The organism is Pseudomonas sp. PB106 (genome assembly GCF_009764645.1).
Lineage (GTDB): Bacteria > Pseudomonadota > Gammaproteobacteria > Pseudomonadales > Pseudomonadaceae > Aquipseudomonas.
This window is the reverse complement of record NZ_RWIM01000115.1, coordinates 1-57,671: the sequence shown is the minus strand read 5'-3', so window position 1 is coordinate 57,671 and position 57,671 is coordinate 1. Positions and strand designations below refer to the sequence as shown.

50 protein-coding genes (1 of these 50 running past the window's edge) are annotated in these 57,671 nt (G+C 57.0%); 17 read left to right on the top strand and 33 right to left on the bottom strand.

Translation table 11 applies throughout. The annotated features are described in order from the left end of the window. The 3 genes from eat to EJA71_RS15225 form a co-directional block, all read left to right on the top strand. Positions 1–177: the 3' portion of an ethanolamine permease gene (gene eat / locus EJA71_RS15235; protein WP_158958157.1), read on the top strand. It extends 1,188 nt beyond the left edge of the window; 177 of the gene's 1,365 nt are visible here — the last part of the coding sequence; its start codon lies off the left edge, out of view; it ends in the stop codon at positions 175–177. Positions 178–400: 223 nt separating this feature from the next. After that, positions 401–568, top strand: a complete 168-nt coding sequence (locus EJA71_RS15230; protein WP_064503201.1) for a DUF2897 family protein — start codon at positions 401–403, stop codon at positions 566–568. Between the two features lie 137 nt (positions 569–705). Beyond that, positions 706–1,263 carry a TetR/AcrR family transcriptional regulator gene (locus tag EJA71_RS15225; RefSeq protein ID WP_158958154.1) on the top strand — a complete coding sequence of 186 codons (558 nt, stop codon included), beginning with the start codon at positions 706–708 and terminating at the stop codon, positions 1,261–1,263. On the opposite strand, the gene fabF is transcribed toward EJA71_RS15225, so the two are convergent. The 3 genes from fabF to EJA71_RS15210 all read right to left on the bottom strand — a co-directional run bounded on the left by fabF (position 1,260) and on the right by EJA71_RS15210 (position 3,909). Then, entirely contained in the window at positions 1,260–2,534 is a 1,275-nt protein-coding gene (gene fabF / locus EJA71_RS15220) for a beta-ketoacyl-ACP synthase II (protein WP_158958152.1), read from the bottom strand. The genes EJA71_RS15225 and fabF overlap by 4 nt on opposite strands. Positions 2,535–2,556: 22 nt before the next feature. Then, positions 2,557–3,360, bottom strand: coding sequence for an SDR family oxidoreductase (locus EJA71_RS15215; protein ID WP_158958150.1), 804 nt, complete (start codon positions 3,358–3,360; stop codon positions 2,557–2,559). Between the two features lie 213 nt (positions 3,361–3,573). Further along, positions 3,574–3,909 carry a helix-hairpin-helix domain-containing protein gene (locus tag EJA71_RS15210; protein WP_158958148.1) on the bottom strand — a complete coding sequence of 112 codons (336 nt, stop codon included), beginning with the start codon at positions 3,907–3,909 and terminating at the stop codon, positions 3,574–3,576. 298 nt (positions 3,910–4,207) lie between these two features. Between EJA71_RS15210 and EJA71_RS15205 the strand changes: the two genes are divergently transcribed. The 7 genes from EJA71_RS15205 to EJA71_RS27850 are packed head-to-tail and all read left to right on the top strand — an operon-like array spanning position 4,208 to position 11,972. Then, a complete protein-coding gene (locus EJA71_RS15205) occupies positions 4,208–5,629 on the top strand; it encodes a UbiA family prenyltransferase (protein WP_158958146.1) in 1,422 nt (473 codons plus the stop codon). Continuing rightward, the gene (locus tag EJA71_RS15200; RefSeq protein ID WP_158958144.1) at positions 5,626–6,942 is read left to right on the top strand and encodes an FAD-binding oxidoreductase; all 1,317 of its coding nucleotides are present in this window, start codon (positions 5,626–5,628) and stop codon (positions 6,940–6,942) included. Before EJA71_RS15205 ends, EJA71_RS15200 begins: the two co-directional genes overlap by 4 nt. Further along, complete coding sequence (locus EJA71_RS15195) at positions 6,939–7,679, top strand: SDR family oxidoreductase (RefSeq protein ID WP_158958142.1); 741 nt, start codon at positions 6,939–6,941, stop codon at positions 7,677–7,679. Before EJA71_RS15200 ends, EJA71_RS15195 begins: the two co-directional genes overlap by 4 nt. Before the next feature lie 42 nt (positions 7,680–7,721). Then, entirely contained in the window at positions 7,722–9,344 is a 1,623-nt protein-coding gene (locus EJA71_RS15190) for a hypothetical protein (RefSeq protein WP_158958140.1), read from the top strand. Continuing rightward, a complete protein-coding gene (locus EJA71_RS15185; protein WP_158958138.1) occupies positions 9,341–10,270 on the top strand; it encodes an NAD(P)-dependent oxidoreductase in 930 nt (309 codons plus the stop codon). Before EJA71_RS15190 ends, EJA71_RS15185 begins: the two co-directional genes overlap by 4 nt. 2 nt (positions 10,271–10,272) lie before the next feature. Beyond that, positions 10,273–11,559 (top strand): NAD(P)/FAD-dependent oxidoreductase, encoded by a 1,287-nt coding sequence (locus tag EJA71_RS15180; protein WP_158958136.1) that lies wholly within the window; start codon positions 10,273–10,275, stop codon positions 11,557–11,559. Continuing rightward, on the top strand, positions 11,556–11,972 hold the full coding sequence (locus tag EJA71_RS27850) for a GtrA family protein (protein ID WP_158958134.1): 417 nt from the start codon (positions 11,556–11,558) through the stop codon (positions 11,970–11,972). The genes EJA71_RS15180 and EJA71_RS27850 overlap by 4 nt, the downstream gene beginning before the upstream one ends. Positions 11,973–12,165: 193 nt before the next feature. On the opposite strand, the gene EJA71_RS15170 is transcribed toward EJA71_RS27850, so the two are convergent. From EJA71_RS15170 to mtnA, 22 genes are all read right to left on the bottom strand, one after another. After that, the gene (locus EJA71_RS15170) at positions 12,166–14,160 is read right to left on the bottom strand and encodes a nucleoside-diphosphate sugar epimerase/dehydratase (protein ID WP_158958131.1); all 1,995 of its coding nucleotides are present in this window, start codon (positions 14,158–14,160) and stop codon (positions 12,166–12,168) included. A gap of 287 nt (positions 14,161–14,447) precedes the next feature. Further along, entirely contained in the window at positions 14,448–18,098 is a 3,651-nt protein-coding gene (locus EJA71_RS15165; protein ID WP_158958129.1) for a glycosyltransferase, read from the bottom strand. A 213-nt stretch (positions 18,099–18,311) separates the two neighbouring features. Next, positions 18,312–19,571, bottom strand: a complete 1,260-nt coding sequence (locus EJA71_RS15160; protein ID WP_158958127.1) for an ABC transporter ATP-binding protein — start codon at positions 19,569–19,571, stop codon at positions 18,312–18,314. Further along, on the bottom strand, positions 19,571–20,317 hold the full coding sequence (locus EJA71_RS15155) for an ABC transporter permease (RefSeq protein WP_256671756.1): 747 nt from the start codon (positions 20,315–20,317) through the stop codon (positions 19,571–19,573). The genes EJA71_RS15160 and EJA71_RS15155 overlap by 1 nt, the downstream gene beginning before the upstream one ends. Positions 20,318–20,430: 113 nt before the next feature. Beyond that, positions 20,431–21,501 carry an acyltransferase gene (locus EJA71_RS15150; protein WP_256671755.1) on the bottom strand — a complete coding sequence of 357 codons (1,071 nt, stop codon included), beginning with the start codon at positions 21,499–21,501 and terminating at the stop codon, positions 20,431–20,433. A 213-nt stretch (positions 21,502–21,714) separates the two neighbouring features. Beyond that, entirely contained in the window at positions 21,715–22,740 is a 1,026-nt protein-coding gene (locus EJA71_RS15145) for a glycosyltransferase family 4 protein (protein WP_158958121.1), read from the bottom strand. Then, positions 22,737–23,696 carry an SDR family oxidoreductase gene (locus EJA71_RS15140; protein ID WP_158958119.1) on the bottom strand — a complete coding sequence of 320 codons (960 nt, stop codon included), beginning with the start codon at positions 23,694–23,696 and terminating at the stop codon, positions 22,737–22,739. The genes EJA71_RS15145 and EJA71_RS15140 overlap by 4 nt, the downstream gene beginning before the upstream one ends. After that, positions 23,693–24,616, bottom strand: coding sequence for a glycosyltransferase (locus EJA71_RS15135; RefSeq protein WP_158958117.1), 924 nt, complete (start codon positions 24,614–24,616; stop codon positions 23,693–23,695). The genes EJA71_RS15140 and EJA71_RS15135 overlap by 4 nt, the downstream gene beginning before the upstream one ends. Before the next feature lie 48 nt (positions 24,617–24,664). Continuing rightward, positions 24,665–25,555, bottom strand: coding sequence for a glucose-1-phosphate thymidylyltransferase RfbA (gene rfbA / locus EJA71_RS15130; protein ID WP_158958115.1), 891 nt, complete (start codon positions 25,553–25,555; stop codon positions 24,665–24,667). Then, positions 25,552–26,445, bottom strand: a complete 894-nt coding sequence (rfbD, locus tag EJA71_RS15125) for a dTDP-4-dehydrorhamnose reductase (protein ID WP_158958174.1) — start codon at positions 26,443–26,445, stop codon at positions 25,552–25,554. Before rfbD ends, rfbA begins: the two co-directional genes overlap by 4 nt. Beyond that, entirely contained in the window at positions 26,442–27,518 is a 1,077-nt protein-coding gene (gene rfbB / locus EJA71_RS15120; RefSeq protein ID WP_178113701.1) for a dTDP-glucose 4,6-dehydratase, read from the bottom strand. Before rfbB ends, rfbD begins: the two co-directional genes overlap by 4 nt. 225 nt (positions 27,519–27,743) lie before the next feature. After that, a complete protein-coding gene (locus tag EJA71_RS15115; RefSeq protein ID WP_158958111.1) occupies positions 27,744–27,983 on the bottom strand; it encodes a LapA family protein in 240 nt (79 codons plus the stop codon). A gap of 30 nt (positions 27,984–28,013) precedes the next feature. After that, a complete protein-coding gene (ihfB, locus tag EJA71_RS15110; RefSeq protein ID WP_003189779.1) occupies positions 28,014–28,310 on the bottom strand; it encodes an integration host factor subunit beta in 297 nt (98 codons plus the stop codon). A gap of 150 nt (positions 28,311–28,460) precedes the next feature. Next, a complete protein-coding gene (locus EJA71_RS15105; RefSeq protein WP_158958109.1) occupies positions 28,461–28,739 on the bottom strand; it encodes a hypothetical protein in 279 nt (92 codons plus the stop codon). Between the two features lie 215 nt (positions 28,740–28,954). Further along, a complete protein-coding gene (rpsA, locus tag EJA71_RS15100; RefSeq protein ID WP_007963626.1) occupies positions 28,955–30,640 on the bottom strand; it encodes a 30S ribosomal protein S1 in 1,686 nt (561 codons plus the stop codon). A gap of 119 nt (positions 30,641–30,759) precedes the next feature. Beyond that, entirely contained in the window at positions 30,760–31,449 is a 690-nt protein-coding gene (gene cmk, locus EJA71_RS15095; RefSeq protein WP_158958107.1) for a (d)CMP kinase, read from the bottom strand. Beyond that, the gene (locus tag EJA71_RS15090; protein WP_256671757.1) at positions 31,446–33,653 is read right to left on the bottom strand and encodes a bifunctional prephenate dehydrogenase/3-phosphoshikimate 1-carboxyvinyltransferase; all 2,208 of its coding nucleotides are present in this window, start codon (positions 33,651–33,653) and stop codon (positions 31,446–31,448) included. Before EJA71_RS15090 ends, cmk begins: the two co-directional genes overlap by 4 nt. A gap of 28 nt (positions 33,654–33,681) precedes the next feature. After that, on the bottom strand, positions 33,682–34,794 hold the full coding sequence (hisC, locus tag EJA71_RS15085) for a histidinol-phosphate transaminase (RefSeq protein ID WP_158958103.1): 1,113 nt from the start codon (positions 34,792–34,794) through the stop codon (positions 33,682–33,684). A 13-nt stretch (positions 34,795–34,807) separates the two neighbouring features. Beyond that, positions 34,808–35,902, bottom strand: a complete 1,095-nt coding sequence (gene pheA / locus EJA71_RS15080; RefSeq protein WP_007908404.1) for a prephenate dehydratase — start codon at positions 35,900–35,902, stop codon at positions 34,808–34,810. Further along, entirely contained in the window at positions 35,902–36,987 is a 1,086-nt protein-coding gene (gene serC, locus EJA71_RS15075) for a 3-phosphoserine/phosphohydroxythreonine transaminase (protein WP_158958101.1), read from the bottom strand. Before serC ends, pheA begins: the two co-directional genes overlap by 1 nt. 223 nt (positions 36,988–37,210) lie before the next feature. Then, a complete protein-coding gene (gyrA, locus tag EJA71_RS15070) occupies positions 37,211–40,000 on the bottom strand; it encodes a DNA gyrase subunit A (protein ID WP_158958099.1) in 2,790 nt (929 codons plus the stop codon). Between the two features lie 424 nt (positions 40,001–40,424). After that, a complete protein-coding gene (mtnA, locus tag EJA71_RS15065) occupies positions 40,425–41,501 on the bottom strand; it encodes an S-methyl-5-thioribose-1-phosphate isomerase (RefSeq protein WP_158958097.1) in 1,077 nt (358 codons plus the stop codon). 108 nt (positions 41,502–41,609) lie between these two features. Between mtnA and EJA71_RS15060 the strand changes: the two genes are divergently transcribed. From EJA71_RS15060 to EJA71_RS15040, 5 genes are all read left to right on the top strand, one after another. Then, positions 41,610–42,944, top strand: coding sequence for a TRZ/ATZ family hydrolase (locus EJA71_RS15060; protein WP_158958095.1), 1,335 nt, complete (start codon positions 41,610–41,612; stop codon positions 42,942–42,944). A 57-nt stretch (positions 42,945–43,001) separates the two neighbouring features. Beyond that, positions 43,002–43,700, top strand: a complete 699-nt coding sequence (gene ubiG / locus EJA71_RS15055; protein WP_007908399.1) for a bifunctional 2-polyprenyl-6-hydroxyphenol methylase/3-demethylubiquinol 3-O-methyltransferase UbiG — start codon at positions 43,002–43,004, stop codon at positions 43,698–43,700. Between the two features lie 4 nt (positions 43,701–43,704). Beyond that, positions 43,705–44,376, top strand: a complete 672-nt coding sequence (gene mupP, locus EJA71_RS15050) for an N-acetylmuramic acid 6-phosphate phosphatase MupP (RefSeq protein WP_016986964.1) — start codon at positions 43,705–43,707, stop codon at positions 44,374–44,376. Between the two features lie 74 nt (positions 44,377–44,450). Continuing rightward, a complete protein-coding gene (locus tag EJA71_RS15045; RefSeq protein ID WP_025113079.1) occupies positions 44,451–45,191 on the top strand; it encodes a YciK family oxidoreductase in 741 nt (246 codons plus the stop codon). A 360-nt stretch (positions 45,192–45,551) separates the two neighbouring features. After that, on the top strand, positions 45,552–46,478 hold the full coding sequence (locus tag EJA71_RS15040) for a GGDEF domain-containing protein (RefSeq protein ID WP_158958093.1): 927 nt from the start codon (positions 45,552–45,554) through the stop codon (positions 46,476–46,478). A gap of 135 nt (positions 46,479–46,613) precedes the next feature. Here EJA71_RS15040 and EJA71_RS15035 read toward each other — a convergent pair whose 3' ends face one another. From EJA71_RS15035 to EJA71_RS15005, 7 genes are all read right to left on the bottom strand, one after another. After that, positions 46,614–47,375, bottom strand: coding sequence for a TenA family transcriptional regulator (locus EJA71_RS15035; RefSeq protein WP_371925683.1), 762 nt, complete (start codon positions 47,373–47,375; stop codon positions 46,614–46,616). A gap of 79 nt (positions 47,376–47,454) precedes the next feature. Beyond that, positions 47,455–49,914, bottom strand: a complete 2,460-nt coding sequence (locus EJA71_RS15030) for an EAL domain-containing protein (RefSeq protein WP_158958089.1) — start codon at positions 49,912–49,914, stop codon at positions 47,455–47,457. A 325-nt stretch (positions 49,915–50,239) separates the two neighbouring features. Further along, positions 50,240–52,057, bottom strand: coding sequence for an ABC transporter ATP-binding protein (locus EJA71_RS15025; RefSeq protein ID WP_158958087.1), 1,818 nt, complete (start codon positions 52,055–52,057; stop codon positions 50,240–50,242). Continuing rightward, positions 52,050–52,652 (bottom strand): DsbA family protein, encoded by a 603-nt coding sequence (locus EJA71_RS15020; RefSeq protein WP_178113702.1) that lies wholly within the window; start codon positions 52,650–52,652, stop codon positions 52,050–52,052. Before EJA71_RS15020 ends, EJA71_RS15025 begins: the two co-directional genes overlap by 8 nt. A 35-nt stretch (positions 52,653–52,687) precedes the next feature. After that, the gene (locus tag EJA71_RS15015) at positions 52,688–53,629 is read right to left on the bottom strand and encodes a rhodanese-related sulfurtransferase (protein ID WP_158958083.1); all 942 of its coding nucleotides are present in this window, start codon (positions 53,627–53,629) and stop codon (positions 52,688–52,690) included. A 102-nt stretch (positions 53,630–53,731) separates the two neighbouring features. After that, a complete protein-coding gene (locus tag EJA71_RS15010) occupies positions 53,732–54,031 on the bottom strand; it encodes a BolA family transcriptional regulator (protein ID WP_158958081.1) in 300 nt (99 codons plus the stop codon). A 12-nt stretch (positions 54,032–54,043) separates the two neighbouring features. Next, on the bottom strand, positions 54,044–54,565 hold the full coding sequence (locus EJA71_RS15005) for a DUF2059 domain-containing protein (protein ID WP_016986973.1): 522 nt from the start codon (positions 54,563–54,565) through the stop codon (positions 54,044–54,046). A 193-nt stretch (positions 54,566–54,758) separates the two neighbouring features. Between EJA71_RS15005 and EJA71_RS15000 the strand changes: the two genes are divergently transcribed. Continuing rightward, entirely contained in the window at positions 54,759–56,153 is a 1,395-nt protein-coding gene (locus EJA71_RS15000) for a class II fumarate hydratase (protein ID WP_158958079.1), read from the top strand. Positions 56,154–56,245: 92 nt separating this feature from the next. Here the strand turns inward: EJA71_RS15000 and EJA71_RS14995 are convergent, their stop codons facing one another. After that, the gene (locus EJA71_RS14995) at positions 56,246–57,199 is read right to left on the bottom strand and encodes a DMT family transporter (RefSeq protein ID WP_158958077.1); all 954 of its coding nucleotides are present in this window, start codon (positions 57,197–57,199) and stop codon (positions 56,246–56,248) included. 210 nt (positions 57,200–57,409) lie between these two features. On the opposite strand from EJA71_RS14995, the gene EJA71_RS14990 reads away from it, so the two are divergent. Further along, complete coding sequence (locus tag EJA71_RS14990; protein WP_158958075.1) at positions 57,410–57,604, top strand: DUF6316 family protein; 195 nt, start codon at positions 57,410–57,412, stop codon at positions 57,602–57,604. Positions 57,605–57,671 lie beyond the last annotated feature (67 nt).

Below are 57,671 nucleotides of genomic sequence, written 5' to 3'. Positions count from 1 at the left end.
TTGATTCCGATGATCGCGTTGGTATTGGCCGTGGTGTGCCTGGTGGCGATGGCCTGGTTCAATGCGTTGATCGGGCTGATCTTCCTCGGTTTCATGGCCGTCGGGTTCGGCTACTTCCTGCTGACCGGCCAGTTGCGTGCCGATGCGCCGGCCGACGCGATGCTCACGGGCCAGTAAACCCTTCATGTAGGAGCTGCCGAAGGCTGCGATCTTTTGATCTTGTTTTTAAAAAAGCAAAGTCAAAAGATCGCAGCCTGCGGCAGCTCCTACATGGATTTCGGGTGTACCGGGCATAAGCGGCCTAGAATGGAACCACTGTGAAGTCATTTCGCTCATAAGTGGTAGGCAGCGTTGCACGGCGAAATCCTCGTCGGTCGATCTGCTATTAAGGAGAGCCGTTATGCCCTGGTATGCCTGGTTGATTCTGGTTGTTGCAATCGGCTCGATCGTTGGCGGTTTGATGATGCTGCGCGACACCGCCAACAAGGTCGAACTGACCGATGAAGAGCGCAAACGCGTGGCTGAACGCAACGCCGAAGCTGACGCGAAAGAAGCGCAAGACCGCTGATAAAAACCCCGCCTGATTGGCGGGGTTTGTTTTTGCGAGCACGATTGGACTTATCTGCATGCTTTTTAGAAGTAGAAGTACAGTCACCATTTAATTTTCAGTGGTTAAGATGGTGGCATTGTTGCGGAGAGCTCCACATGCGTTACTCGCAGGACCATAAAGCCCAGACCCATCAGCGCATTATCAAGGAAGCCTCGGCACGATTCCGCAAGGACGGCATCGGTGCGACCGGCCTGCAACCCTTGATGAAAGCACTGGGGCTGACCCATGGCGGTTTTTATTCGCACTTCAAATCCAAGGACGAGTTGGTGGAGAAGGCTCTGCAAGAGGCTGGCGCACAACTGGATGCGCACTGCGCCACGCTGTTTTCCGAAGAGCGCCCACTGGAAGCCTTCATCGACAGTTATCTCTCCGAATGGCACCACACCTCGCCCCACGAAGGCTGCCCGTTACCGACCATGTCCTCGGAACTCGGTCTGCGCGGCCAGCCCAGTCCGACCACCGACGCGGTTCTCAATGCGCGACTGCAGCAAGTACAGAATGCGCTGGGTGGCGAAACCGCCGCCGATCGCAGCGTCGTGATCATGGCGACATTGCTAGGTGCGCTGGTACTGGCGCGCAGCGTCGAAGATCCGGATCTGGCCCAGCGTATTCTCGGCGTCACGCGCGCACACCTGAAAAACCAGCAGGATTAATCTTGCCAGCGCTTGAACAGCACGCTGGCATTCACCCCGCCAAATCCGAAGCCGTTGGACAAGGCATATTCGATGGGCATCGACCTCGCTTCGCCGTGCACGATATCCACGCCTTCACTCGCCGGGTCAGGATTGTCGAAGTTGAGCGTTGGCGGCACCTTTTGATCGCGAATCGCCAACAAAGTGAAGATCGCTTCCAGCCCGCCAGCCGCACCGAGCAAGTGGCCCGTCGCCGATTTAGTCGACGTTACGGCGATTTTCTTTTCGCTGCCAAATAACGACTTGATGGCCGCCAGTTCCCCGAGGTCTCCCACCGGTGTGGAGGTCGCATGAGCATTCAGATGCTGAACCTGATCTGGCGTTACACCGGCTTGAGCCAGTGCGAGCGTCATCGCCCGACGTGCACCGCTGCCGTCTTCCGGCCCGGCGGTCAGATGGTAAGCATCGGCCGTGGTGCCGTAACCGACCAGTTCAGCCAAGGGCTGCGCCCCCCTAGCCAGCGCATGCTCCAGCGACTCGATCACCAACAGCCCGGCGCCTTCGCCCATGACGAAACCGTCGCGACCACTGTCGAACGGCCGCGAGGCACGCTCCGGGGTGTCGTTGTAACCGCTCGATAGCGCCCGCGCTGCCGCGAAACCGGCAAGACTGACGCGATCGATACAGGCTTCCGCGCCGCCGCACACCGCGATGTCCGCTTCACCGGAGCGAATCAATCGCGCAGCATCGCCAATCGCCTGAACCCCCGCGGCACAGGCAGTCACCGGTGCGCCGAGCGGGCCCTTCAGACCATGCTGAATGGAAACGTGACCAGCGGCGAGGTTGACCAGAAACGACGGAATGGTGAACGGCGACAAACGTCGCGGGCCACGGCTGTCGGTGGTGCGCACCGCATCGGCGATTGCGCCGAAGCCACCGACACCAGAGCCGATGATCGTCGCGGTACGCGCTTGATCGTCTGCGTCAGTGGGATGCCACCCCGCCTGCTCCAATGCCTGTCGGGCCGCTTCCATGGCAAACAGAATGAAGCGGTCCATCTTCTTTTGTTCTTTCGGTGGCGTGGCACGATCGGGATCGAAACCGGCTTCGGCATCCTCTTCCACCGTCGGCACACGTCCGCCGACACTGGTGGGCAAATCCGCGACCACCGCTTCCGGCAGTTTTCGCAAACCCGAGCGACCGGCCAGCAAGCGCTGCCAGACAGCTTCGACTTCGCTGCCCAACGGTGAAACCAGACCCATGCCCGTGACCACTATTCGACGCTGATCCATACCGTGGTTACCTCCAATCAATTCAATTGCCTGCCTTGTAGCGTTGGGCTGCCGAGCTGCGTGAAAGGTTCGGTGCCATGACATGCCGCGCGGCTACGAAAGCCTGCCACTCGCCGGCATCGGGCAGTGACGGGATCGTGATCAACTCACCCTGATCCAGTCCTGCCAACGCCGCATCGACCATTTCACCGGCCTCCATGACCATCTCCGCAGGAATGCCGCTGGCGTCGATCCCGGAGCGTTCCCAGATTTCAGTGCGGGTTACGCCCGGCAACACGGCCTGGACCTTCACACCCGTGCCATCCAGTTCGGCGTTCAGCGACTGGGTCAGGCTCAGTACGTAAGCCTTGCTCGCGCTGTAGGTTGCGTTGAATCGCTCTGGAAACAATGCGACCACCGAGGCGATATTGATGATCGTACCGCGCCCGGCTTTGGCGAAACTGGCGGCCGCCGCCGAAGCCAGGCGCGTGACGGCGGTGATGTTCAGTTGAATCAGGCGCTCCAGGTGATCAAGGTCGGCATTGGCCAGCAGGCCATCAGCGGCAACGCCGGCATTGTTCACCAACAGACTGATGCTTGAGTCGCTGCGCAGACGTTGTTCGAGTTTGAGCACATCATCCTTTTGCGTCAGATCGGCTTTGAGCACCTCAACCTGAATTCCGTGGGCATCACGCAACGTGGTTGCGGCGCTCTCTAGGCGTTCCTTGTCGCGGGCCACCAGCAGCAGATCAAAACCGCGGGCAGCCAGACGTTGCGCATAAATCGCACCGATACCGGACGATGCGCCGGTGATGAGAGCGGTGCCTTTCGATTGGACAGAATTCATCAAATGTTCCTCAAACGCTGTGGGATCAATCGCCTCTGAGGCAGGCTGCCTCAGATGGCGCAGAAATTATTATAGGCATAATCTCAACTCAATATGATAGCCATAATTTTTAATCGTCCGACGAACGCTTACTGCCGTTTCGCGGCGCTCACGGCGCCGCGAAACAAAAAAGGCCGGTCTCAATGACCGGCCTCTTGGCGTTGAACAATCAGCTTAGTTGACTTCCAGCTTGTCGCGATTGCGATCCAGAATCGCCTTGCCGATACCCTTCACTTCCAGCAGTTCCTCCACTGAAGCGAACGGCCCGTTTGTTTCGCGATAGGCAACAATCGCTTTTGCCTTGGCCTCGCCCACTCCCGCCAGTTCCTTTTGCAGAGTGGCCGCATCGGCTTCGTTAAGATCGAGTCGGGCACCTTGGGAGGGGGCTGTGACCTCCGCTGTCGAAGAGATTCCAGGCGACTGTACTGGCGCAACGGGAGCCGCGATGGCGGCAATCGAGGCGCTGGTAAGCAAAGCAAACATCAAGGAATAGAAATAACCGATACGCATAAAGTGACGCTCCATCATCGTTTTAGAAAGCAGCCTTTCCGAAGCTGCTACCCAAATTTAGGCCATGGCGGGCGCCTGTCAAAAATGCATTCATTACAGGATATGAGATAATTGAGGACGAGATGGATCCATGTTTGAGCTTGCGTCCTCATGACTTACAACCCTTGTCTATGATACTGTGCCGACCGAAATTCCGTATAGAAGCACTGCTCGTCATGGCGCCCGTACATTGCCACTGTCGACCGACTCCATCGACCCGAAACTGATCTCTCAGTCCAGCATTTCAAGGACAGAACTTGTGACTCTCCCCCTCGTTGTTGACCTCGACGGAACGCTTCTGCGCTCCGACCTTTTGGTAGAAACGGGCATGGCATTTATCCGTCACCATACGCTCCGCTTTTACAAAATGGCTGGTTGGCTGGCGCAAGGTAAAAAAATTCTGAAAACCAATCTTGCCTTGGCAACCGAGCTGGATGTCACAACGCTGCCGTATAATCCGGAAGTGCTGGAGTTGATTAAAAAGGCAAAATCAGAAAAACGGAGTGTCGTACTTGCCACGGCCAGTCATTACACTCTGGCGGAGAAAATCGCAGAACATCTGCAACTTTTTGATCTTGTGCTCGCAACTAATAAAGAGCGAAACCTTACCGCAGAATCCAAACGAGATGTATTGATCGAACAATTCGGATTTCGCGGCTTCGACTATGTAGGGAATTCCCATGACGACATAGTGGTCTGGTCATCGGCCAGACATGCCTATGTAGTTGATCCAGAACCAGGCGTTCTTGGTAAAGCTCGGGCCATCGGCAATGTCGCAGAAACGTTCGTCTCGCCTCGCACACCACTTAAAAGCTGGACATCTGCGCTCAGAGTCCATCAATGGATGAAAAACGCCTTGATCTTCGTCCCGCTTCTCGCGGCGCACCAGATCATGAATCCGATAATGGTCTGGCAAGGGATTCTTGCGTTCATTCTATTTGGGCTGTGTGCATCAAGCGTTTATATCCTTAATGATCTCCTGGATCTGGCAGATGACCGTCACCATCGTCTGAAAAAAAACAGGGCCTTCGCTTCGGGTGAATTGACGATTATTTCCGGATTGGTCGCATTCCCGATATTACTGATAACCGCGTTTACAGGGGCCATTGCTCTTCTGCCGTGGCAGTTTTCCGCAGTGCTACTTACCTACTATGCACTGACGCTGGCTTATTCACTTGATCTGAAGCGCCGGATGTCAATTGATGTCATCGCCTTGGCGGCGCTTTACACCCTGAGAATTATTGCCGGCGCAGCGGCGTTTCAGCTCCAGCCAACTTTCTGGATGCTGGCATTTTCGATGTTCATGTTTTTGAGCCTCGCTCTGGTCAAACGCTACGCAGAATTGCGTGACGCGAGAGTCAAAGGCAAAAAAGAGAAAACAAGGGGGCGGGGTTACTATCCCGATGACCTCGAGATGATTTCTTCCCTGGGCGCTTCCTCAGGATATTTGTCAGTCATGGTGCTGGCCCTTTATATCCATGATCAAGCAACAGTGGCGCTTTACTCCAACCCTGAAATCATCTGGCTTGCATGCCCGCTTTTGTTGTTCTGGATCACTCGCGTCTGGATGCTGACTCATCGCGGGCTTATTCATGAGGATCCAGTGGTGTTCGCAATTCGCGACCGGGTCAGCCTGATCGTCGGCATACTTTTCTGCGCTGTGTTCTGGGCGGCAGCATGAGTAAGCCTCTCTACTCCTGGGGTCGTTATCCGCAACACCCACAGATTGCTACAGCCTGCACCTGGCGATCCGATCTGCCATCTGCGATAAAAAGCTTCCAGGATCAGCAACTGGAAACGTTACCTTTTGGTAATGGCCGAAGTTATGGCGACAGCTGTCTGGCGGCAAGCGACCACGTCATACAAACACGCTCGATGGACCGCTTCATCGCTGCCGACTGGAGCACTGGCCGAATCGTGGTTGAGGCGGGAATAACGCTCGCTCAGATTCTTGAGGTGATTATCCCCAGAGGCTGGTTCCTTCCTGTCACTCCTGGCACCCAGTTTGTGACAGTGGGTGGAGCCATCGCCAATGATGTACATGGAAAAAACCATCATCGTAAAGGCACGTTCGCCAGTCATACCCCGCGGTTTGGATTGTTGCGTAGTGACGACGGCCTACTGGTCTGTTCCACGGAAGAAAATCCGGCCTTGTACGCAGCAACAATCGGCGGACTTGGACTTACCGGGATCATCACGTGGAGCGAAATCAATCTGGTCGCTATCAACTCCTCCGCGATAGATAGCACGAAAGTTCGCTTCGACAATTTGAAAGAGTTTTTCTCATTGTCCGATGAACTGGATCAACAGCATGAGTACAGCGTTGCCTGGATTGACTGCCTTGCCAAGGGCGATGCTGTGGGTAGAGGCGTCTTCATCGTGGGCGATCACGCCCCTTATGGTGAACTCAAACTGACTCACAAGGGAAAACTCAACGTCCCCTTTACACCGTTTGTTTCACCGTTTTCGTCGCAAACACTGAAGTGTTTCAACAACACCTATTGGCATGTCCAACCATCGAAGAGAACGCGCCAGAACATTCATTACGAACCGTTTTTCTATCCATTGGACGGCATTCTGAATTGGAACCGTATTTACGGCTCCAAGGGCTTTCAGCAATTTCAATGCGTCATCCCTGAAGTCAACGCTGAAGCGACTGTTCATGAACTGCTGAGCACCATCGCGAAAGCGGGTCAAGGATCGTTCCTCGCGGTTCTGAAACGCTGTGGGGAAATCCCCTCCCCCGGCTTGTTGTCCTTCCCAATGCCCGGAACGTCGCTGGCTCTGGATTTTTCACAACGCGCAGGACTCGATACAGGCTTGTTCAGGCGCCTTGATGACATTGTGGCTGAAGCCGGTGGCAGGCTATACCCCGCCAAAGACGCTCACATGAGCGCTGAACACTTCAGAACGTTTTACCCTGCGTGGGAACAGATAGAAGAATTGCGTGATCCTGCCCTCAAGTCCCGATTTTGGAAAAGAGTAACATCATGAAGCGAGTGCTAATAATTGGAGCAACTTCCGCCATCGCCACCGCGTGCGCCCGATTGTGGGCAAGGGATGGCGCCGAGTTTTTTCTGGTAGGGCGAAATGGCGAAAAACTTGAACAGGTGTCTAACGACCTGAAGGCTCTTGGCGCTACAGCTGCTTCTGTCTACACGCTAGAAGCTACAGATGTCGACGCTCATCAGCAGATGATGGAAAAGTGCCTGGCCACCCTGAGGCAGATCGATATTGCTTTGATCGCCCACGGCACATTGCCCGATCAAAAAGCCTGCGAAAAAGATGCTCAATTAGCACTGCGTGAACTGGCCAATAACGCTACATCGGTAATCGCATTACTCACATTACTGGGCAATCAATTCGAGCTTCAAAGGCACGGCGCCCTGGCAGTCATTTCGTCTGTTGCCGGTGATCGTGGCCGACCATCGAACTACTTGTACGGATCTGCAAAAGCCGCTGTCTCGACATTCTGTGAAGGCTTGCGCGCTCGGCTGTTTAAAGTTGGCGTATCACTTACCACCATCAAGCCTGGTTTTGTGGATACACCAATGACGCAAGGTTTGAACTTACCCCCACTGCTGACGGCCCAACCCGAGAAAGTAGCTGAAAGCATCGTCAAAGCAGTAAGAAACAAGAAAGACACTGTCTATACGCCATTTTTCTGGGCACCCATCATGCTCATAATTAAATACCTGCCAAATTTCATATTCAAAAGAACAAATCTGTAAACCCATAGACACTTGAACAACGATCAATAACAGGGCATGTCAATGTCAGTTTTAAAACACATTCAGCAACCCATCCAAAGGTATTCGCTACTCTTAGCCTTTGCAATTGTTGCGTTCCTAAACATCGAATACCTGAACACTTATGCAATTAACGTCGGGGCATTTGACTACCCGAATTACGCCAATATGATTTACTCGGGCGTGTCTAACCTGATTCATGCCAGTGGGTATGCTTGGTTAACCCGCGGTGCGCTCGACATCGCGGGCATAGCGAATGGCCCGGACATTTATGATACTGAATGGCTAAAAAACCTGCAGTATATCCATGTATATTTTCACCTGCTGGCTATCGCGTTTTGCACCTTTATCTGCAACAGAGTATTCGGTAAAACTTCCGCGTTTCTGATGTGTCTTGCATGGGGTGGCAGTTTATTCTTCATGGGAGGCGTAAACTCCGTCGCCCCGGATTGGCTTCAAGGCGATCTCGTCGCAATTTCGTTATTGACGGCTCTCTGGGCATTCAATATCAAGCACTCTGGAAAAGTCTTTTTATACGTGCTGTCCGCTGTCGTATTGACACTGGCCTATCTCGTAAAATTCAACTCTCTAGTGATCGCGCCGGTTATCGCCCTCTTGATCATTTGCGACAGTAAAAAATGGCATTGGAAAGCGTTAACTACCGCTGTTAGTTTGCTGGCAAGCTGGATCTTGGTTTTTGCCTTCATCGAGTCATTCCATTACCCGACGACCAACACCCGTCAATTGAGCTATGATCACGCATGGGTTCTGATTGACGCCATTCCGAATAACTACATTACTCAAGAGCCTGAAAAACTAGGCATCAATGCGCTGCGCTGGAAAGCACTTGGGGCGGTATTGCCACCCGACTATTTCAGGGCGGCCGCTTATCAAGATGTCGATTGGGGAGCCCCCCAGGACGTCCGCGACTACTTCCTCGCACAGTTCAACTATTTGATGAATGCTCCCCGTGCGGACCTGATTGAGTTCGTCAAGAACTATCCTTTGCCGAAAAATTTCAATATTCATTTTTCAGCAATTCCAGGTTACTACTATATTGGACTGCCGCAAACTGACGCCCTTGGAATAGCCGTTTATAAAGAGTCATTATTGGCAATACCAGGTGCTTACGCAGAAAAACTATTCTCCGGGACGATAAATTTCCTCACAGGTTCTGCAACGCAATTGACGCCATTGAAATCGAACAGCCTGGGATTGATCTTGGGCGAAGAGATACAAGGGGACGGTAGCATCTCGCTAACACCTCCCAAGGGGCGCATACCTCAGCATATGCTGTATTGGAATCCTTCCGAGAAGGCCAATCTGCAAGGCATGACGCTCTTCGGCTGGATCAATGCCCTGACACCACCCGCTTGGTTTTACGCCCTGTTATCCCTCGCCTCATGCCTGGCAATAATCAACATCCATACAATGCAGAAGATTTTCCAGGCAGGCATTGTGGTCCTGGCCATAGGACTACTCGTCAGTTCATCCTTGATGTTGCTAGGTGTCCGATTCAAAGAAATGCTCGCGCTGTTGCCAGTCGTGAGTATTTTTCTCGGTTTTGGTACTGCCAGCTGCATCGCGTATTACCGGAACAGAATCAAAGTTAAGGACACCCTGGACGTCAACGGAGCGCCAACATGAAAATCATACTTCCTGGCGGAGCAGGCCTGGTCGGCCAGAATCTGGTGGCACGCCTGAAAAGCCGTGGCTATACGGAAATTGTAGTAATCGATAAGCATCAGACCAACCTGAATATCCTCAAATCAGTTCATCCGGAACTCACGGTAGAACACGCAGATTTATCCAAAAGTGGCGACTGGAGCCGACATTTCACAGGCCCCGCTGTCGTGGTGATGTTGCAGGCACAGATTGGTGGAAATATTTATCAGGAGTTCGTCCAGAACAATATCGACTCCACGTGCCTGATTCTTGATTTGATAAAAAGCAACCCAGGCCTACGTCTGGTTCACATCAGCTCATCGGTTCTTGAGTCAAAAGCTGACGACTTCTACACTCAGACAAAACGAGCACAAGAGGGACTGGTGCTGGCCAGTCACATTCCTTGCCCGATTCTTCGCCCTACTCTCATGTATGGCTGGTTTGACCGCAAGCACCTTGGATGGCTCGCCCGCTTCATGAAAAAGACCCCTGTCTACCCTATCCCCGGGGACGGAAAGTTTATGCGTCAACCACTGTACGCCGGTGATTTTTCAAACATTATCATCAGCTGCATTGAGAACCACGACATACAGGGAACTTTCAATATTTCCGGTCACGAAAAAATCGATTACATCGATATCATCCGCGAAATAAAACGGGTCACTCGTTCAAACACTAAAATCATAAAAATCCCCTACTCCCTGTTCTATGCATTGCTTTGGACATGGGCACTGTTCGACAAGAACCCGCCTTTTACCACACAGCAATTAGCCGCATTGAGCACCAAAGACGAGTTTGAGGTCATCGACTGGCCAACGATTTTTGGCGTCCCCTATACGACTTTTTCGACAGCGATCGACGAAACGTTCAACCATCCGACTTATAGCAATATTGTGCTGGAATTTTAATAATGGGACAGCGAATCGCCGTGTTAGGCGCAGGACCGATGGGATTGGCAGTTGCCTACCAGTTAGCCAAAGATGGTCACACTCCCGTAGTGTTCGAGGCTGATGACCGCATAGGCGGCATGACTGCATCCTTTGATTTTTCGGGCTTGAGCATCGAGCGCTATTATCATTTTCACTGCACTTCGGATTCTGACTTTCTTGGCGTCCTGGATGAGCTTGGCCTGGCGGAAAGAATGCGCTGGGTAGAAACCAAAATGGGCTATTGGTACCAAGGCCAGTTACAGCCTTGGGGCAACCCATTCGCGCTATTGAAATTCAAAGGCCTGAGTTTACAGGCGAAGTTCCGCTACGGACTTTTTGCGTTCCTGTGCACTAAACGCAACGATTGGAAGCCCCTGGACTCTGTGGAGGCGACGGGGTGGATTCGTCGATGGGTTGGCGCAGAAGCATGGGAAGTGCTATGGCGTCGATTGTTCGACTATAAGTTTTATGAGTACGGTAGCAACTTGTCTGCTGCTTGGATCTGGAGCAGGATTCGCCGCATCGGCAGATCGCGCTATAACCTCTTCAAGGAAAAGCTGGGCTATTTGGAAGGTGGATCTCAAACACTGCTGAATGCACTCAAAGACCGCATTGAGTTACTGGGCGGCGAGTTCAAGTTAAAATCCCCGGCAGAACGCGTAGTCATTGAGAACGGCACAGTAAAGGGATTGCAAGTGGCGGGCGAGTTTATTGACTTCGACAAAGTCGTCAGTACCGTTCCCCTGCCTTACGTGCCAAAACTTATCCCAGACTTGCCGGAGAACATTCTTAACCAGTTCAAGGCATTGAAAAACATTGCCGTAGTTTGCATCATCGTCAAGATGAAAAAACCGTTGACCGAAAACTTCTGGCTCAATACTAATGATCCAGACATGGACATACCGGGACTCGTCGAGTACAGCAACCTACGGCCTATGGATCAATCCATTGTTTACATTCCTTTCTACCTTCCGGGCGAGCATCCGAAGTTCCAGGACTCGGACGAAACCTTCTTCGAGAAGGTCCGGATGTATCTGAAAAAAATAAATCCTGCGCTGACGGACGATGACATCATTGAGTTACGTGCCAGCCGGTACCGTTACGCTCAGCCAATCTGCGATCCCGACTACCTGGACAAACTCCCTCCGGCCTCGTTGCCCGTTGAAGGCCTTTGGGTTGCGGACACCTCCTACTACTACCCGGAGGACAGAGGAATCTCCGAAAGTATCGGGTTCGGCAGAAAATTAGCAAAACAGGCGATCCGATGATCAGGTATCTTTTTACCCGACAGTTCCTTGAATTCGCGGCGGCGGGAGGTTTCGCCGCGTTCTTGAATTGGCTCTCCCGAATAATGTTCAGTTTCTGGATGCCGTTCTCATGGGCTATCGTTTTTGCCTACATGGTAGGTATGGCGACAGCCTTTACATTGAACCGGGTATTCATATTCAAAAACTCCGAAAAAACCGCAATGCAACAGGCAAGAGGCTTCATTTTCATGAACCTGCTGTCATTCCCGATTGTATGGTTTTCGGCAATCTATATAAATTCTGGACTTCTGAGTCTGGGCCTCCGCTCCTATACCGAGGCCTTTGCTCACGCGATTGCGGTAACGCTACCGACTATTACGACATTCCTTTTTTATAAGATATTTGCCTTCAGAGACATACCCGAAAAAAAGTGACAACAAAGCGCAGCCCAGACTGCGCTTGCCTTCCTTTTTGATCGACTCACGCGCTCCCAGGTCCAGTTCTGGCCCTCGGATTCTTTACTATCTGGCTTAATGGCAGACAAGGCGAGAAAAAGCCGGTTTTCTACCGGCTTTGTTGAACCACAGATAGATTATTTGGGACGAGTTCTATGCCAGCAGATCAAGATCAAGGCTCCAGGCGACGCTGCTGGTAGATCCAGTCAACAATCTCGCCATCAGGGGTATACCCGCTCACGGTCTCTCGTAGAAGTTGCCGCACACGGGAGTAGTCATCTTCGTCGACTGCTTCGAGCAGTTCGTGCAATCGCCCCTTCAACACATCCCATGACAGATGATCTTCGTTTGCAGTCATGATCATCGGATGAGGAGTGGCGGCAACATTGTCACCGATCAAGAGCTCTTCGTAGAGTTTCTCCCCGGGACGCAACCCAGTGAACTCGATAGAGATATCGCCCTGGGGATTGCGTTCAGAACGAATGCTCAATCCCGATAAGTGGATCATTTTCTCTGCCAGTTCAACGATTTTCACCGGCTCGCCCATGTCCAGTACAAATACGTCACCGCCCTGCCCCATCGAGCCGGCCTGAATGACCAACTGCGCGGCTTCGGGAATGGTCATGAAATACCGGGTTATCTTCGGGTGCGTGACGGTCAGCGGCCCGCCGGTCTTGATCTGGCTATGAAACAACGGAATCACCGAACCGGAAGAGCCCAGCACATTGCCGAATCGAACCATGGTGAAACGTGTTTTGTTCACCCGTGAAACATTGGCCTTGTCACCGAACAATACTGGCGCCACCTCCCGGCTGAGGGCTTGCAGCGTCAACTCTGCCAGCCGTTTGGTACTGCCCATGACATTGGTCGGGCGCACTGCTTTGTCGGTGGAGATCAGGACGAAATTCGACACACCTGCCTGCAACGCAGCCTGGGCGGTGTTCAACGTTCCGATGACGTTGTTCAACACACCCTCGGCGATGTTGTGTTCAACCATCGGCACATGTTTGTAGGCCGCCGCGTGGTAAACCGTATCGACCTTCCAGGTTTTCATCACATCCAGCAATTTGTCCTGATGGCGGATCGAACCAAGGATCGGCAAAAGGCGAATCGACAACGACTCCCGAATTCCGCGCTGTTCCAGTTCCGACAGAATGCTGTAGAGGTTGAATTCACTGTGCTCGAACAGGATCAGTGTGGTCGGGGCCATTGCAAAAATCTGCCGGCAGAGTTCCGAGCCGATCGAACCGCCAGCACCGGTGACCATCACCGTCTTGCCTTTGATGCAGCGCTCCAACAAGTCAGGCTGTGCCGGGACCGAATCGCGCCCGAGAAGATCGGCGATATCGACTTCCTGAATGTCCTCGACCCTGACCCGGCCACTGGCCAGGTCCGTGAAGTTGGGCACACTGCGCACGTGCAGCGGGAATCCTTCGAGAAGATTGAGAATCTCCCGGCGCCGGGCACGGGTCGAGGATGGCAATGCCAGGAGAATTTCCTGCGCCCCCGTCACATCAATCATTTGCTGAATATGTTTAGGTTTATAAACCTGAAGACCGGAAATCGAGCGATCCGAGATCCCTGGATCATCGTCGATGAAGGCAACCGGACGCATCACGCGCCCCATGCGCAATGCTGCCACCAGTTGATTGCCAGCCACGCCGGCGCCATAGATGGCCACTTTGGTCAAACCATCATCGCGACTGGTAAACGGAACATGTTGCGCTGCGGTAAACCAGTCGCCCATGAAGTACTGACGCATGCACAGGCGCAAACCGCCAATAATGACGAGACTCAACCACCAGTAATTGAAAATGATCGAACGCGGCACGACGGCTTCGTGGTTGCTGTACCAATAGACAACCAGCGCCAATACCAGAGATGAAAGACTGACCGCTTTGATAATCGCGACGAGGGCGTCATTGCCGAAATAACGCATGACCGCACGATACATGCCGAATCGCACAAACAGCGGGATGGCGACGCAAGGAGCGCAGACAAACAGCCACAGATGAACTTTGAATGGGTTGACCATTTCGTCCACACCCAGCCGCACCACGAAAGCCATCCACAAGGCCGCCCAAACAAGGAAGATGTCCGTGATAACTTGCAGCATTCTCTTTTGCCGACGCGGCAGCCCCAGCAAAAACAGCCTCATCCTGCCCATATTGATATCTAGCACCTACGAGAACTCCCTTCAGCGGGCAACAAGATCCGGACGAATCTTACCTTCGTCCCCCCACACTTTAAACCTAACCGGCATGGCTTGGGCGTGGTTACGACAATGAATACGATGTTCCGACGAAGCGGCCCGACTTCCAATCCCGGAAAAAAACCGGAAAACCCGCAATTCGAGGTTAACGCTTCAAGCCCGTTCGTCCACAGAGACCGCGAAAAAAAAGAGCCATATTCAAATGGCTCTTTTTCCGTCAATGATCAATTTGCGATCAGTGTTCAGTTTAACGGCTGGTAACTTTCGCAGGACTTTGCTGCTCTGTCCTTGGCCAGGTTGTAAGCCTCATGCAACAACTTGTGGCGTTCCAGACGTACATTCGGGTCAGCCGGAGTACGGAACAAGGAAGTGGTTTTGGCCACATACGTGAAGGTATTTCCATAACCATATCTGAGCCACAGGTTCCAATCTTCCAGATTGCTCATGTCGGTCTCGAAACCACCCCGTTGCAAGTACAGCGCGCGTTGGAAGAGCAATGATTGAATCGGGATGAAGTTGTGATCCAGCAGAATATCGTAGTCGTACTCGTGCTTGTAGTACGAAGGCGTCTCATGGCTGACCTCGGTGTAACGGCCGTCCGCTGCAGTATGGGTACCGACTTCCATGGCCAGCGAGTAAGCCGCCACCGACTCAGGGTTTTTCGCCAGGGCCGCGACCAGCACTTCGACGTGATCGGAGAACAACAGATCATCGTCGTCCAGGAACATGCAATAAGTGCCGCGAGCCATTTCGAGACCGTGGTTACCCGTCACGGAGCGGCCAACCTTGTCCATTCCGTAAAAGCGGATCGGGCGACCTTCCACAGACTGGTACTCGGCCACCAGGTCCTTCATGGTTTCACCACCATCCTCGACGACCACCAGCTCCACGTTCGGGTAGGTCTGATTGAGTACGGAGATGATCGCTTGCCGCAGGAAATCATTTCGGTTGCGGTAGGTGCGGGTGACGATCGTCACCAGCGGCGCTTCGGCCAGTGGTTCGCCTATGGTCCAGAACGCACCGTCACGGATCATCTCATAGTCAAAACCACGGAAAGGGAAGCTCGCCTCCTGGCTGGAGCCTTTGCCCGAAAGAAAGTGCGGGGCCTTGCGCAGCAGCTTGCCGACGTTGCCAAACAGGTCACGACGCGCTCCCGCATACACTTCAGGACGGAACAACAGAGCCGTTTGCAGCACTAGTGCACCAAGCTTGTCGGTGAAGTCGCCATAACGCAGGCGCAAGTAAGCGTTGGCCAGGGTGCTGCCGGTAAACTGAATAGGCTTTACATGGTTTTCGTGTTCATACGTGTAGTGATACACCACCGCAGACGGGCAGTATTTCAACTGATAACCGTAGGAACGGAACCGGTAGGACAACTCGACATCTTCGCCGTACATGAAAATTTCATGCTCGTACCCACCCACTTTGGCATACGCAGAACGTCGAACCAGAATGCAGGCGTGGGAAGACCAGTTGGTCTCGTGGGTTACCGGATCATAATATTTCGGATGTTCGTACGGGGCCTGGCGCAATTCCCATGAAGCCACAGCGCCGGAGGTGTCCGCGTGAGCGGCTGCCACCACCCGCGAGACCGAGTCAGGTGCGAAGACAATGTCGATGTTGCTGATCAGTACGAATTCCGAATGCCCGGTCTTGATTGCCCGGTCGTGCCCCAGCCCGAATCCGACGTTCTCGCCCTGAATGATTTCAAAGCCCGCCAGTTCAGCGCCCAGCCGGGTTTTCCAACGCTGCAGGTCCTCAACGGTGCTGTCCTTGGAGCCATTGTCGACAAAGCACAGGTTCAGTTTTTCCAGCGGATAGTCCTGCGCCTGTAAAGACGCGAAGAACCCGTCGGCCCACTTGCTGCTGTTGTAGGTCACGATCGAGACATCGACCACTGGCTGTACGTCGAACACCGAAATACTCGGCGCGTAACCAAAGCGTCGATCGGCGATGCTCTGAACGGCCTTGAGATTGTTCCGGGAATTGATCGCGCGCATCACTTTGGCTCGCGCCGCAGTCGTGAAACTGCGCAGGCGCATGCGCACGCCGATCAGAAATGGCAGCTTCTGATAAACCGGCCGCAACACGGCACGCGGATTCGAAAGAAGGCTACGAAGCTTCCAGTAGAGCCGGAACAATACCCGCATTCCCCAGCGCACAGGGCGGGTCATGCGCCAGGATTTAGAGGTATAGACGCTTTGCAGATCCTGCTTGAGCGCCGCGATCTCAAGTTGCAGTTGCTCCTGCTCCACCAGCAGGCGGTTTTGAATCTGGACCAGCTCATCGTTGTCTTGCAGATACCGGTCATCCAACACTGCTGTGAGCTTGTCGTTCACATCCGAGAGTTGATCCTTGGTCAAAAGCAGTTCTTCCCTAACAGTTGAAAGCTCGTTTATCGAGGCCAGATAAATATCATTGATTGAGACCAACTCATCCTGGGCTTCCTGAATTTTTCCTTCCAGCCAGGCGATATAGGATTGCTGGCGGTAACTTTCCAGATCCGGATCAAAGCCGTTTCGCACGGGATGGACGGGCATGGTGCGGGCCAATCGCGCGAGGTGCGCCGACGGCTCGCCGAACTGCGCCTCGCTCAAGAAGTAGCGTGACTGGGCAAAATCTAGAACCTGCGCCCGCAACGCCACCGAGCACGGCGCTAGCGCACCGTGCGCTTGCCACAACGGCAGAAGGTCCTGCGGCTGCTCGACGTCAATGGTCAGCCCTGTCCCCCAGAAAGGCGCCTTGCCCAACGCGTATACGGTCTTGCCGGCAAGAGCCGCTTCGAAACCGGCCGAAGAATTGAGGGTAAACACCACATCGGCGCCGGCAATCAGATCGGCAATGCTGTCTTCCTTGCCTGCCACCTGAACGTGCTCCGGCAAATCCGGAACGTCATCCAGTGGATGAGGTTTGACGATCACTGTGAAGGGTGCGCCTTCAATGGCTGCGAGCACATGCCCGACGTACTCTGCCATGCTGGCGAACGGCGAGCCCATGATGACATTGGAGTCGTCCTGGACCTGCAGCAGGATCAACACCGTCGGGGTCTTGCTCTCCCCTTTAAAGCGATAGCACTCTTCCATCTGCGCAAGTCTTGCCATTGCGACATCTGTCGGCAGAGCGGCTGACTGCTGCTGGTACTTGGCGAACTCGGCGCTGAAGCCGCTGCGTACGTTCACACCACGGACGTCCGAGTAATAAGCCATCGGATTAGGTGCGCGCAACATCCCCAATTCATTGAAGATCAGCGGAATGGCCTTCGACACACACACTGTCTCGAGGCTGCCGTCATGGTTCCAGCTGAACACCAGATCAGGCTCGATATTATCGATCAGGGACGCTACGAACCGGTCATGAAACGCCAGGGGCTTGCCATTGAGCAAGCACTTCCAGTCGCTGAACCAGTCTGGGTTGCCCGGTTGCGGATATTCACAATCGTAAGTGGCCGGGCTGATCCAGGCATGCCTGAAATCGGGATACTCGTTTTTCAGCTGGTCGGAGCCGACGAAAAAGCACTCCCAGCCTTCCTCAGCGAACTTGTTGGCCAGAGGCAGATAGACATCGACAATACTGCTGAACAGCGTCGGACGCTCGCGCAAGACTAACGGCAACGTATAAAAAACCACACGTTTGTATTTACGCGCAGCCACTTTGACAGCCGGATCCCCCGCCGCAATGCTTTGCGCCGGCACGTTGAATTTCACCACCGAGTTTGCGGCAATGATCGAGCCGCTGCCGACGTCAGCGCCGGCCAGCACCGATGCGTTGGCGCCAATCCAGACGTCGTCACCGATGTTCACGTTGGCCAAACGCAGTCCCTGATCCTTGATGGGCGCATGCAAGTCATATCGGTGGGTCGATGAGGTGATGGACACATTGGGAGCAATCAACACATCTTTGCCGATGGTGACCTTGCCACTGCCGTTGATCCACGTTCCGTAATTGACCACCGTACCCGAAGCGATGCTCAGATAGCCGCCAGCACCGCACTCGATGACGACGTTGTCGCGCAGTTGAACCCCGTCCTCGATGATACATTCAGCGGTGCCGTCGACATGAAATTTGACGGTGTCTGCAACAACCGCATTACCGATCTTAAGCATGATTCAAGCGACCTTCACAACGTTGACTGTTGACGGGCAATAAGCGACTCCCACGATCTGACGCCCACCCGAGACGCTGATTTTGCGCATCGGCCAACGTTGATCCAGTTCAACACGCTCGCCGTCCAGACTGGCCATCCCGATAAACAGGAAATATTCCCCAGGCGCGACATTGAGCGGGAAGGAAAAGCTGATTTTGTAGGCGCCGGCGTCAAGATCGAACTTGCACCCGGCCAGCAACGTGTTGTCCCCCGCGACGTCGACACCCTTGGCGTCGCGCAACGAGTAGCCCATGACCACCTCCTTGAGCGCCGTGGCGGACTGCACATAGCAATGCATATTGACGTCTTCGGTGGGTTCGAAATGATTGGTCTGCGTGCCGTCGGCACTGTAGAAATCCACGGCATTGATTTTCGCTGCGCCGGAACCGAATCGAACTTCCGAGATGTCACCCAGCTCCTTGTCGTAGGACATGTCGAGGTGCTGTTCCTCTACCGCTGGTGCTGCCACGGCACTGCTGTTACGCACCTTCTTTTCATAATTCTTGGTCGCGGTCAGAACATCGGTGCTGTAGTCGATGATCTGGCCGTTCTGCATCACGATGACCGCCTGGCAAAAACGAATGACCGATTGGGTGTCGTGCGAGACGAACAGGATCGTGGTGCCGCGCTCCTGCATGTGCTTCATCTTGAGCATGCACTTGAGCTGAAAACCGGCATCGCCCACGCTCAGCGCTTCGTCCACGATCAGAACGTCAGGCTCGACGTTGATCGCCACGGAAAACGCCAGACGCGCGAACATCCCGCTGCTGTACATCCGCACCGGCTGATTGACGAAATCGCCGATGTCCGCGAACTCCAGGATGGCCGCAATACGGGTTTGCATTTCGGCATGGGAGTACCCCATCAGGGACCCCTGGAAATAAATGTTTTCAACGCCGGTGTAATCCGGGTTGAAGCCGGCACCCAACTCCAACAGTGAGGCGACCCGCCCCACCACGGTGACCTCGCCACTGGATGGCGTCAGTACCCCGGTGAGGATTTTCAGCAGGGTGCTTTTACCGGCACCGTTCTTGCCCAAAATCCCGACGGTCTGGCCTTTCTCGACAGAGAAGGAAACATCGGTCAACGCGTGAAAATCATGGTGACGGTGCTTGCCGAATAGCGAAAGAGCTTCGACCAGCCTGTCAACCGGCTTGTTGTAAAGCCGATACACCTTGCTGACATTACGGACGCTGATTGCGCTCTCATTCACTGCATTCATTACAAAACATCCGCAAAGTGGGGTCTTAATTTTTTGAATGTGCGCCAGCCCACCAGCGCGAGGACAATCATTACGCCCCAAAAAATCAGGGTTTGCGTGGGGCGTTCCCAGAACCAGATTCCGCGAATCAGCGAATCCCTGAAGCCTTCGACGATATAGGTAAACGGGTTCAGTCGCAGATAGGAAGCTGCACGGCCGCTGATGGCATCAATGTCCCAGAACACCGGGGTCAGCCAAAAGCCGAATTGGGTAGCCATCGCTACCAATTGACTCAGGTCTGGGAAGAAAATCACCACCGAACTGGTAATCCAGGCTATCGCCAGCAACAACATGAACAGGCAAACGACGTAATACCCAACCTGTAACCAGTAGAGGTTTGGTTCGTAGCCGTAGATGACGAACAGCAGCAGCAGGATGAAGACAAAGAACGCGTGAACGAGTACTGCTGAAGTGAGCTTGACCAGTGGCAACAAGGAAACCTTGAAGACGATCTTCTTCACCAGGAAGCTGTTTTCCTTGACGGCCGTGCAACCGGAATTCAGCGCCTCTACCGTGAAGAACCAGGGCACCAGCCCGCACACCAGCCACAGGACGAAAGGAAAGTCCCCGTGAGGCGCTGCCTTGAAGCCGAACTGAAACACGAACCACAGGATCAATGTGGTTGCGCAAGGCTGGATGAAGACCCACAAAAAGCCAAGGTAGTTGGTCAGGTAACGGGCGCGTAGATCATTGGAGACCAGGCTCAACAGAATCCTGCGATCCGCCAGCATTCCTCTGAGCCAACTCATCGCACATCTCCACGCGTCACAATCGCATTCACTACCGCTTTAAAACTACCGCACGACATCTTGAATTCCATTTAACGATCCGGGCTCATCGACTTGAGATTTTCACCGGCTTGCGGAACGAACACCGGTTTGGCTTCTACGATCCCGGCCTGAGCCCTGGACTTGTCCTTGGGTTTGAATTTCAGCACGCGTTTTTCAACCAGATGCCAGGAGGCGTAACCGAGCACCAACGTGATGGCCACGGTAACGAACAGGTAAACGGGATATGAGATTTCCGGAAACTTGAGCAGAACGAACTGCTGCACCGGAAAGGCGTAGATGTAAACACCGTAGGAACAGTCGCCCACACGATTGACCCAACTGCCCAATCGACTGCTCGACAGTCCGTAGGCCAGCACCACATAAGGCAACGTGAGCCAAAGCAGAATCTTGGAAACCGGGGCATAGGGCGCCAAAACAATGGTCGCCATGATCAATACGCAAACACCCGAGAGGCTGAACCAGCGTTCAAGTCGCCATTTGGCATAGCAGGCGCCGATCATGAAGTAGATGCCGGTGAGGAAGATATTACGCACATCGGTGCCATAGATCACCACCAACGGGGCATCGCGCCAGCACCAGAAAATCACCGTAAGGGCAAAAAGTGCTGTTACCGCTGTATAAATCCAGCGCCCGCCCTTGAAGAGCAGACCCAGGCTCATGACCACCAGGTACATGAAGAATTCGACGGGCAGGCTCCACAACGAACCGTTGACGGCGTTGGGTACCCTTGCATGCTCAAGTACGCCCGGCAGATAAAACACCGGGCTCAGAATGACGTTTTTCAGATAGGACCAGAACTGCGGATGCGAGAAATATTCGCCAACTGACAGTGTGGTAAAGATTGGCCCGAGAATGAACATGCTGATCAGAACAACCACGATCAGCGCTGGAAAGATCCGCAAGGAGCGCTTGATCAAGAAGTTGCCGGCCGACGGCGTGAAATCCCAGCTCTTGACGATCAGATAGCCACTGATAATGAAGAATATCTCGATGCCCAGGCCGCCATAGGACGCGAGCCCGAGGAAACCGGCCGGTGCATTGCCGTAGAACGCAAAGGAGTGTGCGTAAAGAACCATCAGCGCAGCAATCAGCCGAAGCAAGTTTAAATTATTATCCTTATGCTGCATGTAATACCGCTCCAACACTGATTGAACTGATGAAAATTACTGACTGGGTTGTTACGAAAGAAACCGGATGCGGACGCACACTTCGCCACTCACGATTCCCGACAACTGCGTTCTCGACAAGTGCCGGGCGCGCGGGGTCGCGAATCATAGCATTATCCGATACAGGCTCCCACGCCTGGCCAAGCCTCAAGAGATTGACGGCACTTCCCGTGTACCGGCCTTGAACCTCGCGGCCAACCACAGCAACGGAACGTAAGCGACGATCAGTCCGACGACGCCCGGCACTATGCCTAGAGCCACCACCACTGCCCATGGCAATAACCAGAAAACATTCAGCCCGACCACTGCAAGGGTCACGCCCTTGTGGCTTTTGAACTGTCGGGATGCGTACTGATAGGCGTGACTGCGATGGGCCTGATAGACCTTGTCACCATTGAGCAGGCGTCGGCACAGCGTCCAGGTGGCATCGACCACAAAGGCGCCAAGCAGTATGGTCCAGCTCCATAACAGCTGCGGCGAACGGGTCGCCGCCTCCAGCGACAGAATGCCCAGCGCAATACCCAGGAAACCGCTGCCGGCATCCCCCATGAAGATCCGTGCCGGTGGATAGTTCCAGCACAGAAAACCGGCAACAGCCGCACTCAGCGCCAGCACGCCCCAGACAGGCTCGACCTGGCCCACGAGACCATAAATCAATGCGCTTCCCAGGCACGCACAAAGCGCCTCGGCACTGGCCAAGCCATCGATGCCATCCATGAAGTTATAAAGATTGAGCATCCACACCAGGTACACCGCTGCAAGAGCATGGCCTACCCAGCCGAGATCGAGCGTGCCATTGAGCAAGGCGATCGGGGTCAGCCCATCGAGCCAGAACAACGCCCAGATGGCCGCCGCGAAATGCCCGAGCAGGCGCCATCTCGCCGCGATATGGCCGTGATCATCGGCAAATCCGATCAACGCCACCAACAAGCCGCTGCCCGACAGCGCGAACAACGCCGGGCGATCGATCAGCCCAAGCCATCCCAGAACAGGCAAGGCCAGCAAGAAACCGACAACGATCGCCACACCGCCACCACGAGGCGTCGGCACGGAATGCGAGCTGCGCTCATTGGGGATGTCCATCAGGCTTTTGGAAAGCGCGTAGTGGCGCACTCCCCAAGTCAACGCCCAGGACAGCAGGAATATCGAAAGAAGCAACCCACCAGCAATCATGACTTTTGCGTATCCAGAAAATGGCCAGCAGTACGACGCATGGCAGTGTCCACATCAATCGGCGGCACCCAACCAAGCATCTCGCGGTTCTTGCTGATATCGACCTGCAACGATTCGCAGACTCGCTGAGCCACTGCACGCTTGCCGGCGGCAGCCGCGCAGATCAGTAGCAGTTTCGAAGGAACGGGCAGCAAGCGCGCTTTTTTCCCCAACGCCGAAGCCAAGCGGCGCAACAGGCGAGGTGTCGACAGATCATCGCCGTCGCTGACCAGAAAGGTTTGCCCTGCCGCTGCCGGGTGCTCCAGACAGGTTTCGATGAAATCGACGAGGTTGCCGATCGCGACCATGCTGCGCTGGTTGCCAATAGCGCCCAACGGCAACACCAGGCCTTTATCGAGCCACTTGAGCAAGCTGAGAAAGTTGGCCTTTACGCCCGGCCCATACACCAGTGGCGGGCGAATGATCACGATCTCCATACCGGTTTCGCTGCCGAGCAGGTGCAGCGCCTGCTCTGCCTCATGCTTGGAGATCCCGTAAGGATCTTGCGGGGCCGGCACATCATGCGCGGTGAAAGGATGCCCGACAGGAGTGCTTTCGCCATTCACCTTGATTGAGCTGATAAACACGAAGCGCTTGACCCCGACCTGCGCTGCCGAGCGTGCCAATTGCAGTGTGCCATCGACATTCACGCGTCGAAATTCGGCCAGTGCATCGTCTGCCGTCTCGCGCATGACATGCACCCGGGCCGCCGCGTGCACGACAATCTGCACGCCGGCCAACTGCCCGGCCGAACTTGCACCCATTTCGAACCGCGCAACAGGACACAAACCCAGCAGACGGCTGGCGCCACGAACCGCCGCGACAGGCGCATACTTCCGCCCGAGCAGCAAACGCAAGACCAGCGCCTCACCGACGAACCCGCTCGCCCCGGTCACCCACACTTTGGGCGCCGTCATTGGGCCGTTTTCCCGACAAGGGCGGTCGCCCAACAGATCAGGAAAAACAAGGCACGATCTCTGACTCGACGACGGCAGCGCCACGCCGAGAACGACAGCCTGATCAGTTGCAATCGACGCAATGCAAGCCAGGACTCGACGAATGGATTGCCCGCCTGCCCGGTCAAACGCGCGATTAAAGCCACTTGGGTGAACCACCAGCCATCGTGAATGGTTTTATAGCGGGCAATCATCGGACTAAGGCCCGTGTTCGCCCCGACCTGATTACTTTCGTGCTGCCGATAGTCCATCGAAGGACGGGGATCGATATACCAGCGAAAGCCGTGGCTGCGGGCGAAGGCATAACAGTACCAGTCGTGCAGGCTGACATTTTGCAGCTCATCCCATTGTGCCAACATCGACTGTTTCATCGCCTGCACCAATGGCGTGCTCAGCACATAGGTACAGCCCGGCCCGGCAGCCTCGAACAGGAAATCCCAGTGTGTCTGCGGCTGTGCCTTGTGCAACAGTTGAGTCCTGCCGTTCTCCCAGAACGCCGTCACATTGCTGGAACACGCATCGACACCGCGCTCGCAAATCGAAGTGATGGCTCGCTGCAGTTTGTCCGCATGCCAGACGTCGTCCTGATCCGCAAAGGAGACGTAGTCATACGCCTGCAAATCGACATCGCGGATCAATCGAAAAAAGTTGCGCGAGGCGCCACCAAAACGAATACCCGAAGGCAAAAGGAAGACATTTGGATGGCTAGCGGCAAAATCCGCGCACCAAGCTTCGGTACCATCGGAAGAGGCATCAACGCTGATGTGTACAGTGACGTGCACCGCCGATTGACCGAGGATCGAAGACAACTGCTCTTCGATCCACTGCATTCCGTTGTAGGCAGCCAGCAAAACTGCAACCCGGGGAGTTGTTACTGGCATTCCATTCCTGCTTGCACGGTTCTGACAAATTGGGCGAGACAACGGGTTTCAGCGAGTGCTGGAATCCAGGAGTTTCTGCAGATACTGGCCATAGCCGGTTTTCTTCAGGCTGTCGGCCTGTTTTGCCAACTGTTCGGCGTCAATCCAGCCATTATTGAAGGCAATCTCTTCCAGGCAAGCCACCTTCAAGCCTTGACGCTGCTCGATGGTGTGCACGAAGTGACTGGCTTCCAGCAGCGAATCGTGGGTACCGGTATCGAGCCAGGCAAATCCACGTCCAAGCATTTCGACATTCAGCGACTTCTGCGCCAGGTAAGCCTGATTGACGTCAGTGATTTCCAGCTCGCCGCGTGGAGAAGGCTTGATGTTCTTGGCAATATCGACCACTTGGTTGTCGTAGAAATACAACCCGGTCACCGCATAATTGGACTTCGGCTTCAGCGGTTTCTCTTCAATGCTCAGCGCCCGGCCCGTGGCATCGAACTCGACCACGCCGAAACGCTCGGGATCGGAAACGTGGTAACCGAACACCGTGGCGCCTTGCACCTGCTGGGTCGCCGCACGCAAATTGTCGGAGAAATGCTGACCGTAGAAGATGTTGTCGCCCAGAATCAGGCAGCATGGATCTTTACCGATGAACTCTTCACCGATGATAAAGGCTTGCGCCAGACCATCCGGGCTCGGCTGCTCGGCGTAGGTGAGCTTGATCCCATAAACACTGCCATCGCCCAGCAACTTGCGGAAGCAAGGCAAATCTTCCGGGGTGGAAATGATCAGGATTTCGCGCATGCCGGCCAGCATCAACACCGACAGCGGATAAAAGATCATCGGCTTGTCGTAGATCGGCAACATCTGCTTCGACACACCCAGTGTCAGTGGGTGAAGACGAGTACCCGAACCACCCGCGAGGATGATGCCTTTACGATTTGTCGTGGTCATTTATTCAGAACTTCCCTAAGCATTCGGGTTACACCACTTTGCCAATCCGGCAAGTGTAGAGAAAAATTGTCGCGCAGCTTCCGAGTATTCAAACGTGAGTTCGAAGGACGACGAGCGGGCGTTGGATAAGCGCTTGTTTCGATCGGATTGACCGCCGTTACGGCAAGAATCTCGCCATTGGCTTTGGCAAAATCGATCACATGGTTTGCGTAGCCGTGCCAGGACACCTCACCGGCAGCGGCCAAATGATAAAGACCCGACAACTGCGGCCGCTGAACCGCCAGACGAATTGCCAATGCGCTGACGTCCGCGATCAGCTCCGCCCCGGTAGGCGCGCCGATCTGATCGGCAATCACGCTCAGGCTCTCGCGATCCTTGGCCAGGCGCAGCATGGTCTTGGCAAAATTGTTGCCTCGGGCGGCGTACACCCAACTGGTGCGGAAAATCAGATGGCGGCAGCCTGAGGCGATGATCGCCTGCTCGCCCGCCAGCTTGCTTGCGCCGTAAAAGTTGACCGGCGCAACCGGATCTTCCTCCTGCCAGGCTGTAGTGCCCTGCCCGCTGAAAACGTAATCGGTCGAATAATGCACCAGCCACGCGCCAAGCGAGGCCGCTTCCTCTGCCATGACACGACTGGCCTGCTCGTTGATACGCGTCGCCAGTTCGGTGTCGGACTCGGCTTTATCAACTGCGGTATAGGCAGCGGCATTGACGATGACATCCGGCGCCACTTGGCGAATGGTCGCCCGTAACCCCTCAAGGTCGGCGAGATCACCGCACAAGCCATTAACGCTATGACGATCCAGTGCAACCAGTTCGCCCAGCGGCGCCAGAGCACGCTGCAGCTCCCAACCGACCTGACCGTTTTTTCCCAGCAAAAGGATTTTCATGCCTTGCCCGAGCGATCCGCATAGTTCTGGTCGATCCACTGCTGGTAGCTGCCGCTCTTCACGTGAGCTACCCACTCGGTGTTGGTCAGATACCATTCGACCGTTTTGCGAATACCAGTCTCGAAGGTTTCTTCCGGCGACCAGCCCAGTTCCCGCTGGATCTTGCTGGCGTCGATCGCGTAACGCTGATCGTGACCAGGACGATCCTGAACATAGGTGATCAGATTGGCATGGGGGCGGTGCGCGGAGTCCGGACGCAACTCATCGAGCAGTGCACACAATGTCTGCACGACTTCGATGTTTTGTTTTTCGTTATGGCCACCGATGTTGTAAGTCTCACCGATCACACCTTCGGTCACGACTTTGTACAGGGCGCGCGCGTGATCCTCAACATACAGCCAGTCGCGAACCTGATCGCCCTTGCCATAGACTGGCAGAGGCTTGCCTTCCAGCGCATTGAGAATGATCAGCGGGATCAACTTCTCCGGGAAGTGGCACGGGCCGTAGTTGTTGGAGCAATTGGTGACCAGCGTCGGCAGGCCGTAGGTGCGCGCCCAGGCACGCACCAGATGATCGGAACTGGCCTTGCTGGCCGAATATGGCGAGCTTGGCTGATACGGCGTGGTTTCGGTAAACAGATCTTCCGGACCTTCGAGGTCCCCATACACTTCGTCGGTAGATATGTGATGGAAGCGGAAGGCTGCCTTGCGCGCGTCATCGAGCTTAGCCCAATAATGACGCGCCGCTTCCAGCAGCGTGTACGTGCCGATGATGTTGGTCTGGATGAATTCAGACGGACCGGAGATAGAACGGTCGACATGCGATTCGGCGGCCAGGTGCATGATGGCGTCGGGCTGGTGCTCACGCAGAACGCGGTCGATCTCGCCACGATCACAAATATCGACACGCTCGAACGCATAGCGCGGGTTCCGGCTGACCTCGGCCAGCGACTCAGGGTTACCGGCATATGTCAGCTTATCGACATTAACGATCGCATCAGTCGTATTGGAGATGATGTGACGAATGACTGCGGAGCCAATAAACCCGGCGCCGCCGGTGACGAGAATTTTCACGCGAAACCTTACCCTTGAGCTGCTGGCAACGCACCTATTGAGCGTTGCCATGATCCATGAATGTAAAAGCCTGATGATGAGGCTCTTATCAGAGTCAATCCAGAGCGATGTGGGAAAAGGCCACTATCGAACAAGGGCAGTATTTTACAGCTTAATGAACGTTTTACTAATGGATATGAACAAGCTGCAGCGCAAATACGATGGATGCCCTGTCGACGCTGGTCATCAAGCCAGACGCTTGCGCGATGCCCGGGACGAGCGTCCCAGAAACCAGCCCAGCACCGGGCCGATCAACATGCCAGCCAGCAGCGCCAGAACCGTTACCACCGACACAGGCAACTGAGGTCCGGCCCAGCCGAGAAACAACAACGAGACGGTTTGCTGATTTTCGAGAACGAAGGCGAGTATCGCCAACACCAATAAAAGAATAAAAACGCCAAGAAGTATGCGTTTGAGATTACGCATGAACGTCTCCCTGATAGTCAGCAGCGAGGATCAAACGCCCTCCTCCTCTTCCTCATTAACACGATCACGCAACTCTTTGCCCGGCTTGAAATGCGGGACAAATTTACCGTCAAGGCTAACGGACTGGCCAGTCTTTGGATTGCGACCAACGCGCGGTGCACGGTAGTGCAGAGAGAAGCTGCCAAACCCGCGGATCTCGATGCGATCACCGGTGGCCAGACATTGGGACATTTGTTCAAGCATGGTCTTGATGGCCAGCTCCACATCCTTGGATGAGAGCAGCCCTTGATGGGTGACAATTCGTTCGATCAACTCCGACTTCGTCATATTTTTCCCTTCTTTTTCAAGCAGCTAGATCAGCGCTTGAAAGGTTTTAGCACGCCCGGAAGATTTTGAACAGCCCAGGGATTGACATATCTTCCATAGCATCAGAACGCCCATTTTCAGGGCGTCATACCAAGCCGGGAGACCGCGGATCTAGCGGCACATCACCAGCATGGTGCGGGTCACGAAGCCTGCGGGATTAAAGCCAAATGGATAATCGTCTTCATCCTTGGCATCGTCAGAGCGCGTGATCACTCGATAACCTGAACCCTTGCATTCCTTCGCCGCGCGCTTTTCACATTTCCCCCAGCCGGACCCCAACCCCGAACAGTCGATCTCGATCCCACTGACACCGCGTATGGCATGTGTCTTGGCGCTCGTGGTACAGCCCGCCAGTGCAAGCACTGCAACGAGGACAATAAACTTGTTCATCCATTTCCTTATGCCAGGCCAAGCCCGGCGACTACGTACCTGAAATCAAGCTTAGTCGCGAATAGGCGATTGATCCGATTAAAGAAACAGACACCCCGGGAAATAGATTGGTTTCACCGCCCCCTCCCGTTTCAGCAAAACGGGAGGGCCGATCAGCAAATCGCGGGCACAAAAAAGGGCGACCGAAGTCGCCCTTTTTCATGATCAAGCAGAACTTAGTTCTGTTTGGCCATTGCTTGACGCAGCAGTGCAGCCATAGTGGTGTCAGCTGCTTCGCCTTCCGGAGCTGCTTTCAGGCTCTGGATGGCTTCTTTCTCTTCAGCATCGTCTTTCGATTTGATCGACAGCTGAATTACGCGGCTCTTACGATCAACGCTGATGATCTTGGCTTCTACTTCCTGGCCTTCTTTCAGAACGTTGCGCGCGTCTTCAACGCGGTCACGGCTGATTTCGGAGGCTTTCAGAGTCGCTTCGATATCGTCGGCCAGAACGATGATGGCGCCTTTGGCGTCAACTTCTTTCACGGTGCCAGTAACGATTGCGCCTTTGTCATTAACCGAGACGTACTCGGAGAACGGATCGCTTTCCAGTTGCTTGATACCCAGGGAGATACGCTCGCGCTCTGGGTCAACCGACAGGATAACGGTGTCCAGCTCGTCGCCCTTCTTGAAACGACGAACAGCTTCTTCGCCAACTTCGTTCCAGGAGATGTCGGACAGGTGAACCAGACCGTCGATGCCGCCGTCCAGACCAATGAAGATACCGAAATCGGTGATCGACTTGATGGTGCCGGAGATTTTATCGCCCTTGTTGAACTGGCCAGAGAAATCTTCCCATGGGTTAGATTTGCACTGCTTGATGCCCAGGGAGATACGACGACGCTCTTCGTCGATGTCCAGAACCATAACTTCCACTTCGTCGCCGACTTGTACGACTTTCGAAGGGTGGATGTTCTTGTTGGTCCAGTCCATTTCCGAAACGTGTACCAGACCTTCAACGCCTTCTTCCAGCTCAGCGAAGCAGCCGTAGTCGGTCAGGTTGGTTACACGAGCGGTAACGCGAGTGCTTTCTGGGTAACGGGCTTTGATAGCAACCCATGGATCTTCGCCCAGTTGCTTCAGGCCCAGGGAAACACGGTTGCGTTCGCGATCGTATTTCAGAACCTTAACGTCGATTTCGTCACCAACGTTGACGATCTCGGAAGGATGCTTGATGCGCTTCCAGGCCATGTCGGTGATGTGCAGCAGGCCGTCCACGCCACCCAGATCGACGAATGCGCCGTAATCGGTGAGGTTTTTGACGATACCTTTGACTTGCTGGCCTTCCTGCAAGGATTCCAGCAGAGCTTCACGCTCGGCGGAGTTCTCGGCTTCCAGGACGCTGCGACGGGAAACGACAACGTTGTTGCGCTTCTGGTCCAGCTTGATGACCTTGAATTCCAGCTCTTTGCCTTCCAGGTGCGTGGTGTCGCGCACTGGACGGACGTCAACCAGGGAACCTGGCAGGAACGCACGGATGCCGTTAACGTCGACAGTGAAGCCGCCTTTAACCTTACCGTTGATAACGCCCTTGACCACTTCCTCAGCTGCGAAGGCTGCTTCCAGAACGATCCAGCACTCAGCGCGCTTGGCTTTTTCACGGGACAGCTTGGTTTCACCAAAGCCGTCTTCAACCGAATCCAGAGCAACGTGAACTTCGTCACCGACATTGATAGTCAGATCGCCAGCGTCGTTGTAGAACTGCTCAAGCGGGATGAGTGCTTCAGACTTCAGGCCAGCGTGAACGGTTACCCAGCGAGCTTGGTAATCGATATCAACGATAACACCGGTGATGATGGAGCCTGCCTGAAGGTTCAGGGTTTTTAGGCTTTCTTCAAAGAGTTCCGCAAAGCTTTCGCTCATTTTAATTCCTGTAAATGAGGGCGAAGGATACGCCCATCTCCACACCCCAGACGGTGTGGGTTAGTTTCATTAAAAAGAAGCGCTGCAGGACTATGACTGGTCCCCTGCGGCCTTCTTGGTCACCCGGCGATATCGCGAATGGCGATCTCGCTCATGATGCGTTCAAGCACCTGATCGATGGACAACTCCGTGGAATCCAGCTGTATGGCGTCAGCCGCCGGCTTAAGCGGGGCTACCGCTCGCTGGGTGTCACGCTCATCGCGTGCACGGATCTCATCTAGCAGACTCGACAGACTAACACCCTCGACTTTGCCCTTCAACTGCAAATATCGACGGCGCGCCCGCTCCTCGGCACTGGCGGTCAGGAAAATCTTCAGCGGCGCATCGGGAAACACCACCGTACCCATGTCGCGACCATCCGCTACAAGACCCGGCGTTTCCTGGAAAGCACGCTGGCGTTGCAGCAGCGCCTCGCGCACGACGGGCAATGCAGCCACTTGCGACGCACCGGAGCCGACGCTTTCAGTGCGAATGACATCACTGACTTCATCGCCTTCCAGAATGATTCGCTGCAGCTGACCTTCGGTCGCCGCAATGAACTGAACATCCAGATGAGCGGCCAGTTTCTTCAGCAGCTCTTCATTGGTCAGGTCGACCCCATGATTGTGCGCAGCGAACGCCAACAAACGGTAAAGCGCACCGGAATCCAGCAGGTTCCAGCCCAGACGCTTGGCCAGAATCCCGGCTACGGTGCCTTTGCCCGAGCCGCTTGGCCCATCAATGGTGATGACCGGTGCAATGTTCTTCACGACTGAGCCTCTTGTGCCACACGAATGCCGACCTGCCCGCACAGCGCGAGGAAGTTCGGGAACGATGTCGCGACGTTGGCGCAATCATGGATGCGGATCGGTGCAGTGGCGCGCAACGAGGCAACGCTGAAGGCCATCGCGATACGGTGATCGCCGTGACCGTGCACTTCGCCGCCGCCAATCTGGCCGCCGTCGATGATGATGCCGTCCGGAGTCGGTTCGCACTTGACGCCCAGCGCCAGCAAACCATCCGCCATGACCTGGATACGATCCGATTCCTTGACGCGCAGTTCTTCAGCGCCGGTCAACACAGTGCGCCCTTCGGCACAGGCAGCAGCGACGAACAATACCGGAAACTCGTCGATGGCCAGCGGAACCAGCTCCTCGGGAATCTCGATACCCTTGAGTTTAGCTGCTCGCACGCGCAGGTCAGCCACCGGCTCGCCGCCGACTTCACGCTGGTTTTCCAGAGTGATGTCCGCGCCCATCAGACGCAGGATGTCGATGACGCCGGTACGGGTCGGGTTGATGCCGACGTGCTCAAGCACCAGCTCCGAACCTTCGGCGATCGATGCCGCCACCAGGAAGAACGCCGAGGACGAGATATCACCCGGGACTTCGATGTGAGTGGCGGTCAGCTTACCGCCGGATTCAACCGAAGCCGTAGCCCCTTCAACGCTGACCGGGTAGCCGAAGCCACGCAGCATGCGCTCGGTGTGGTCACGAGTCGGCGCCGGCTCGGTCACGGTGGTTTTGCCTTCAGCGTACAGACCGGCGAGCAGCAGGCAGGATTTCACCTGAGCACTGGCCATCGGCATGGTGTAGGTCAGGCCTTTGAGCGTGTGGCCGCCGCGAATGGTCATCGGTGGACGACCTTCAGCAGCGGTTTCAATCACGGCGCCCATTTCGCGTAGCGGATTGGCCACGCGATTCATTGGACGCTTGGACAGCGAGGCATCGCCAGTCAAGACGCTGTCGAAGTTTTGCGCCGCCAGCAGGCCGGACAGCAGACGCATCGAAGTGCCGGAGTTGCCCAGATAGATCGGGCCCGGCGCCGGCTTCAGGCCATGCAGGCCGACACCGTGGATGGTTACACGGCCGTGGTGCGGGCCTTCGATGACCACGCCCATGTCGCGGAACGCCTGCAAGGTCGCCAGGGCGTCTTCACCCTCAAGGAAGCCTTCGACTTCGGTGACGCCTTCGGCCAGCGAGCCGAGCATGATCGAACGGTGGGAAATGGATTTGTCGCCCGGTACGCGAATCCGACCGGACAGGCGGCCACCAGGTTGAGCCAGGAAGATCAGATCGTTGGAATTCATAGCGTCCACATAGGCCCTGCGGGCCAGGATTTTACTGAAATGCTCGCGGGCAACCCGGGCGCGAGTGAAAACGCCCAACAATTGGTGCCCATCCCCTGCATCGACCGCGTCGCGCAAGGCGTCGAGGTCGCTGCGAAATGTATCGAGTGTGCGCAGGACAGCCTCGCGGTTGGCGAGGAAGATGTCGTGCCACATCACCGGGTCGCTTCCGGCGATTCTTGTGAAATCGCGAAAACCACCCGCAGCGTAACGGAAGATCTCAAGGTTTTCATTGCGCTTGGCCAACGAGTCGACCAGACCAAAGGCCAGCAAGTGCGGCAGATGACTGGTCGCAGCCAGCACTTCGTCGTGACGCTCGACCTGCATGTGCTCGACGTCAGCGCCCAATTCGCGCCACAGACGATCAACCACTGCCAGGGCGGCCGGATCGGTTTGCTCAAGCGGCGTGAGAATCACCTTGTGACGACGGAACAGCTCGGCATTGGAAGCTTCCACCCCACTCTGCTCGGAACCGGCGATCGGATGCCCCGGCACAAAGCGCACCGGCATCCCGCCAAACGCCTCCGTCGCCGCACGCACCACATTGCCTTTGGCGCTGCCGACATCAGTCAGAATTGCCGAGCCCAGATCCATACTCGCTAACCGCGCGAGCACTTTTTCCATGGCCAGGATCGGCACGGCCAGTTGAATCACGTCAGCGCCCTGGCATGCGACAGCCAGGTCATCCTCACAACGATCAACCACACCCAACTCGACCGCAAGCTTGCGCGATTGCGGATCGAGATCGACCCCGACCACTTCGCGGCACACGCCACTTTCACGCAAGCCTTTGGCAAACGAACCACCGATCAACCCCAGACCGACCACCACAAGGCGACCGATCATAGGTGCAGCAGGTTGCAGCGCAGTGACATCAACCACGAGCCAGAACCTTACGCAGCGCTTCAAGGAAGCGGCTGTTTTCCGCCGGCAGACCAATGGTCACCCGCAGGTGATCCGGCATGCCGTAATTGGCCACCGGACGCACGATCACGCCTTCGCGCAGCAAGCCCTGGAACACCGGGGCCGCGACCTGTCCGAGATCGACGCAGATAAAGTTGCCTTTCGATTCGATCCAGCTCAGGCCCAGCTCACGAAAACCGGCCTGCAATTGCTGCATGCCCGCTTCATTGAGTTGACGGCTTTGCGCCAGATATTCCTCATCCTTCAGCGCCGCACACGCCGCCGCCAAAGCGAGGCTGTTGACGTTGAATGGCTGGCGAACCCGGTTCAGCACATCTGCCACAACCGGAGTCGACAGGCCATAGCCAACGCGCAATGCCGCCAGACCATAGGCCTTGGAGAACGTGCGCGAGACCAACAGATTCGGGTAAGCGGCGAGGAAGTCCAGACCGTCCGGCAGATCGCTGCCTTCGGCGTACTCGATGTAAGCCTCGTCCAGAACCACCAGCACGTGCTCCGGAACATCCTGCAGGAACTCATCCAGCGCTTCAGCGCCGAACCAGGTACCGGTCGGGTTGTTTGGGTTGGCAATGAATACCACGCGGGTGTTGGCATCGATGGCCGCGAGCATTGCCGGCAGGTCATGCCCCCAATCCTTGGCCGGCACCACTTTGGCTTGCGCGCCGACAGCCTGAGTGGCGATCGGGTATACCGCGAACGCGTGCTCGCTGAACACGGCATTCAGGCCCGGCGCCAGATAGGCGCGTGCGACCAGCTCAAGAATGTCGTTGGAGCCGTTGCCCAGTGTGACCTGGCTCAGCTCGACGCGGCATTGCTCGGCCAGCAGGGATTTCAGCGCGAAACCATTGCCATCCGGATAACGGGTCAGCTCAGCCAGCTCTTCGCGGATCGCCGCCAAGGCTTTCGGACTGGCGCCCAGCGGGTTTTCGTTACTGGCCAGTTTGACGATTTTTGCCGGATCCAGATCCAGCTCACGCGCCAGTTCGTCCACAGGCTTGCCCGGAACGTACGGCGAAAGTTGTTGCACGCCCGGCTGTGCCAGAGCGAGGAAATTGCCACTCATTTGCTACCGCCCCTTAGAGAACTGCTTTCGGGTAGGAACCCAGCACTTTGAGTGCTACTGCTTCCTGACTGATCTTTTCCAATACACCTTTGATCAACGGATCACGGTGATGGCCGACGAAGTCGATGAAGAACACGTAGGTCCATTTACCGCTGCGCGACGGACGGGTTTCGATACGGGTCAGGTCGATCCCGTTGTCGTGGAACGGCACCAGCAGCTCATGGAGCGCGCCGGGTTTGTTGCTCATGGACACGATGATCGAGGTCTTGTCGTCGCCGGTCGGCGGCACTTCCTGATTACCGATCATCAGGAAGCGCGTCGAGTTGTCCGGACGGTCTTCGATCTTCTCGGCCAGACGGGTCAGGCCATACAGCCCGGCCGCCATGTCGCCGGCAATTGCCGCCGAGTTCCACTCACCTTTAACCCGCTTGGCCGCTTCGGCGTTGCTCGACACCGCGACGCGCTCGACATTCGGGTAGTGCGCGTCCAGCCACTTGCGGCACTGGGCCAGCGACTGTGCGTGGGAATAGATGCGGCTGATGCTGTCGGTCTTGGTGTTCTCACCGACCAGCAAGTGATGGTGAATGCGCAGCTCGACTTCACCGCAGATCACCATGTCGTGTTCGAGGAAGCTGTCCAGCGTGTGGTTGACCGCGCCTTCGGTGGAGTTTTCCACCGGCACCACGCCAAAATTCACCGCACCGGCCGCCACTTCGCGGAACACTTCGTCGATCGCCGCCATCGGCTTGCTGATCACCGCGTGACCGAAGTGTTTCATGGCCGCAGCTTGGGTGAAGGTGCCCTCAGGACCCAGATAAGCCACTTTCAGCGGCTGCTCCAGCGCCAGGCACGACGACATGATTTCGCGGAACAGCCGCGCCATCTCTTCGTTGCCCAGCGGCCCCTGGTTACGCTCCATCACCCGCTTGAGCACCTGCGCTTCGCGCTCAGGACGATAGAACACCGGCACTTCGCCTTCGGCCAGCGAGGCCATCTTTACTCGCGCGACTTCCTGGGCGCAACGCGCACGCTCACTGATCAGCTCCATGACTTTGGTGTCCAGAGCGTCAATGCGAACGCGCAGTGCCTTGAGTTCTTGCTCGGACATCAGCCGTGCTCCTTCTCGAATTCAGCCATGTACGCCACCAGCGCATTAACCGCGGTGATGTCGACGGCGTTGTAGATGGAGGCGCGCATGCCGCCCACGGAGCGGTGGCCTTTCAGATTGAGCAAGCCGCGCGCCTCGGCACCGACCAGGAACGGCTTGTCCAGACGATCGTCAGCCAGACGGAACGGCACGTTCATCCACGAGCGATCCGACTTGTTGATCGGGTTGCTGTAGAGGCCGCTGGCGTCGATGAAGTCATACAGCGTGCGCTGCTTGACGTCGTTGAGTTTGGCAATCGCATCAACACCGCCCTGCTCTTTCAGCCACTGGAACACCAGACCTGACAGGTACCAGGCCAGGGTCGGCGGCGTGTTGTACATCGAGCCATTATCCGCCGCGACTTTGTAGTCGAGCATGGTCGGGCACAGCGCGCGCGCCTTGCCGAGCAGGTCTTCGCGGATGATGTTGACGACGATGCCGCTCGGGCCGATGTTTTTCTGCGCACCGGCATAGATCATGCCGAAACGCGAAATGTCGACCGGACGCGACAGAATGTCCGAAGACATGTCGGCTACCAGCGGCACATCACCGGTTTCCGGGATCCACTGGAATTCCAGACCGCCGATGGTTTCGTTCGGCGCGTAGTGAACGTAAGCGGCGTCTTTGGAGAGGTTCCACTCGTTCTGGCCCGGGATGGCGAAATAGTCGTAAGGCTTGGCGGTGGCGGCAACGTTGACGTGGCCGTAACGCGAGGCTTCTTCGATAGCTTTCTGCGACCAGATACCGGTGTCGATGTAATCGGCAGAACCGTTTTCCGGCAGCAGGTTCAGGGGAATCTGCGCGAATTGCTGGCTGGCGCCACCCTGCAGAAACAGCACTTTATAGTTCGACGGGATATTCAGCAGGTCACGCAGATCCTGCTCGGCCTGCGTGGCAATGGACACGAACTCATCGCTGCGATGGCTCATTTCCATGACCGACAGACCCTTGCCGTGCCAATCAAGGAGTTCACCCTGAGCACGTTGCAGGACAGCTTCAGGAAGCGCCGCAGGACCGGCGCAGAAGTTATAGGCTCGCTTGCTCACATCCAATCTCGCTCTGATTTGGTGGTATCACATATCAGTCGGCGCCAATCGTATGTGGGAGCGAGCTTGCTCGCGAAGGCGGACTGACATTCAACAACAATGTCGCCTGTTACTCCGCTTTCGCGAGCAAGCTCGCTCCCACAGGGTTCATCATGGGCGTCGAAATTTCATACCGGACAAATAACAAGGGGGCGAATTCTCATCCGCCCCCTTGGTTGCCCGCTTATTCTTGCGGTTCTTCGTCAGCTGCGGCGTCGAGTTGTTGGTCTTCGGCAACGTCGTCAATCACGACCTCCCCGACGGTCACCAAGCCCTCTTCACCTTCGAGCTCTTCGCCCTCGACTTCCGACGGCTCCTGAACCCGCTCCAGACCGACCAGCGTTTCATCAGTGGCCAGTTTGATCAGGGTCACACCCTGGGTGTTGCGACCCAGACTGGACACTTCATCAACACGAGTCCGCACCAATGTGCCCTGGTCGGAAATCAGCATGATTTCCTCGCCTTCCTGCACCTGGATCGCGCCGACAAGCTTGCCATTGCGCTCTTTGGTGACCATCGCAATCACACCCTGACCACCACGACCGCGGCGAGGGAACTTGCTCAACGCGGTGCGCTTGCCGAAACCACGCTCGGAAGCGGTCAGAATCTGCGCGCCCGATTCAGGAATCAGCATCGAGATCAGCTTCTGGTCCTTGAGGATCCGCATGCCGCGAATACCGCGCGCCCCACGACCCATTTCGCGCACTGCGGCTTCAGCGAAACGAATCACCTTGCCAGCGTCGGAGAACAGCATGATTTCTTTCGCGCCATCAGTGATGGCAGCCGCGATCAACGTGTCGCCTTCCTTGAGCTTGAGGGCGATCAAGCCATTGGAACGCGGCCGGGCGAAGCGTGCCAGCGGGGTCTTCTTGACGGTACCGGAAGCAGTCGCCATGAAGATGAACTCACCGGTCGGCTCAGCCACCAATTCGGCCGTTTCGCCGTCGATTTCTTCCAGCTCGGCAGCTTCTTCAGCTTCAACTACTTCGCCTTCGATGATCGCGTCGTCAGCGTCGTCCTCATCCTCAGCACCGGCACGTTTTTGCAGGGCTTCAAGATCAATCTGCAGCATGGTGGTGATGGTTTCATCGGCTTCCAGCGGCAGCAGATTGACCAGCGGACGACCACGCGCAGCACGCGACGCTTCAGGAATCTCGTAAGTCTTCAGCCAGTAAACCTTGCCTTTGCTGGAGAACAGCAACAGCGTGGAATGGCTGTTGGCAACCAACAGGTGAGCAATGTAGTCCTCATCCTTCACGCCGGTCGCCGATTTGCCTTTACCGCCACGACGCTGAGCCTGGTACGCAGCCAGCGGCTGGGTCTTGGCGTAGCCACCGTGGGAAATGGTCACGACGCGCTCTTCTTCGGGGATCATGTCGCCCAAAGTAAGGTCGAGACGGGCATCGAGAATCTCGGTGCGACGCTGGTCGCCGTATTCGGCGCGGATCACTTCCAGCTCTTCGCGGATCACTTCCATCAGGCGCACGGCGCTGTTGAGGATGCGGATCAGCTCGCCGATCTGATTGAGGATCTCTTGATACTCGGCCAGCAGCTTCTCGTGCTCCAGACCGGTCAGACGGTGCAGACGCAGTTCCAGAATGGCTTGCGCCTGCTCTGGCGACAGGAAGTACTTGCCTTCGCGCAGACCGTATTGCGGATCGAGATTTTCCGGACGGCACGAATCGGCGCCGGCACGCTCAACCATCGCCACTACCGCCGAGGACTCCCAAGGCGTGCTGATCAGCGCTTCCTTGGCTTCCGACGGAGTTGGCGAAGCTTTGATCAGGGCGATCACCGGGTCGATGTTCGACAGGGCAACGGCCTGGCCTTCAAGGATGTGGCCACGCTCTCGCGCCTTGCGCAGTTCGAACACGGTACGGCGGGTAACCACTTCGCGACGGTGACGAACGAAGGCTTCCAGCAGATCCTTGAGATTCAGAATCCGCGGACGGCCGTCGATCAGCGCCACGATGTTGATGCCGAATACCGATTGCAGCTGGGTCTGGGCGTAGAGGTTGTTGAGGATCACCTCAGGCACTTCGCCGCGACGCAGTTCGATCACGACGCGCATACCGTCCTTGTCGGATTCGTCGCGCAGCTCAGTGATGCCTTCGAGCTTCTTCTCTTTAACCAGCTCGGCAATCTTCTCGATCAGACGCGCCTTGTTCAGCTGGTACGGCAGCTCGGTGATGACGATCTGCTGACGACCACCGACCTTGTCGATATCTTCAACGATCGAACGCGCACGCATGTAAATGCGCCCGCGACCGGTGCGGTAGGCTTCGATGATGCCGGCACGACCGTTGATGATCGCGGCGGTCGGGAAGTCCGGGCCGGGGATGTATTGCATCAGCTCGTCGACAGTCAGCTCAGGATTATCGATGAGCGCCAGGCAACCGTCGATGACTTCACCGAGGTTGTGCGGCGGGATGTTGGTCGCCATGCCCACGGCGATACCGCTGGAGCCGTTGACCAGCAGGTTGGGAATACGGGTCGGCATGACCGCCGGGATCATTTCGGTGCCGTCGTAGTTCGGCACCCAGTCCACGGTTTCCTTGTGCAGGTCAGCCAGCAGCTCGTGCGCCAGTTTGGTCATGCGCACTTCGGTGTATCGCATGGCCGCAGCGTTGTCGCCGTCGACCGAACCGAAGTTGCCCTGACCGTCTACCAGCAGGTAGCGCAGGGAGAAAGGCTGAGCCATACGAACGATGGTGTCGTACACGGCAGTGTCACCGTGCGGGTGATACTTACCGATCACGTCGCCGACAACACGGGCAGATTTCTTGTACGGCTTGTTGAAGTCGTTGCCCAGCTCGCTCATCGCAAACAGTACGCGACGGTGCACGGGCTTGAGGCCATCGCGCGCATCCGGCAGTGCACGGCCGACGATTACGCTCATCGCGTAGTCGAGATAGGACTGTTTCAGCTCGTCTTCGATATTGACCGGGAGGATTTCTTTGGCCAGTTCGCCCATGAGAAGCCTGATTCCTTTTTCTGGTGAAACCTCGTCATATCCACAGGGATCACGAAGCTCGTCGATGCAGGCTGAGTGCCATGCACCGACTTACGACAAATCAACAAGTTGAACCCTGGATTTGCGCAGTGAAGACAACCCCACGGGACTGCCTCGGAAAACGCCGGATGCTACCACAATCGCCGCCACGCACCTATCCCCCACAAGCGCATGGAGCATAGTTAGTTGACCAGTAATCGCCTGAAAGGGGGACGAGAGAGGCTCAGAGCTTCTTTGAATGCAGAATTGCAGTCTGGATTAGCGATGTTTATTGACTTTTAGGGCCTCATCGCTGGCAAGCCAGCTCCCACAGGATCAGCGGCGGGTACAAAACTTGTGGGAGCTGGCTTGCCAGCGATGGCGTCCTTACAGACGCTACAGTCAATCAATGCAGGCGTTTGCGGCACATCAACTGCGCCATTTTCGCGGTATCCGGGCGTTCGACGATGCCTTTCTCGGTGACGATCGCATCGATCAGGTCCGCCGGCGTCACGTCAAACACCGGGTTGAACGCCTCAACATCCGCACCGACGCGTTTGCCGCCGACTTCCAGCAACTCGGCGCCGTCACGCTCTTCAATCGGAATATCGTCGCCGCTGGCCAGGTTCATGTCGATGGTCGAACTCGGTGCCACCACCATGAAACGCACGCCGTGGTGCATAGCGTTGACCGCCAGTTGATAGGTGCCGATCTTGTTGGCCACGTCGCCATTGGCGGTGATGCGGTCGGCACCGACGATCACCCAGGTCACGCCTTTGGTTTTCATGATGTGCGCAGCGGCGGAGTCGGCGTTCAGGGTCACCGGAATGCCTTCGTTGGCCAGCTCCCACGCGGTCAACCGCGAGCCTTGCAGCCACGGACGGGTTTCGTCGGCGTAAACGCGCTCGACCATGCCTTCTATAAAGGCTGCGCGAATGACGCCCAACGCGGTACCGAAACCACCGGTGGCCAGTGCGCCAGTATTGCAGTGGGTCAAAATCGCCTGAGCATTGCCCTGATGTTTGCGGATCAGATCGACGCCGAGCTGCGCCATGGTCAGGTTGGCTTCGCGGTCGCTTTCGTGGATGGCGATGGCTTCGGCCTCCAGCGCCGCCAGCGGATCGGCGTTTTCTTTCAGGCGATCGAGGCGATCGTGCATGCGGCCCAACGCCCAGAACAGGTTGACTGCGGTTGGACGAGAATCGGCCAGCAAGGCGAAATCCTCTTCCAGCGCCGCGTACCAGTCGCCGCCCTCGGCGATCCGCGCTCGCGCCGCAAGGACGATGCCGTAGGCCGCAGTGATGCCGATGGCAGGCGCGCCGCGCACGACCATCGTGCGAATCGCCTCGGCCACGCCGGCAGCACCGGTGTAGGCAATCCAGGTTTCCTCGAACGGCAAAATACGCTGATCCAGCAGGTGGAGCGCGCCATCTCGCCAATCGATGGCCTTCACTTTCTCCGCAGCCAACAGTCGATCGCGCATCCCACACCCCGCACTCATGAACAAAAGCCGCCGATTATAGCGATCCCCCCGCGAAGACGCTCGGGTATACTTCGCCAACCTTTACAAAAGCACCGGAACCGACCCTCGATGCCGAAACCTGCCATTGCGCTCGACTTATTATTGCTGCCGACCTGGCTGGTACCCGTCGAACCCGCAGGCGTTGTGCTCAAGGAACATGGCCTGGGCATCCGCGACGGTCGCATCGTGTTTATCGGCCCGCGCGCCGAGGCATTGAAGTGTAACGCCAGCGAAGTCCGCGAATTGCCGGATGTTTTGCTCGCCCCGGGCCTGATCAACGCTCATGGCCACGCGGCGATGACGCTGTTCCGTGGCCTGGCCGACGATCTGCCGCTGATGACCTGGCTGGAAAATCACATCTGGCCGGCCGAGGCCAAATGGGTCGATGAAGATTTCGTCCGTGACGGCACTGATCTGGCCATCGCCGAGCAGATAAAGGGCGGCATCACCTGTTTCTCGGACATGTATTTCTTCCCGAAAATCGCCAGCGAGCGCGTGCACAACAGTGGTATCCGTGCACAGATCGCCATCCCGATCCTCGACTTCCCGATCCCCGGCGCCAGCAGCGCCGATGAGGCGATTCGTCAGGGCGTCGAGCTGTTCGGCGACCTGAAGCATCACGAACGGATCAAAATCACCTTCGGCCCTCATGCACCGTACACCGTCGGCGACGAGAACCTGGAAAAAATCCGCGTGATTGCCGAGGAGCTCGACGCCTCGATCCACATGCACGTTCACGAAACCGCTTTCGAAGTCCAGCAAGCGCTGGAACAACGCGGCGAACGTCCGCTCGCCCGTCTGGGTCGCCTCGGTCTGCTCGGGCCGCGCTTCCAGGCCGTGCACATGACCCAGATCAGCGATGACGACCTGGCCTTGCTGGTAGAAAGCAACACCAGCGTGATCCACTGCCCGGAATCCAACCTCAAACTGGCCAGCGGCTTCTGCCCGGTCGAACGTTTGTGGCAGGCTGGCGTCAACGTGGCCGTGGGCACCGACGGCGCGGCGAGCAACAACGATCTCGATCTGCTCGGTGAAACCCGCACTGCTGCGCTGCTGGCCAAAGCCGTCGTCGGTTCGGCTACCGCGCTGGACGCCCATCGTGCGCTGCGCATGGCCACGCTGAATGGCGCGCGGGCCCTGGGCATCGAAGCACAGGTCGGCTCGCTGGAAATTGGCAAAGCCGCCGACATCGTCGCTTTCGACCTGTCCGGTCTGGCCCAGCAACCCGTGTATGACCCGGTTTCGCAGCTTATCTATGCCACCGGACGGGACTGCGTGAAACACCTGTGGGTCGCCGGCAAGCAACTGCTCGACGACCGACGCCTGACCCGTCTGGACGAAGCACAACTGGGCGCTACTGCCCGGGCCTGGGGCCAGCGCATCAGCGGCCACACCGAATCGTAAACACCCCGGAGCGCAACACCGGGGCGACAGCCTTTTTCAAGTTTCAGAGGATTTAACATGAGCAACGTCGACCACGCCGAAATCGCCAAATTCGAAGCCCTCGCCCATCGCTGGTGGGACCGCGAGAGCGAATTCAAACCGCTGCACGACATCAACCCGCTGCGGGTCAACTGGATTGACGAGCGCGTCAATCTGGCCGGCAAGAAAGTCCTCGACGTCGGTTGCGGCGGCGGCATCCTCAGCGAAGCCATGGCCCAACGCGGCGCCACCGTGATGGGCATCGACATGGGCGAAGCGCCGCTGGCGGTCGCGCAATTGCATCAGTTGGAGTCCGGCGTCAGCGTCGAGTACCGCCAGATCACCGCCGAGGCCCTGGCCGAAGAAATGCCCGAGCAGTTCGACGTGGTCACCTGCCTCGAGATGCTCGAGCACGTGCCGGATCCATCCTCGGTGATCCGTGCCTGCTTCCGCATGGTCAAGCCGGGCGGCCAGGTGTTCTTTTCGACCATCAACCGCAACCCGAAGGCCTACCTGTTCGCCATCATCGGCGCTGAATACATCATGAAGTTGCTGCCGCGCGGCACCCACGACTTCAAGAAATTCATCCGTCCGTCCGAGCTGGGTGCCTGGAGCCGCATGGCCGGCCTGACCGTCAAGGACATCATCGGCCTGACCTACAACCCGCTGACCAAGCACTACAAGCTGGCCAACGACGTTGACGTCAACTACATGATCCAGACCCTGCGCGAGGAATAAGCCGATGGCCATCAGAGCAGTTCTCTTCGACATGGACGGCACCCTGCTCGACACGGCGCCGGACTTCATCGCCATCTGCCAGGCAATGCGCGCGGATCGTGGCTTGCCACCGATCAACGACAAGCACATCCGCGACGAGATTTCCGGTGGCGCCAAAGCCATGGTCGCGGTGACGTTTTCGATGGACCCGGAATCGCCGGGCTTTGAGGAACTTCGTCTGGAGTTCCTGGAGCGCTATCTGGTTGGTTGCGCGGTGCACAGCAAGCTGTTCGACGGCATGGGCGAATTGCTCGCCGACATCGAAAAGGCCAACCTGATCTGGGGCGTGGTGACCAACAAGCCGCTGCGCTTCGCCGAGCCGATCATGCAGCAACTGGGGCTGGCTGAGCGTTCGGCGCTGTTGATCTGCCCGGATCATGTGAAGAACAGCAAGCCGGATCCGGAGCCGTTGATCCTCGCGTGCAAAATGCTTGATCTGGATCCGGCAACGGTGCTGTTTGTGGGCGATGATCTGCGCGATATCGAATCCGGTCGCGATGCCGGTACGAAAACCGCTGCTGTGACCTTTGGCTACATTCACCCGGACGACAACCCACGCCATTGGGGCGCGGATGTGGTGGTGGATCATCCGTCGGAGTTGCGCAAGGTGCTCGATAGCGCTCTGTGCAGCTGCTGAGGCCTGACGCAGAGCGTCATTGGCTGCATTCCCACGCGGAGCGTGGGAACGATCTGACTCTTGATGAGGTTTATATGTTTGATTACTCCGCTCGTCCCGAACTGCTCAAGGATCGGGTCATTCTGGTCACCGGTGCCGGTCGTGGCATCGGCGCGGCGGCGGCGAAAACCTACGCTGCTCATGGCGCTACGGTGTTGCTGCTGGGCAAGACAGAAGCCAATCTGACCCAGGTGTATGACGAGATCGAAGCCGCCGGGCATCCGCAACCGGCAGTGATTCCGTTCAACCTCGAAACCGCCCTGCCCCATCAATACGATGAGCTGGCAGCGATGATCGAGACCGAGTTCGGCCACCTCGATGGCCTGCTGCACAATGCTTCGATCATTGGCCCGCGCACGCCGATCGAGCAGTTGTCCGGCGAAAACTTCATGCGCGTCATGCAGGTCAACGTCAACGCCATGTTCATGCTGACCAGCACCCTGTTGCCACTGCTCAAGCTGTCTCAGGACGCCTCGGTGGTGTTCACCTCCAGCAGCGTCGGGCGCAAGGGCCGTGCTTACTGGGGTGCTTATGGCGTGTCGAAGTTTGCCACCGAAGGCCTGATGCAAACCCTGGCCGATGAAGTCGACGGCGTGGCGCCAGTGCGCTCCAACAGCATCAACCCAGGCGGTACGCGCACCAGCATGCGTGCGCAGGCCTACCCCGGAGAGAATCCGCTGAATAACCCAACGCCCGAAGAGATCATGCCGGTCTACCTCTACCTGATGGGTCCTGACAGCACTGGCATCAACGGCCAGGCTTTCAACGCTCAGTAGTGCCATACGTCGGCTTTGTTGCCGCGGCGGATTCCCGTCGCGGCAGACATTTGCCGCTACTGACCGTCACAATTCAGTCAAATATCCAGCGCACATTTCTTCCATCGAGTCGCAAACCATTGAATCACAACGGTTTTAATAAACATGAACCGAATGGCACGACTTTCGCTCTAAATTCCCTCAAAGCAAGCCGCGTGAAGGCAATGGGGCGAGGCCGATTTCGATAGCTTACTAATCGTCATCAGGCAGACTAAACTTACGCCAAACGTCCTACGGGACTGATGGATCAGTATGACGCGCAGCCCATAGCCGCTCTCACCCAGCCTGTAAGACAGACTTACTGCTAAGGGTTCACGCCATATGAAATCACCCTCCCAGACCAATGCAATTGACTTTGACAGTGCCAAATTGCAACGCCTGGGCTTTGGTCAACTGCCTCCCCTTCTGGAGCGACCGGCCAGTCTCGCGCAATTGCGCCAGCAAATGAGCCTGCAACTGCAAACCAGCCTTGAACCGCAACGCATCCTTGGCCTGTTTTTCCGCGAAGTTCAGCGTCTGGTGCCGTTGGATGCCTTGAGCTATGTGCACCAAGGCAGCGACCTGCGCCTGGAGTTCGGCACCCGAGGTCACCATTCGATCAGCTACAGCCTCAGCCATGAAGGCGAGCACATGGGCGAGTTGGTGTTCCGGCGTAATCAGCGTTTCAGCGACAAGGAACAAGGCAACCTCGAGTCGCTGCTGTCGTCCCTGCTCTATCCAATGCGCAATGCCCTGCTCTATCGCGAAGCCACGCAGAGTGCGCTGCGCGATCCGCTGACCGGCGCCGGCAATCGCATTGCCATGGAGCAGACCCTGCAGCGCGAGATCGAAATGTCCCGTCGCCATCAACAGCCGCTATCGCTGCTGATGCTCGACATCGATCATTTCAAGCGAGTCAATGACAGCCATGGCCACAGCGCTGGTGACGACGTGCTCAAAGCGATCGCTGCCACCATCAAGGCGCAATTGCGCAATGTCGACATGGTGTTTCGTTACGGCGGGGAAGAGTTTTTGATTCTGCTGTCCAATACCAGCCGGGACGCGGCAGCAATGGTCGGCGAACGGCTGCGCTACGCGGCGCAGGCTGCTGAGTATTACGCCGATGGCCAGTTGATCGAGTTGACCGTGAGCCTGGGTTGTTCGACGTTGTTGCCGGGCGAATCGGCCGACAGCTTGCTGCGCCGGGCCGACAGTGCGTTGTACGTGGCCAAGCGTGAAGGCCGGAACAGGTTGGCAATGGCGGGCTAAGCTTTTCAAACCAGCGAAAAACAGTGTGGGAGCGAGCTTGCTCGCGAATGCGATATGACATTCAACCTTGAGTTGACTGACATACCGCTTTCGCGAGCAGGCTCGCTCCCACATTGGTTTTGCGTGACGCGAAAATCAGCTCTCGACTACCGCCCTGCGCTCTCGGTTGACCAACAAGCGCTCTGACGTTTCAAGCTGCATGCAGCGCTCGAGGAACAGATACATATAGTCGTAGCTCTTGCAGATGGCCTGACGCAGTTCGACCTGCAGAGCCTTGCTCGGATTCATCCCCGCCAGGGTGCAAATGATTTCCAGCGCTTCCCACGGATGGGCGTCGTCGTACTGGGCATGCATCTTCAACCACTTCATTGCACGCTTGCGGTCTTCCTCCGGGAACGCTGCGGCGTATACGCCAGTGGAGCAAACCACTGCCGACCACTCCCCGGTCGCGCCCTCGATGGCGTAGTTGGTGGCGGCGATGGCGACGATCAGCGAATCCGCCGAACTGGTGTGCCAGCACCAGTGACTGAGCGCATGCAACTCCGGTGGCACTTGTTGGGCCTGAAGGTCTTCCAGGCTCACGCCGTGCGCGCGGCTCCAATGCACCCAGTAATCGGCGTGATTGAGTTCGACGCGGATATTGCGCATCAGCCAGCGCCGCGCCATGTCTTCACCCGGGTGACGAGCGAACTTGGTTTTAGTGAGGTTCTGCGCCATGTACAACGCAAACTGCTCAACCACCGGCCAGCCCCCGATCAGGTACTGACGCATGGTCTTGGCGCTGAGCTTGTTATCACGCATGCGCAGATAAAGTTCATGTTCGACAACCCGGCGCTTGCTCTCGCTGCAGTCCTGGATCAGCTGTTGTGCCCAGCCAGGATAACTTGCAGCTTCCATGAGCGGTCCGGTTCGGTTGAATGTGTCGATCACTGTTCGGCTCCTTTTGATTTGTGATTGTAAGGATCGGCAAGAGACTTCAACGGAACGTGCCAGGCGCTTTGAATAACAGCGGCTGCGGTCTGGCGGGCCGACTTTGCAAACTGTCACAGGTAAACAACTGCGGTCGTTCAATGACATAACCCTGAGCGTAATCAACGCCGATTTCAAGCAATGCCTGCTCGATCTGAGTTGTTTCAACAAACTCGGCAATTGTCTGTTTACCCATGACATGCCCGATGTGATTGATCACTTCGACCATTGCGCGGTTAATCGGGTCGTCCAGCATATCCTTTACGAAACTCCCGTCGATCTTCAGGAAGTCTACAGGTAAATGTTTCAGATATGCGAATGAAGACATTCCGGCACAAAAGTCATCTAACGAAAAGTAGCAACCCAAGTCCTTGAGTTCATTAATAAATCTTATTGCACTGCCCAAATTTGCAATGGCACTGGTTTCTGTAATTTCAAAACAAATCATTTCAGGAGGTATCGAGTAGTTAACAAACTGTTCTCGCAGAAAGTGCAAAAACGCGTCATCTCCTATAGTAATTCCTGACAGATTAATCGCACACATTGCTAATGGACCTTCATGTTCCTTGGCAATACATTGAGCAATTACCTTAAAAACGTTTTGCACTACCCAACGATCTAACTGATTCATCAAACCATAACGTTCGGCGGCCGGGATAAAGCTGTCAGGCAAAATCATGCGTCCGGCTTCATCGTGCAGACGCAAAAGAATTTCGATATGCCCACCCTTGCTGACACCTGGCTTGAGCGGGGCGATTTCCTGGGCATAGAGGCAAAAGCGATTCTCTTCGAGCGCCATGTGCAAGCGCTGCACCCAAGCCATTTCACCGAAGCGCAGCGACAGTTCGGAATCGTCGGCGTGATAGACCTGCACCCGGTTGCGCCCCTTCTCCTTGGCCATGTAGCAGGCCATGTCGGCGGCGCGCAGCGAGGCTTCGAGGGTCGTCGGGGTTTGCGCAATGTGCACCAGGCCAATGCTCACGGTGGTGAGGAACGGCCGGCCTTTCCAGACGAAATGCAGGTTCTGCACGGTCTGGCGCAGGCTTTCAGCGATTTTTTCCGAAGCTTCCGGTGCGCAGTTCTCCAACAGGATCCCGAACTCGTCGCCGCCAAGCCGCGCCAGGGTATCGCCCTCGCGCAGGCCCGATTGCAGCAGGGTGCAAATATGCCGCAACAGTTCATCGCCCGCCGCATGCCCACAGGTGTCATTGACCAGTTTGAATTGATCCAGATCGAGGAACATCAGCGCATGCCGCCCCGCCTGCCGAGTGAGGTTGTGAAGTGCCTGCTCAAGGCGATATTCGAATTCGCGACGGTTGGCCAAACCGGTCAGCGCATCGTGAGTCGCCTGCCACGACAGGTTGGCGATGTACTGGCGCTCCTGGGTCATGTCGTGCAGCACCAGCACCGTGCCGCTGACTTTGCCGGCATTGCGGATCGGTGCGCCGACGAGGGTCACCGACACGGTGCTGCCGTCCAGGCGCTGAATCAGTTTGGAATGCTCGCTGCCACCGCTGAGCTGGCCACTGAGAATGTGCTCGATCAGCGTCAGGCCTTCGGCTTGCGCGTTGTCGTCGAGCAAGTTGAACAGCGCCGCCAGTGGCAGGCCGCCTGCCTGCTCGGCCTTCCAGTGCGTCATGGCTTCGGCGGCGGGGTTCATGTAGTCGATCGCGCCGGTCACGTCAGTGGTAATCACGCCATCGCCAATCGATTGCAGGGTCACATGCGCGCGGTCTTTCTCCAGTTGCAGCGCCTCGGCAAAGGCGTGACGCTGCTTGAGCAATTTGTGCGTGCGCCACAGTGCCAGCACGATCAGCCCCAGCGCCGTGGCCAGATTGGTGAACAACAGCAAACGCAGGATCATCCGCGAGCCTTCCCCCAGAGCATCGCTGAAGGCTTTGGCGGCGGGCGTCACACCATCGTTGATCGCAAAGATGCGGGCTTTCCAGTGACGCACATCGGCCTCTGTCGCCACGTTCCTGACGAAGCGTCGGTGCATCTCCTGCGCCACGCTATCCAGCTGAACCAGATAGGCATCACCCAATGTCCAGCGGTCGATGGCGGTTTCCAGGTAACTGAAATGGCGGAAATTGAGGTACAGCCAGATCAGGCTGGAAACATCGTCGGGGTGGTTACCCCCCTTGAGAATGCCCTCGCGGGCTGCGGCGAGGTCGGGAGGCTGGCGATCCAGCGCCAGCCGCAACTGATGACCGCCCTGAGGCACGGCGATCGCCTCCTTGTACTTGAGGAAAATCGCCTCGTCCCGGCTGTCGGCATACAGATTGAGGTAATAGATGGCGTCCTTCTGGCCTTTTGACCAGAGGCTCTCCCCCGCGACATACCCGCGAACGGCCGAGAGCACGTAAAGGCTCACGCCCCCCAACAAGGCTTGAAACAACACCACTGCGATAAAGGGCCAGACGATACCCAACAACCGTGGCGTTCCCAGAGTCCGCTTTTGCTTCATGAGATTCCTTGCATGAGCACTGCCCGCTCGTCTTCCGGACGAAATCGCTAAGACGAGACTAGGTGGGGTTCAGCCGCAAGGCAAGGCGTGGTTTCACAGCAGGTCGGCTGCCCTGTGCAGGTGCCACCACCGACCCTGCAGCTTGCTAAAGCGTTCGGCTGAACAGCGGCGATCGCGCGTCACCACAAACAATGCTTGCTCGTTACAAGCCCTGCCGACGGGCTATGACCCGCTTCTGGGTCGGCCCAATGTCGCCTCCACGGTTTCCAGCGGGTTGCTGAAACCGGATCCGCCATCTCTGCCGTTGAACGTACTCTGGAAATCGTCAGTGCTGCTGCAAATGCCCGTAGAGCTTGGCGTACAGCCCACCATCGGCAATCAGTTGCTGATGGTCGCCATCCTCGGCCACTTGCCCGCCGTCGAACACCAGCACCCGATCCGCCTGTTTCACCGCCGACAAGCGATGGGCGATGATCAACGTGGTGCGGCCATGGAGGAACCGCGCCATGGCCTCATGCAGGTTGTATTCAGTGGCCGCGTCGAGGGCCGAGGTGGCTTCGTCGAGGATCACCACTTTCGGCTCGGCGAGAATCATTCGCGCAATCGCCAGGCGCTGGCGCTGGCCTCCGGAAAGGCGCACGCCGGAGCGGCCGACGATGCTGTCGAGACCGTCTGGCAGTGCGCGGATGGTCGCTTCCAGCTGCGCAATTTCCAGCGCCTGCCAGCAGGCTTCATCCGTGCGTGTACGGCCCATGGTCAGGTTGGCGCGCACGGTATCGTTGAACAGCGCCGGATGTTGCAGCACCACCGCGACGTTTTCACGCACCGTGTCCAGGCCGATTTCCTGTTGGGTCGAACCGCCAAAACGGATGCTGCCGGCCAGCGGCGTATACAGCCCCAGCAGCAATTGCACGAGGGTGCTTTTACCGCCGCCACTGGCGCCGACAATCGCGACTTTCTCACCGGGAGCAATCGACAGATCGAGCTGATCCAGCACCAGCTCATCGCCATAGCCGAAACTCAAACCCTGAACCTGAATCCCCACGGTGTCGCGCCCCTTGAACGGATCGACGCCGCCGGGATACTGCGGCTCATCGGCACGCGCCAGCAACTCGTTGATCCGCGACAGCGCACCGCCCGCCGCGTAGTAGGCGTATTGCAGATTGAGCAGTTGCTCGACCGGGCCGATCATGAACCACAGGTAACTGAACACCGCGAGCATCTGGCCGATCGACAGGTCGGAGAACAGCACGGTGAGCATCGCTGCCGCGCGGAAAATGTCGATGCCGAACTGGAACAACAGGCCACTGGCGCGGTTGGAGGCGTCGGTTTTCCACTGTGAGTTGACCGCATAGTTGCGCACTTCCTGCGCCCGCAGACCGAGCCGACCGAGGAAGAAACCCTGGCGATTGCCGGCGCGTATTTCCTGGATTGCATCGAGGGTTTCGCTCAACGCCTGGGTGAAGCGCGAGGTGCTGTCGTTCTCGAGTTTCTTCAGGTGTTTGACCCGTTTGCCCAACTGCACCGTGGCGTAAATCACCAGTGGGTTGAACAGCAGAATCAGCAGCGCCAGTTTCCAGTGCATCCACATCAAAATGCTCGCGGTGCCGACCAGCGTCAGCATCGCCACCAGAAAACGGCTGAGGGTTTCGCCGACAAATTTGTCGAGGGTATCGAGGTCAGTGACCAGATGGGTGGTCACCGTGCCGCTGCCGAGGCTTTCGTATTCGCCGAGGGAAATGCGCTTGAGGCGCTCGATCAGACGCACGCGGATGCGATAAACGATGTCCTTGGCCAGCCGTGCGAATAGCCGCGACTGCAGCACGCCAAAACACAGTGAGCCGCAGCGCAGCGTCAGGGTCACCACCAGCATCAGCCCGATGTAGCCCGCCGCCTGCTGCCACATCGTTGGCAGAACATGGTTCATCACTTTCAGTGCGGCATCGCCGTGGCCGAGCAGTACTTCATCGACCAACAGCGGCAGCAACAATGGAATCGGCACGCTGCACAGCGTCGCCAAAACAGCCACGCCGTTGGCGATCCACAGGGATTTTTTGTGAGTGAGTGCCAAACGCCGGACTTCTGCCCAGCTCAGCCGGTCGACACGCTTTACGGCTGGCGTGTCATCGGCCAGGTCAGACACAGGCCGCACGCTCCAGCCATCGGCCGAGTAACGGCGACAGTTCGCTGAGCGGTTGATAGCCGTTGGTCAGCAACGCCAGTTGGCCGTTGCGCTCGGCGAGCAGGGTCGGGAAACCGGCGATGCCCAGATCCTGCACCCAATTGAAATCCGCCAGGGTCGCTTCATGCTGATCAGCGCGGTCGAACAATGCCGCGAATTCGATGCGCGGCACACCGGCCTGCTCCGCCAACTCGACCAGCACGCTGGCCTGGGTGACGTCGCGACCTTCGGCGTAGAACGCCTGCTGGATCAGCCCGACCAGTTTCCACGCGCAATCCGGTGCCAGACTGCGCGCCGTGACGATGGCGCGGCAGGCGGGCTCGGTGTCGTAGACAAAACCGTCTGGCAACGCGCCGTCGAATTTGAACGGCTGGCCGGTGGCCTCGGTGACCGCTTGCCAGTGTTCAAGAATGTAGCGACGCGTGGTCGGCTCCAGCGCCGAACCACTGCCGGTGCGCAAGCCACCGACCACCAGATGCAACTCCACCCCGGCTGCTTGCGCCTGCTCGACCAATGCCTTGGCCACCGGAGCGAAACCCCAGCACCACGAACACATCGGATCCATCACATAGAGCAGGCGAGCAGACATGGTTAAGCCTCGGTGGATGCTTGCTTGTAGTTGTAGCCGATCGGGTGCGGCTGGTTGCGCGCCTTGGCCAGTTCGATCTGCTTCTGCCGATCGATGGCGCTGCGACGGGTCTTCTCGCTCAGTTTGTCCCAGCAATGCGGGCAACTGATGCCGGCGACGTAATGCTCGGAGGCGCGATCTTCAACGCTGACCGGTGTGCGGCAGGCATGACATTGATCGTAGTCGCCTTCGCTGAGGTCGTGACGCACGGTGACGCGGTTGTCGAACACGAAGCAGTCGCCCTGCCACTTGGTTTCTTCCTGCGGTACCTCTTCGAGGTACTTCAGAATGCCGCCCTTGAGGTGGTAGACCTCTTCATAACCTTCGCCGAGCATGTAGCTCGAGGCTTTTTCGCAGCGGATGCCGCCGGTGCAGAACATCGCGACCTTCTTGTGCACGGCCGGGTTGAAGTGTTCTTTGATGTAGTCGGGAAATTCGCGAAAACTGGTGGTTTTCGGATCGATGGCGCCTTCGAAGGTGCCGATCGACACTTCGTAATCGTTGCGCGTATCGATCAACAGCACTTCGGGGTCGCTGATCAACGCGTTCCAGTCTTGCGGATCAACGTAGGTGCCAACCTTTTTGTTCGGGTCGACGCCTTCGACACCGAGGGTGACGATCTCTTTCTTCAGTTTGACCTTGGTGCGGTAGAACGGCTGCTCGTCGCAGTACGACTCTTTGTGATCGATGTCGATCATGCGGGGGTCGTTCTTGAGCCAGGCAAGCAGGCCGTCGATGCCTTCGCGGGTGCCGGACACCGTGCCATTGATGCCTTCTTCGGCGATCAGCAGGGTGCCTTTGATCTGGTTGTCGACCATCGCTTGCAGCAGGGGCTCGCGCAGGTTGACGTAATCTTCGAGGGTGACGAACTTATACAGTGCCGCCACGACAATCGGTTGTGTCATGGGTGTTTCTCCAGGTGGCTACCCTCGCAAAGGGTGAACCGGATTCAAAAAAAAACGCGCCGGGTTAGCGGCGCGTTGCGGATTCTAGCAAAAAACCGAAGCTTAATGCTTGCTGCCGCCGGCACAGGTCGGTGACGCCGGGGCGCCGTCGATCTCTGCCCATTCCTGCGGGGTGTAGGTGTGCAGCGCCAACGCATGGAACTCGCCCATCAGCTCGCCGAGCGTGCCGTAGACTTTCTGGTGGCGCTTGACCCGGTTCAGGCCGTCGAACTGCGCGCTGACCACCACCGCCTTGTAGTGCGTCTGTAGCCCGCGACTGTGCATGTGGCTTTCATCCAGCACTTGCAGATGTTCGGGCTGAAGCAGCGCCAGCGTCGATTCGATGCGTTGTTGCATGGTCATCACGAACTCCGCTTACTTCTTCTTGGCCGGCGCAGCAGCGCCTTTCGGGTCCAGCTCTTTGGTCATGTCGTCGAGCAGCTTGTTGACGACTGGCACGGCGCTTTCCAGTTTGGCCTGAGTCATCTGGGCCGATTGCTGGGTCAGCTGCGGCATTTTTTCCAGGACTTTCTTGCCCAGTGGCGACTGGTAGAACGCGACCAGGTCCTTCAGCTCGGATTCGCTGAAGTTAGTGGTGTAGAGCTTGACCATGTCCGGCTTCAGCTTGTTCCAGCCAATGGCTTGGTCGAGCGCGGCGTTGGCCTTGGCCTGATAGGTTTCCAGAACGGCTTTCTTGGCTTCCGGGGCTTTGGTCTGCTCGAAACGCTGAGCGAACATTTGCTGCACTTGCATGTACACCGGAGTGCCCAGCTTGTCAGCGTGCGCCAGGGTCAGAAAAGCTTCAGCACTGGCGTTGTGGCTGGCGGTATCGGCAAGCACCTGGCCGCTGGCGCAAACCAGTGCAACCGCGGTGCAGATGGCACGAAGACGAGTCATCGAGTTTCCTTTTCAGCTAGGCGAGGTCAAACCCCAAGGGCGACCATTCTGCGCCTAAAAAACGCTGCGGCTCAACCCCCGCGCCTTGCCGCGCTTGATTGGCCGGGTTTTACCGGTCAACAATCGGTTCGAGGGAACCACCACGGCCGATGCCGGCCTAAACTGCGCAAACAGACCAACAGGAGTGTGCACGATGAGCCGTATCGAAACCGACAGCCTGGGCCAGATCGAAGTCCCGGACGACGCTTACTGGGGTGCTCAGACGCAACGCTCGCTGATCAACTTCGCCATCGGTCAGGAACGCATGCCGCTGCCGCTGCTGCACGCCCTGGCCCTGATCAAGAAAGCCGCCGCCCGCGTCAACGACCGCAATGGCGACCTGCCCGCCGACATCGCCCGTCTGATCGAACAGGCCGCCGACGAAGTGCTCGACGGTCAGCACGATGACCAGTTCCCGCTCGTCGTCTGGCAGACCGGCAGCGGCACCCAAAGCAACATGAACGTCAACGAAGTGATCGCCGGTCGTGCGAACGAACTGGCCGGCAACCCGCGCGGCGGCAAGACGCCGGTGCACCCGAACGATCACGTCAACCGCTCGCAAAGCTCCAACGATTGCTTCCCCACTGCCATGAGCATCGCCACCGCGCAAGCCGTGCAGGAACAACTGCTGCCGGCGATTGCCGAATTGTCCGGCGGCCTCGCGGAACTCGCCGCGCGGCACATGAAACTGGTGAAAACCGGGCGCACGCACATGATGGACGCGACGCCGATCACCTTCGGTCAGGAGCTGTCGGGGTTTATAGCGCAACTCGATTACGCCGAACGGGCCATTCGCGCGGCGCTGCCGGCAGTGTGCGAATTGGCTCAGGGCGGCACCGCCGTCGGCACCGGGCTGAACTCGCCGCACGGGTTTGGTGAAGCGATTGCCGCTGAACTGGCAGCGTTGTCCGGGTTGCCGTTCGTCACCGCGCCGAACAAGTTCGCCGCCCTCGCCGGCCACGAACCGTTGACCAGCCTTTCCGGCGCGCTGAAAACCCTCGCCGTGGCGCTGATGAAAATCGCCAACGACCTGCGTTTGCTTGGCTCGGGGCCACGCGCAGGTTTCGCCGAAGTGAAACTGCCGGCCAACGAACCCGGCAGCTCGATCATGCCAGGCAAGGTCAACCCGACCCAGTGCGAAGCGCTGTCGATGTTGGCCTGTCAGGTCTTGGGCAACGACGTGACCATCGGCATTGCCGCCAGTCAGGGTCACTTGCAGTTGAACGTGTACAAACCGGTGATCATCCACAATTTGCTGCAATCAATTCGTCTGCTCGGCGATGGCTGCAGCAACTTCCAGCAGCATTGCATTGCCGGGCTTGAGCCGGATGCGGAAGTCATGGCGCGACATCTGGAGCGTGGACTGATGCTGGTGACGGCATTGAACCCGCACATCGGTTACGACAAATCGGCGGAGATCGCCAAGAAGGCTTACGGCGAAGGGCTGACCTTGCGCGAGGCGGCGTTGGCGCTGGGGTATCTGACCGATGAAGAGTTTGATGCCTGGGTGCGGCCGGAAAACATGATTGAGGCTGGCGCCAAGGGCTAAAAGCAAAAGATCGCAGCCTGCGGCAGCTCCTACACAGGTCTCATGTAGGAGCTGCCGCAGGCTCGGGCCGCGATCGGACGATCTTTTGATCTTCAGGCCATACGCATCCGCCGCGCCCTGAGCCCGGCAATCAACGAAGGCCCCAACGCCACCAGCGCCGATCCCAACACCACCAGCACCGCCCCGCCATAGCCAAGCCCGTTGATCTGCTCGGCATGCACGTATTCCGGCCAGATCCCCGCCGCAATCGCCACCGCGCCAAACGTCACCAGCGGCGTGATCGCCAAGGTCGCACTGACCCGCGACGCCTCCCAGTGCGCCAGCGCTTCGGCAAACGCGCCATAGGCAATCAACGTGTTCATGCAGCATGCCAGCAGCAACCAACCCTGCAACGGATTCAGCTGCAGCGCTTCGAGCGGATGCACCCACGGCGTCAGCAATAACGCGCAAAACAGGTAGATCACCATCATCACCTGCAGCGAATTCCACACCGTCAGCAATTGCTTCTGGCCCAGCGCATAGAAGGTCCAGACCGTCGACGCCAGCAACACCAACAAAACACCGGCGGTGTAATCCGACAGCGAGGTCAACAACTCCGCCAAACGCTGATTGAAGAACAGCACAAAACCGATCAACAGCACCAACAACCCGATGCCTTGACCAATACTGAAACGCTCCTTGAACACAAAAAGACTGGCGATCAGCAACATGATCGGCCCCATCTGCACCACCAATTGCGCGGTGCCGGGGCTGAGCAGATTGAGGCCCATCAGGTACAGCACATAGTTGCCAACCAGTCCGAGCACCGCCATCAGCACCAGCCAGCCGCCCTTGGGCCCGAGCACTTTGCGACTCGGCAGGCGCTTGACCGAAGCCAGATAGATAAACAGGCAACCACCGGACACCAGCAGACGAAACCAGGTCACCGTGACCGGGTCCATCACCGTCAGTACTTGTTTGAGTTTGATCGGCAGGATGCCCCACAGAAACGCGGTCAGCAGCGCCAGGAACAAACCGTAGACCCAGCGACCGGATGAAATGTGCATGAAAACCCCAAAGCCTGCGGACGAGTGCGGCCATTCTAGGCCTGACACGGAACGCGACACAGGGACAGTTGCGCTCAGGACGCGAATGAAACTGTGCAGGTCGCAGCATTTAGTTGACGCGCTGCCGTTGATCGGCTGGCCGGGCGCACCAAGTGCTTCAGGCATAAGCTCATTGGATCCCTTCCAGCGCAACAGCCAAGGAGACCGATCATGTTAGGAATGCGCGCCCAAGACAGCGCCCCCGCCACGCACTTTCGCAGCGACCGGATGTGCCGGGTCAACGGCGAACTGTTTTTCAGCACTCGGGAGAATACCCTTGAGGGGCCGTTTGACAGTCACGAGGTCGCTGAGCAGGAAATAAAGGCGTATATCGCGCGGATGCAGCTTCTGGATTCCAAGCGCTAAGCGGTGGTGATCCAATCGCTGGCAAGCCAGCTCCCACAGGGTTTTTCATCGACCTCAGGTTCCGGTT

Bases quoted from the DNA above. Each gene is read 5' to 3' on its own strand.
- hisC (WP_158958103.1), bottom strand. From the start codon at position 34,794: ATGAGTGGCAATTTCCTCGCTCTGGCACAGCCGGGCGTGCAACAACTT.
- mtnA (WP_158958097.1), bottom strand. From the start codon at position 41,501: ATGCGCGATCGACTGTTGGCTGCGGAGAAAGTGAAGGCCATCGATTGG.
- EJA71_RS15145 (WP_158958121.1), bottom strand. From the start codon at position 22,740: ATGATTGCTGGTGGGTTGCTTCTTTCGATATTCCTGCTGTCCTGGGCG.
- EJA71_RS15195 (WP_158958142.1), top strand. From the start codon at position 6,939: ATGAAGCGAGTGCTAATAATTGGAGCAACTTCCGCCATCGCCACCGCG.
- EJA71_RS15035 (WP_371925683.1), bottom strand. From the start codon at position 47,375: ATGGAAGCTGCAAGTTATCCTGGCTGGGCACAACAGCTGATCCAGGAC.
- EJA71_RS15190 (WP_158958140.1), top strand. From the start codon at position 7,722: ATGTCAGTTTTAAAACACATTCAGCAACCCATCCAAAGGTATTCGCTA.
- ihfB (WP_003189779.1), bottom strand. From the start codon at position 28,310: ATGACGAAGTCGGAGTTGATCGAACGAATTGTCACCCATCAAGGGCTG.
- EJA71_RS15185 (WP_158958138.1), top strand. From the start codon at position 9,341: ATGAAAATCATACTTCCTGGCGGAGCAGGCCTGGTCGGCCAGAATCTG.
- gyrA (WP_158958099.1), bottom strand. From the start codon at position 40,000: ATGGGCGAACTGGCCAAAGAAATCCTCCCGGTCAATATCGAAGACGAG.
- EJA71_RS15200 (WP_158958144.1), top strand. From the start codon at position 5,626: ATGAGTAAGCCTCTCTACTCCTGGGGTCGTTATCCGCAACACCCACAG.
- mupP (WP_016986964.1), top strand. From the start codon at position 43,705: ATGGCCATCAGAGCAGTTCTCTTCGACATGGACGGCACCCTGCTCGAC.
- pheA (WP_007908404.1), bottom strand. From the start codon at position 35,902: ATGTCCGAGCAAGAACTCAAGGCACTGCGCGTTCGCATTGACGCTCTG.
- EJA71_RS15135 (WP_158958117.1), bottom strand. From the start codon at position 24,616: ATGCCAGTAACAACTCCCCGGGTTGCAGTTTTGCTGGCTGCCTACAAC.
- rpsA (WP_007963626.1), bottom strand. From the start codon at position 30,640: ATGAGCGAAAGCTTTGCGGAACTCTTTGAAGAAAGCCTAAAAACCCTG.
- EJA71_RS15105 (WP_158958109.1), bottom strand. From the start codon at position 28,739: ATGAACAAGTTTATTGTCCTCGTTGCAGTGCTTGCACTGGCGGGCTGT.
- EJA71_RS14995 (WP_158958077.1), bottom strand. From the start codon at position 57,199: ATGCACATTTCATCCGGTCGCTGGGTCTACGGTTTGTTCCTGGCGCTG.
- EJA71_RS15090 (WP_256671757.1), bottom strand. From the start codon at position 33,653: ATGATCGGTCGCCTTGTGGTGGTCGGTCTGGGGTTGATCGGTGGTTCG.
- EJA71_RS15030 (WP_158958089.1), bottom strand. From the start codon at position 49,914: ATGAAGCAAAAGCGGACTCTGGGAACGCCACGGTTGTTGGGTATCGTC.
- EJA71_RS15005 (WP_016986973.1), bottom strand. From the start codon at position 54,565: ATGACTCGTCTTCGTGCCATCTGCACCGCGGTTGCACTGGTTTGCGCC.
- ubiG (WP_007908399.1), top strand. From the start codon at position 43,002: ATGAGCAACGTCGACCACGCCGAAATCGCCAAATTCGAAGCCCTCGCC.
- EJA71_RS15010 (WP_158958081.1), bottom strand. From the start codon at position 54,031: ATGACCATGCAACAACGCATCGAATCGACGCTGGCGCTGCTTCAGCCC.
- EJA71_RS15210 (WP_158958148.1), bottom strand. From the start codon at position 3,909: ATGCGTATCGGTTATTTCTATTCCTTGATGTTTGCTTTGCTTACCAGC.
- EJA71_RS15170 (WP_158958131.1), bottom strand. From the start codon at position 14,160: ATGGGCAGGATGAGGCTGTTTTTGCTGGGGCTGCCGCGTCGGCAAAAG.
- EJA71_RS15000 (WP_158958079.1), top strand. From the start codon at position 54,759: ATGAGCCGTATCGAAACCGACAGCCTGGGCCAGATCGAAGTCCCGGAC.
- EJA71_RS15160 (WP_158958127.1), bottom strand. From the start codon at position 19,571: ATGAATGCAGTGAATGAGAGCGCAATCAGCGTCCGTAATGTCAGCAAG.
- EJA71_RS15045 (WP_025113079.1), top strand. From the start codon at position 44,451: ATGTTTGATTACTCCGCTCGTCCCGAACTGCTCAAGGATCGGGTCATT.
- EJA71_RS15060 (WP_158958095.1), top strand. From the start codon at position 41,610: ATGCCGAAACCTGCCATTGCGCTCGACTTATTATTGCTGCCGACCTGG.
- EJA71_RS14990 (WP_158958075.1), top strand. From the start codon at position 57,410: ATGTTAGGAATGCGCGCCCAAGACAGCGCCCCCGCCACGCACTTTCGC.
- EJA71_RS15115 (WP_158958111.1), bottom strand. From the start codon at position 27,983: ATGCGTAATCTCAAACGCATACTTCTTGGCGTTTTTATTCTTTTATTG.
- EJA71_RS15180 (WP_158958136.1), top strand. From the start codon at position 10,273: ATGGGACAGCGAATCGCCGTGTTAGGCGCAGGACCGATGGGATTGGCA.
- rfbD (WP_158958174.1), bottom strand. From the start codon at position 26,445: ATGAAAATCCTTTTGCTGGGAAAAAACGGTCAGGTCGGTTGGGAGCTG.
- EJA71_RS15225 (WP_158958154.1), top strand. From the start codon at position 706: ATGCGTTACTCGCAGGACCATAAAGCCCAGACCCATCAGCGCATTATC.
- EJA71_RS15040 (WP_158958093.1), top strand. From the start codon at position 45,552: ATGAAATCACCCTCCCAGACCAATGCAATTGACTTTGACAGTGCCAAA.
- rfbA (WP_158958115.1), bottom strand. From the start codon at position 25,555: ATGACCACGACAAATCGTAAAGGCATCATCCTCGCGGGTGGTTCGGGT.
- fabF (WP_158958152.1), bottom strand. From the start codon at position 2,534: ATGGATCAGCGTCGAATAGTGGTCACGGGCATGGGTCTGGTTTCACCG.
- EJA71_RS15015 (WP_158958083.1), bottom strand. From the start codon at position 53,629: ATGACACAACCGATTGTCGTGGCGGCACTGTATAAGTTCGTCACCCTC.
- EJA71_RS15215 (WP_158958150.1), bottom strand. From the start codon at position 3,360: ATGAATTCTGTCCAATCGAAAGGCACCGCTCTCATCACCGGCGCATCG.
- EJA71_RS15230 (WP_064503201.1), top strand. From the start codon at position 401: ATGCCCTGGTATGCCTGGTTGATTCTGGTTGTTGCAATCGGCTCGATC.
- EJA71_RS15140 (WP_158958119.1), bottom strand. From the start codon at position 23,696: ATGACGGCGCCCAAAGTGTGGGTGACCGGGGCGAGCGGGTTCGTCGGT.
- EJA71_RS15020 (WP_178113702.1), bottom strand. From the start codon at position 52,652: ATGTGTTCGTGGTGCTGGGGTTTCGCTCCGGTGGCCAAGGCATTGGTC.
- EJA71_RS27850 (WP_158958134.1), top strand. From the start codon at position 11,556: ATGATCAGGTATCTTTTTACCCGACAGTTCCTTGAATTCGCGGCGGCG.